This window comes from Arthrobacter cheniae (assembly GCF_003602275.1).
In the GTDB taxonomy this organism is placed as follows: Bacteria; Actinomycetota; Actinomycetes; order Actinomycetales; family Micrococcaceae; genus Arthrobacter_D; species Arthrobacter_D cheniae.
This window is the reverse complement of record NZ_QZVT01000005.1, coordinates 223,925-281,595: the sequence shown is the minus strand read 5'-3', so window position 1 is coordinate 281,595 and position 57,671 is coordinate 223,925. Positions and strand designations below refer to the sequence as shown.

Below are 57,671 nucleotides of genomic sequence, written 5' to 3'. Positions count from 1 at the left end.
GCTGACCGGTGATCCCGCGACCGCCCTGGCTAGCCTCGCCGCCGCCCGCGCCAGGGCCTTCGCGACGGCCGATCCCACCCTCCTCACGACGGTCGATGTCGAGGGTTCACCCGCCATGAGCGCCGACCGCGCCGCCGTGCAGGCCCTTTCCTCATCCGGTCGGAGCCTGCGGGACCTGACGATCGCCATCCGCGAACCGACGGTGATGACCGAGGCCGAGCGCGCAGCTCTGCCTTCGCTCGCGGATCTACCCGCCGTCGACGACGCGCCGCCTACTACGGAGGTGTCGGTCGTCCGTGCCACGGCCGCCCTGTCCTCCTACACCGAAACGGGCGCGGTGCCGCTGTCCGAGGGCGTCTCCGTGCCGCCGCTGATGGCGGCGGGACAGCAGGACCTGATGTTCATCCTGTGGAACTCCGGCGACGGCTGGCGCATCCACTCCGTGGTGTCGCTGCCCGCCTGAACCCACCGCTACGGTGTCGCTCGATGCGGTTGACGAGAAGACCCGGGAAGCCGCGTCGATTCAGGAGCTGACGGTCCGGCGCACCCAGGCGGCGAGCGCCTCGGGGGTCGGTTCATCGAAGGCGAAGCCGGCTCCGGCCAGGGCACGGGGCTCCATCCTCTGACTGACGAGCAGCAGCTCGTAGCCCAATTGCCCGAGGCCCGCCTTCAGGATGAACGCGGGCACGCGGAACCACACCGGTCGCTTGAAGGCCTTGCCGAGCTGCAGGGTGACGGTGTCGAGGGTCGCAGGAGCCGGCGCATTCAGGTTGACCGGTCCGGACAGGGGCGCGGTGAGCAGGAACTCCAGCGCCCGGACCTCGTCATTGAGACTGATCCATGGCCACCACTGACGTCCGGAGCCGAGCGACGTGCCGGCGAAGAACCTGATGGGGATGAGCAGGTTCGGCAATGCGCCGCCTTCCTTCGTCATCACGATGCCGGTCCTCGTGATCACGACGCGGACCGGATCGGGGGCGCCGAGGGCCTCCGACTCCCACCGACGGCAGATGTCTGCGAGCAGCGTCTGGCCCGACGCGGAGGACTCGGTGAGCACCTCGTCGCCACGGTCCCCGTAGTAGCCCGACGCGGACTGGCTGATGAAGACCTCGGGCGGATTCTTCGCCTTCCTCATGGCCTGGACCAGCGTCCTGGTGGGCATGATGCGCGAGGAGTACAGCGTCTCCTTGTAGCTCCTCGTCCAGAGGCCACCGGCGATGCCGGCGCCGGAGAGGTTGATGACGGCATCCGCCTGCTCGACGGCGGCGACATCGAGGTCGCCGGACGCGGGATTCCATCGAATCTCCCGGGGGCCCTTCGGTGCCCGACGCACGAGGCGCGTCACTTCGTGGTTCTTCTCGAGCTGGCGGATGAGGGCGGTACCGATTGTCCCGGACGCGCCGGCGAGGAGGATGCGCATAGCTCCATCGAACCACTTGTCAGGAACGAAAGGTACCGGAACAGGTCGTCCCGGCGGGCACGGGGAGAAGCGTCTGACGGACGAACGGGCGTAGTCCACGGCGCAGGGCGCAGCGATTCCCGTGAACCTCTTGGCCTACCTGTAGATCCCCGACAGGGTCGTCACCGGATGTATCCAGCCGTCCCACGAGACCTATCGCGCTTCCATCCCAGCCCGAAGGACCTTCGGGCTGAACACGACGGGAGGACCGGGCGGAGGCCGGGAGACGAACGAGAAGGCTCCCGGACACAGTCCGGGAGCCTTCTCGTGCATCGTGTCAGGATTGCCGACGGGGCAGTACAGCCCGGGGATCAGCTTCGCAGCGTAGCCTTCAGCGAGATGTCCTTGACGCTGGCGAGGGCCTGGGAGACCGGGCAGCCTTCCTTGGCTGCCTGGGCGACGCGCTGGAAGTCATCCTCCGACAGGTCCGGAACGGTCGCGTCGAGGGTCAGCCGGATCGCGGTGATACCGGTGCCGGGCTGGAAGTCGACCTCGGCCTTGGTTGCGACGCGATCGGGCGTCTTCCCCTCTTCGCCGAGGGCGTGACTGAACGCCATCGAGAAGCACGCCGAGTGCGCGGCCGCGATGAGCTCCTCCGGGCTGGTCTTGCCCTCGGATTGCTCCGCGCGGGCTCTCCAGGTGACGTCGTAGGTACCGAGACCGGAGGAATCAAGCGTGACCTGGCCTGAGCCTGAGGGGAGGTCCCCGCTCCAGACGGTGTGGGCTGTGCGAACAGTAGCCATGATTCTCCTTGCTGTCGGACGGACGCGGAGATCGCACCCGTTACTTCCCTCCCATCCTAGGGAGCGGCGCAGCGTCGTGCCATCCAATACCGGCCATGGCCCCAGAGCCTTCGGAGCGACGGGAACGGGTCCACCCGAAAACGACAGGAGCCGCCTCCCGGCGGGGAGGCGGCTCCTGGGTCGATAAGGCGGTGTGTTAGAGGCCGAGGTCGGCTTCGAAGGCGCCACCCTCGAGCCGGGCTTTCAGCGTCTGGAGGAAACGGCCTGCATCGGCCCCGTCCACGAGGCGGTGGTCGTAGGTCAGGCTGAGATACATCATGGAGCGGATGGCGATCGTGTCATCGCCGTCCACACCGGTGATGACCACGGGACGCTTGACGATGATGCCGGTCCCGAGAATGCCCACCTGCGGCTGGTTGATGATCGGTGTGTCGAAGAGTGCGCCGGCCGATCCGATGTTCGTGATCGTGAAGGTGCCGCCCGACAGCTCGTCGGGACCGATCTGCCCGTTGCGGGTCCGCGAGCCGACGTCTGCGATCTTCTTGGCGAGTCCACCGAGGTTGAGGTTACCGGCGTCCTTGATGACCGGGACAAGCAGACCCTTCTCCGTATCGACCGCGATCGCAAGGTGCTCGGCGTCGTGGTAGGTGACTTCCTTCTTTTCCTCGTCGAAGGACGCGTTCAGCTTCGGGTGCTGCTTGAGCGCCTCGGTGACGGCCTTCGAGATGAAGGGGAGGAAGGTCAGCTTCGCGCCGTTCTGGGCCTGGAACGATTCCTTCGACGCGGTGCGCAGCTTGGCGATGCGGGTCATGTCGACCTCGATCACCTGGGTGAGCTGAGCGGAGACCTCGAGGGACTCACGCATGCGCTTCGCGATGGTCTGGCGGATGCGCGGTGCCTTCTCGACGGTGCCGCGCAGCTTCGACGGCTCTACGGCGGGTGCTGCCGGCTTCGAGGGGGTGGCGGGTGCGGCCGGAGCGGAGGCCGCCGGAGCGGACTGCGCGACGGGCTGCGCCTGCGACACCTTCTGCGCCTCGACAGCCTCGAGGACGTCCTGCTTCCGGATGCGGCCACCGACACCGGTGCCCTTGACCGTCGACAGGTCCACGTCGTTCTGGTTGGCCAAGCGGCGAACCAGTGGCGTCACGTAGGTGGAGGCCTCCGTGTCGGTGGAGGCACTGGGGGCGGGTTCCTCGACCGGCTTCGCCGCGGCCGGCTGCTGGACGGGCGCACCACTTGCGTCGTCGTCGGACTCGGATGTGTTGGAGGCCCGCTCCGCCTCATGGTCCGATCCGGACTTCTCGGTCGGGGCGTCGTTGCGCTCCTCGGCCGGTGCTGCCACGAGCGGCTCACCGGAGGCAGCTTCGACCTTCTTCGGCGCGCCTGCACCGGAGCCGATGACGGCGAGTACAGCACCGACCTCAGCGGTTTCGTCCTCGTTGACGCGGATCTCCTGCAGCGTGCCCGCGACCGGCGAGGGGATCTCGGTGTCGACCTTGTCGGTCGAGACTTCCAGCAGCGGCTCATCGACCTCGACATCGTCTCCGATCGCCTTCAGCCAACGGGTGACGGTACCCTCGGTGACGCTCTCACCAAGTGCAGGAAGGGTCACCTCTGTACCCTCACCTGCTTCGTCAGCCCCATCGGAGGAACCGGAGCCCGCCTCCGGTGCCTTCTCGGCTGGGGTCTCCTTCTCCGTGGAGGGTTCGGCCGGGGCGGCGTCGGCCGCCGGAGCAGCGGCTTCTTCCGCTGCGGCCGGGGCGGCACTGCCGGAGTCGCCGCTTCCGGAGCCGTCACCGATGCGCACGAGGGGAGCGCCGACCTCGGCGGTCTCGTCCTCGGCCACCAGGATTTCCTCGATGACGCCGGCGATCGGCGAGGGGATCTCGGTGTCGACCTTGTCGGTGGAGACCTCGAGAAGGGGCTCGTCGACCTCGACGCGGTCACCGACCTGCTTGAGCCAGCGGGTGACAGTGCCTTCGGTGACGCTTTCACCGAGAGCGGGCAAGTTCACGGATTCAGACATAATGCGCCCGTTTCTCCTTTGTAGATCGTTCCTGGCAGCTGGTCGACGAGCGGGGCCGTCCAGCTTGATGTGCTTGAAATTCCTGCTCCCGAGCTTAGTCCACGCCCTCGGGGCGTGGACTAAGCTGGCGGCGCCGTGTGGCGGGCCCTGCCACGTACCTCAGCCGTGCAGCGGCTTGCCGGCGAGAGCGAGATGCGCTTCGCCGAGCGCCTCGTTCTGCGTGGGGTGCGCATGGATGAGCGGAGCGACATCCTCCGGGTATGCCTCCCAGTTGACGATGAGCTGTGCCTCGCCGATCTGCTCGCCCATGCGGGAGCCGAGCATGTGGACGCCCACGATGGGGCCGTCCTTCTCGCGGACGAGCTTCACGATGCCGCCGGTGCCGATGATGGAGCTCTTGCCGTTGCCGGCCAGGTTGTACTCGTGGGTCTCGACGCGGTCGTCGCCGAACTTCTCGCGCGCTGCCTTCTCGGTGTAGCCCACCGAGGCGATCTCGGGATCGCTGTAGGTGACCTTCGGGATGTTGAGGTCGGCGACGACGACGGGCTTCAGTCCCGCGATCTCCTCCGCCACGAAGATGCCCTGCTGGAAGCCACGATGAGCCAGCTGGAGGCCGGGGACGATGTCACCGATGGCGTAGATGGTGCCGACGCCCGTGTGGAGCCGCTCGTTCGTGATGACGAACCCGCGGTCCATGGTCAGTCCCGCCTCCTCGTAGCCGAGGTTCTGCGTCACGGGACCGCGGCCTACGGCGACGAGCATCAGATCTGCCTCGAAGGTCTTGCCGTCCTCGAGCGAGACGACGACGCCGCCGTCGTTCTGCTCGACGGACTTGAAGCGGGTACCGGTGTTGAACTTGATGCCGCGCTTCTTGAAGGCGCGCTCGAAGTTCTTGACAATCGACGCATCCTCGTTCGGCACGAGCGAGGGGAGCGCTTCGATGATGGTGACGTCCACGCCGAAGGACTTCCAGACCGACGCGAATTCGCAGCCGATCACTCCGCCGCCGAGGATGATCGCCGTCTTGGGGACGAAGTCCATCTTCAGCGCCTGGTCGGACGTGATGACCTTGCCCCCGATCTCCAGGCCGGGGAGGCTGCGGGAGTAGGAGCCGGTAGCGAGGACGATGTGCTTGCCCGTGTAGACGGTGCCGTCGACATCGACCGTATTCTGCGACGCGAGCCTGCCCGATCCCTCGATGACCGTGATGCCCTTGGACTTGATGAGCCCCTGGAGCCCGCGGTACTTGCCGGCGATGATGCCGTCCTTGTACGCGTTCACAGCGTTCATGTCGATCGACTCGAAGGTGGCCTTCACGCCGTACTTCCCGGCATCGCGGGCGCCGTCGGCGATCTCGGCCGAGTGCAGGAGGGCCTTCGTGGGGATGCAACCGTTGTGGAGGCACGTCCCGCCGAGCTTGCCCTTCTCGATGAGCCCCACGGTGAATCCCAGCTGCACCGCGCGAAGTGCTGCAGCGTATCCGCCGCTACCTCCACCGAGTACCAGGATGTCGAATTCTTGCGCAGTTGCCGATGCGGCCACTTGGACGCTCCCTCGCGTGATCTGTTGACGCGCCCGGCGCGTCGGTTGATAAATCGGTCGATACATCGATTGCTGGTGCGGTCGCGGTGCGAGCGCAGATGCTTCGCGTACTCTCGTTTTTCACCCTATCCCCAGTTGTGGCCGGCATCCACCTGAAGCGCACGTCGCGGCTGCCAGAGCCCCCTGATGCGCACAATATGCGCGGGGATGTGGGCAGTGTCACGTCCATCGGTGTCACCAGGGTCGGCGGTACTCACCCCAGGGGCGGAAGGGACGCCGCACCCGACGAGCGGCGCGGCGTCCCGACGTCGTCAGACCGAGCGAGCGAGCACGTCCTCGACGTACGCGAGAAGTGTGCGGACGCCGACCCCGGTTCCGGCCTTGGGGGTGTAACCGTACGCGGCACCCTCGTTGAAGGCGGGTCCGGCGATGTCGAGGTGCGCCCAGGGGATCTTCTCGCCATCGACCTGCCCCACGAACTCGCGCAGGAAGACTGCAGCAGTCATCATGCCGCCGTTGCGCTCACCGATGTTGGCGATGTCCGCGACCTGAGACTCGAGGCTCGGACGCAGCTCCTCGGGAAGGGGCATGGGCCAGAACTGCTCCCCGGCTCGGTCGGCGGCGGCCTTGACGGCATCGCGCACGCCGTCGTCGCCCATGACGCCCGAGACCCTTGTGCCGAGTGCGATCATCTGTGCACCGGTGAGGGTGGCGATATCGATGATGGCGTCGGGGGACTCCTCGCTCGCTGCTGCCAGGCCGTCGGCCATGACGAGGCGGCCCTCGGCATCGGTGTTGAGGACTTCCACCGTGCGCCCGCCGTAGATCGAGAGGACGTCCTCGGGCCGCTGGGCGGTGCCCGAGGGCATGTTCTCGGCGAGGCAGAGCCACGCCGTGACCTTGGCTGGAAGGCCCAGTTCGGCGACCGCGAGGAGGGTGGTGAGGACGACGGCGGCGCCTGCCATGTCGAGTTTCATGGTCTGCATGCCGGCGGCGGGCTTGAGCGAGAGTCCGCCCGAGTCGAACGTGATGCCCTTGCCTACGAGGGCGAGGTGCACGGCGGACTTCGCGGGGGCGTATTCCACCTTGACCATGCGTGGCGGGCGCGATGACCCCTTGCCGACCCCGAGGATACCGCCGTAGCCGTCACGCTCGAGGCGCTTCTCGTCCATGATGGTGACCTTCACGGGAAGCCCGCGCGTGAGCTCCTTCGCCGCCTGGGCGAACGTCTCGGGGTAGAGGTGGCTGGGTGGCTGGTTGACGAGCGAGCGCGTGGTGTTGACGTTCTTGCCGAGGATGGCGGCGCGCCGGAAGGAAGGGACGAGATCGACGTCGTCGGCTGCCGGGGTGTGGACGACGACGTTGCGGACGGCGGTCCGGTCCGTGGCAGGGGCGACGGTGCCGTCGGGCTTCATGTTCGACTTGTGGCCCTCGTAGCTGTACGCACCGAACGCTGCACCTTCTGCGACGGCGGTCGCCGCAGAAACCGAATCCGCGGGAAACGCGATGACGACGGTGTCGAGGCCGGTCAGCTGGCGGACAGCGGCCCCGGCGGCGCGGCGCAGGGTCTCGGGGGCGAGCACCGCCTCCGCAGTCATCGGGCCGACGCCGGAGAGTACGAGGGAGTCCGCTCCGGTCTCGGGCAGGCCGGGAAGCCGGCGGACCTCATCCGCAGCTCCTGTGATGCCGAGTACCTGAAGGGAATCGCCGAGGGCGCGGGCTGCCTTCGCGGGCAGGGGATTGGCGAGCAGGACCGGTCCGTCCGTCCCCTTGGCAACCGCGATCACGAGCGCATCGCTCGGGATCTTCCTGATGTCCTTCGCGGAAGCTGTCAGGTGTAGTTCGGTCGTCTTGATCACGGAATCTGTCTCCTCGTGTCCGGATGGGTTGTCCAGATGCTGCATCGATCGTGGTTCCGGCATCTGGTGGTCCGAGAACCGTCCTGACGATCGTAGTCGCTGCGCCTGCGGTGACCGCCCGTGGTTTGCGCATCTCCCCTCCGGCAGAGATCGCATCGTCGGTCCGGTACGGTCTGCGGCGCGGTTCCTGCCATGGTTCTCCGCCCACGACCGGGTTCCGAGGTGATACGGAATGAAGCCGATGCAGCCGGCGTTGATGAAGACAGGACCTAAACGGAGGAAAGAGCCATGCTGGATCCACGAACCCTGTACAACATCAATACCGACATCTTCGACGACGCGACGACCAGGGGGCTGCCCCTCCTGATGAGCCTGACCGGCTTCATGGACGCCGGCCACGTGGTGTCGCAGGTCAGCGAAGAGCTCCTCGAGGTGCTCGAACATGAGCTGGTTGCCGAGTTCGACGCCGACCAGCTCATGGACTACCGGGGCCGGCGCCCCCGGATCACTTTCGTCGAGGACCATTTCACGGATTACCAGCCCCACCGCCTCGAACTCCACCGGCTCCACGACGGGCTCGGCGAGCCCTTCCTGCTCCTGACCGGCGTCGAGCCGGACCTCCAGTGGGAGCGATTCTCGAGCGCCGTCGTCGGACTCGTCAAGGAGCTGGAGGTGTCCCTCATCTCATGGGTGCACGCCATCCCCATGCCGGTCCCTCATACGCGTCCGATCGGCGTGACGATGCACGGCAATCGCTCCGACCTCATCGACGGAATGAGCGCCTGGCGACCGACCGTCGAGGTGCAGGCGTCGATCGGCCACGTGCTGGAGATGCGCCTCATCGAGGCCGGAAACGACGTCGTCGGGCACGTCATCCACGTGCCCCACTACCTCGCCGATGCAGAGTATCCGCCGGCAGCCGTAGCAGGCCTCGAGTACCTCGGGGCGACAGCCCGCCTGGTGCTGCCGACGGACAGGCTGCGCGAGACCGGACGCGACGTCGAACGTCAGATCGCCCGCCAGGTCGGTAACTCTGCGGAGGTGCAATCGGTGGTCAGCTCGCTCGAGCAGCGGTACGACGAGCACGCCGACGGCGCCGAGCGCCGATCGCTGCTGGTCAAGGAGAACAGCGAGCTTGCCAGCGCCGATGAACTCGGTGCAGCCGTCGAGGCCTATCTCGCCAGTCCGCAGGCGGAGGAGGAGTCGACCCTCCTCTGGGACACCGAGTTCCTGGGTACGACGCCCATCGACTACGGGAGCGGCGACGGCGGGCGGAGTGAGCAGTCGCCCGGTTCCGCGGATTCCGGCGTATCTGCCGATCCCAAAACGGCCGACGACGGAACTCCCGACGCTGATCCCCGCCCCACGACCTGAAAGTCCGATAGCACATGAAAATGCCCTCCTGCCCCTCCGGCGGGAGGGCATCTTCATGTGCAGCAACACTCCGAAGGGCGGGTAGGGCCCGGCGGCAGCGGCGGGATACCAGCGGCGGGATACTAGGGGAGTGAATCCTTCGAGGGCGACCCTGGTCTGGGCGGCGGGTGTGGCGGCCTACCTCGTCGCAGTCACCCAGCGCACCACGTTCGGCGTAGCCGGACTGGAAGCCACGGACCGCTTCAGCGCATCAGCCTCCCAGTTGTCGGTGTTCACCGTCGTCCAGCTGCTCGTGTATGCGGGCCTCCAGGTGCCCGTGGGTGTCCTCGTGGACCGCTGGGGCCCCCGTGCGCTCATCGTGACCGGCGGCATCCTGATGGCGGTCGGTCAGGCACAACTCGCGTTCGCGGACTCCGTGGGCGCCGGCATCATCGGCCGCCTGTTCGTGGGTGCGGGGGACGCGACGACGTTCATCAGCGTCCTGCGACTGCTTCCTGCCTGGTTCGAACCCCGGCGCATACCCGTCCTGACGCAATGGACCGGAATCATCGGGCAGCTCGGGCAGGTGGTCTCGGTCATCCCCTTCGTGGCGTTGCTCTCGACCTTCGGATGGCAACCCGCGTTCCTGTCCGCGGCGGCGCTCTCGGTGATCGCCGTCGTGCTCTCCGTCAGCGTGATCCGCGATTCTCCCGTGGCCGGCTCGGAGCGCACCACCCAGACGCTCAGGGAGACCGGTGCGTCTCTCGCGGAGGCGTGGAAGCAACCCGGAACACGCCTCGGGCTGTGGTCCCACTTCACCATCCAGTTCCCCGGGACGGTCTTCGTCCTGATGTGGGGCTACCCCTACCTGGTGCGAGCGGAGAAGGTGGGGGAGGGCCCCGCGTCCGCCCTCATGACCCTCTTCGTGGCGGTGGGCATCGCCTGCGGGCCTCTCCTCGGCCGTTACGTCGGTCGGCATCCGCTGCGGCGGTCCACGATGGTGCTCGCTATCGCCGCCCTGATGTCGGGTGCGTGGCTCGCGGTGCTGCTGTACCCGGGTCCCGCGCCACTGCCGCTGCTCACACTGCTCGTGGTGGCGCTGGCCGTCGGCGGGCCGGGTTCCATGATCGCCTTCGACTTCGCCCGCACGTTCAATCCGGCAGCCCGTATGGGAACGGCCACAGGGATCGTGAACATCGGTGGTTTCATGGCATCCCTGATGACGATGTTCGTCATCGGGGTCGTCCTCGATCTGCTGCTCGGAAGTGGTTTCTCTCAAGGTGACCTGTACGCGCTGGCATCCTTCCGCCTCGCAATGGCCGTGCAGCTCGTGGTGCTCGCGACCGGCGCCATCGCGATCGTGAGCGCCCGGCGGCGGGTTCGACGGCGGATGGCGGAACAGGGCGTCGTCGTTCCTCCGTTGCGGGAAGCCCTCGCTCGGGAACGCCGTAGACGCCGGGAGGAGAAGGCGGCCCGGAGGCGCGACAGCTAGTCATCGTGCGCCGCCGAGCGACCCTGCGGAGTCCGCGCGGCAGCGCTCTCCTATTGATAAGACAACGCGGCTTGTCCACATAGTGCTCCTGTCAGGAGCCTGACCGGAGCAGGGGCAGCAGGCTGTTCCGCATGACCTCCTCCATAAGCCCCGCACCCGGCAGCCCGACGTCCTCACCCTTTGCCGTCACATCACCGGCCGACATGCTGTCCTACATACCCCACGCCCTCGGTTTCATGCCCGAGGAGAGCCTGGTCGTCCTGACGACATCGGGCCGGAAACTGGGTGCCACGCTGCGGGTGGACCTGCCGCCGGACGGCTCCGACCTACTGGTCTTCGCTCAGGGGGTGTTGTCCTTCCTCCGGGGTGACGCCGGCGCCGACGGTTCGCTCGTGGTCGTGTACGCCCGGCAGGAATGGGCACGAGGTGCTCCCGCACCGCGTGTGCCGATGGTGCTGAAGCTCGAAGCCGTGCTGGGAGCTGCAGGATTGCCTGTGGGAGGCGGCTGGTTCGTTTCCGCAGGAGGGTGGCGCGACTACTTCTGCATGGACGCGGATTGCTGCCCCTGGCCCGGGCAGCCCCTCGACGCCGTCGTGGACAGCGCCCTGAACGCGGAACTCATCTTCGGCGGAAGTGCTTTCCATCCATCGGCCCCCGAAGCCGTCTTCCGCGAGGCCCCTGCCGTCGTCGCCAGGTCGGGGACGTCGGCGACAACCATCCCTGCTGTCGAGGATGCGCAGGCGCACTACGCCGCTTGCTGTGCGGGCCATTGGACGGACGAGGCGCAGTTCCACGCCACCTCTGCCGTCTGGGACGCCGTCCTGCAGGACGCGGGCGGGTTCCGCGTGGACGTCGAGCCCGACCTCGCCGGATTCCTGTTGGCCAGTGTCGAGTCGCGGACCATTCGTGATTTCCTTCTTGCAAGCGCGTGCGTGGGGTCGGTTACCGCCCTCGAGGGCGCAACAGCGTGCTGCCTGCTCGAGCAGTCGGAAGAGCCTGACGGGTTTCAGGAACGCGCTGGTGGCCGGGAAACCGGCCTCACCATCGGTGCGTCCGTCACGCCGTGGGTACCCGAGGTGGTCATGCCGGGCGAACTCCGCACCGCCGTTGGAGCCGCAGAGGCCGCGCTGCCCGTTGCCATCTGCAGGATTGCTTCGGGCGATAATCGTGACCCGTCCCGGCGAGAAGATGCCGGCGAGGACGCGGCCCAGTTGTATGCCGACGTTCTGGCCGGTCGATTCACAGGAAAAATCGACTGGCGTCGCGTCGATTCGATGACCCTTGTTCTCGGGGGCCTCGCCTGTGCGGCCGAGGGGGAGTCGCGCGCGGCAGTGCTGACGATGTGCGCCTGGTTCGAATATGCGCGCGGCCGGGGCTCGCGCGCAGCGGTATTCCTGGATGCAGCGGAGCAGGCGGTACCCGGCTATCGGCTCGCGCGGCTCCTCCAGGAGCTCCTGCGTCGTGGCGGACTGCCTGCCTGGGCCCGGATCCGTTCGACTGCCTGGACGGCCGAAGCAGGGCGCACTTCCCGCAGAGCGGCCTGACGGGGAGAGCTGCGCCGGGGCCGGAAACGACGCGTCACCCCGTCGCGTTCAGCAAGCTGGGAATTTCCGACGTGACAGCGAAGCGTGAGACAATAAAGGTTGAGACCCGGTTGGGTCCGTGCACCAGAACAGCACCGAGCATCCCATGTAGGTCGTCGCCTTGAGGCGCACGCCGAGGGGAATAGCACGGTCGGCAGGACCGTTCCAATGGGAGCAGGCCCCGCCGGGTTCGCCTGGTAACAGCGCGGACTTGACAGGGTCATAGTGGTGTTGTCCGTCTGATGGCACCACACACCGCCGTACGAAAGGTTCTCTGTGTCGGTCAAGAAGACAGCAGCACCGGCGTCGACAGACGCTGGTACCACCACTACCAAGCGACGGGTAGCGGCGAAGAAGCCCGCGACGAAGGCTGCTTCCTCCGCGGCGGCCGCAAAGGCTTCCACCTCGGATGCCCAGGGTTCGGTGGACACGCTCGATGCAGCGGATCCGGCCGTCGATGTCGCCGTAGACGCCGAGGACGCAAAGCCCGATGTCGCCGAGGGCGGCACCACCACCGGTTTCGTCTACTCCGACGCCGACGACGACGACGCTCCCGCCCAGCAGGTCGTCTCGGCCGGTGCCACGGCCGACCCTGTCAAGGACTACCTCAAGCAGATCGGAAAGGTCGCACTGCTCAATGCCGAGCAGGAAGTCGATCTGGCACTCCGTATCGAAGCAGGCCTCTTCGCCGAGGAGAAGATCGCGGCTGATCCGGACATGGATCCCAAGCTGAAGCGCGAGCTCGAATTCGTCATCCATGACGGCAAGAGGGCGAAGAACCACCTGCTCGAGGCGAACCTCCGCCTCGTCGTATCCCTTGCCAAGCGCTATACCGGCCGCGGCATGCTCTTCCTCGACCTCATCCAGGAAGGGAACCTGGGTCTCATCCGCGCAGTCGAGAAATTCGACTACACCAAGGGCTTCAAGTTCTCGACCTACGCGACCTGGTGGATCCGCCAGGCCATCACGCGTGCCATGGCTGACCAGGCCCGGACCATCCGCATCCCGGTGCACATGGTCGAGGTCATCAACAAGCTCGCACGCGTCCAGCGCCAGATGCTGCAGGACCTTGGACGGGAACCAACACCGGAGGAGCTTGCGCTCGAACTGGACATGACACCGGAGAAGGTCGTCGAGGTCCAGAAGTACGGCCGCGAGCCCATCTCACTGCATACCCCCCTCGGCGAGGACGGCGACTCGGAGTTCGGCGACCTGATCGAGGACTCCGAGGCAGTCGTTCCGGCCGACGCCGTCAGTTTCACTCTCCTTCAGGAGCAGCTCCACTCGGTGCTCGACACATTGTCGGAACGCGAAGCAGGCGTCGTCGCGATGCGCTTCGGCCTGACCGACGGACAGCCCAAAACGCTGGACGAGATCGGTAAGGTCTACGGGGTCACCCGTGAGCGGATCCGCCAGATCGAATCGAAGACGATGTCGAAGCTGCGGCACCCGTCCCGGTCCCAGGTGTTGCGCGACTACCTCGACTGATTCAGCGAAACCCGCTCGGACAAGACGCAGGGCCCTTCCTCCGGGAGGGGCCCTGTGTCTTGTCCGGAGAACCTCCTGCGCGTGAGGTCCGGCTTCATGAGCAGACGGGAGCACTGTGCATGAACGTCGTCGAAGGTGAACAGGCTTGTCGAGGACGACAAAAGAACGGGCCCCCTCCGGTGGAGGGGACCCGTTCTTCTCATCTTCAGCGCCTTGTACACGGGGGCGCTTGCTCTGAAGTCGGTGTGCGGAGGTCCGCAGGTCAGTCAGCCGGTACGGCCGGCTTTTCGCGGAGCCGCTCGGTTTCGTCCTGCCACTCGGATGTGAGCGGCTTCAGGTTCGCTTCGACGGCGCGCGCGTGGTGGCCGCAGAACAGAAGCTCTCCACCGGAGGACTGAAGGACTGCCCGCACGTAAGCCTGGGCACCGCATCGGTCGCAGCGGTCCAGGGCAGTGAGTTCGCGAGTTGCTACTGCAGTGGTCATGATTGCCTCCTCATGTGGATCGTGTACTCATATAACCACTATTCGTTGCCACTGCTTCGCTGGCTGGGCCTCCTTTCGCTCCGGGCGTACCAGGGGTATGGGTCACACTTCGGCAGGGGCGGGATTCCGCGGCAGGACGCGCCTGCCGCAGCGTGTCGGTCCCGCGTAATAAACTGAATCGAAACCTTTTCCGCAATCACCCTCCTGACGCCTGTCCTGGATCGTGCCGTCCTGCCAAGGAGACCACTGCACTGTGACACCCCCCACTTCGGACTACACAGCCCGGCACCTCTCGGTCCTCGAGGGCCTCGAAGCGGTCCGCAAGCGTCCCGGCATGTACATCGGATCGACGGACTCGCGCGGCCTGATGCACTGCCTGTGGGAAATCATCGACAACTCCGTCGATGAAGCGTTGGCAGGATACGGGCAGAGCATCACGGTGATCCTGCACGCCGACGGGTCCGTCGAGATCCATGACGACGGCCGAGGGATCCCGGTCGACATCGAACCGAAGACCGGTTTGACGGGTGTCGAGGTCGTTTTCACCAAACTCCACGCGGGCGGCAAGTTCGGCGGCGGTTCGTACACGGCGTCGGGCGGACTCCATGGCGTCGGCGCGAGCGTCGTCAATGCCCTGTCCTCCCGACTCGATGCGTTCGTGGACCGCGGTAGCAAGACCTATGCAATGTCCTTCCGGCGGGGTGAGCCGGGCGTGTTCAAGGACGCGAAGACGCCGTCGCCGACGTCCGCCTTCGAACCCTTCCTCGACGGATCGCGCCTCGAGGTGGTCGGCACGGCGAAGCGCGGGGTCACCGGCACGCGCATCAGGTACTGGGCTGACCGCCAGATCTTCACCGCAGACGCAGCCTTCTCCTACGAGGAGCTTCAGACGCGGGCTCGCCAGACGTCGTTCCTGGTGCCGGGACTCCGCATCGTACTGCGGGACGAGCGGAAGATGCCGGGCACGCCCGGCGAATCCGGACCGGTCGAGGAAGTCTTCCAGCACGACGGTGGAATTTCGGAGTATGCCGAGTTCCTCGCCCTCGACGCGGCCGTCACCGACGTGTGGCGCATTCAGGGCTCCGGCCGTTTCAAGGAGTCCGTCCCCGTCCTCGATGACCGCGGCCACAGCCAGATGGCAGAAGTCGAGCGCGACTGCGACGTCGACATCGCCCTGCGCTGGGGTATCGGTTACGAGACGACCGTCCGGAGCTACGTGAACATCATCGCGACGCCGAAGGGCGGCACGCATCAGAGCGGCTTCGAGCAGGCCCTGCTGAAGACCTTCCGCAAGGTGATCGGGGACAACGCCCGCAAGTTGAAGGCCGGCAGCGACAAAATCGAGAAGGACGACGTCTTCGCAGGACTGACCGCAGTTCTCACCGTGCGGCTCGCGGAGCCTCAGTTCGAGGGTCAGACGAAGGAGATCCTCGGTACCTCGGCCGTCAAGGCCATCGTGACGAAAGTCGTCGAGAAGGAACTGCAGGCGCGCCTCTCCTCCTCTGCCCGGAATGACAAGGTCCAGTCGACTCTCCTGCTGGAGAAGGTCGTCGCGGAGATGAAGTCACGTATCTCCGCGAGGGTGCATAAGGAAACACAGCGCCGCAAGAACGCCCTCGAGACGTCGACCATGCCGGCCAAGCTCGCCGACTGCCGGATCGACGACCAGGAACGTTCCGAGCTGTTCATCGTCGAGGGCGACAGCGCCCTCGGTACCGCGAAGAATGCCCGGTCATCCGATTATCAGGCGCTCCTGCCCATCCGAGGCAAGATCCTCAACGTGCAGAAGGCCTCCGTCGGCGACATGCTCTCGAATGCCGAGTGTGCCGCACTCATCCAGGTCATCGGGGCCGGTTCCGGCAGGAGTTTCCAGCTCGATGCCCGGCGCTACGGCAAGGTCATCCTGATGACCGACGCCGATGTGGACGGTGCCCATATCCGGACCCTGCTGCTCACCCTGTTCTTCCGCTACATGCGGCCGCTGGTCGAGGCCGGACGCGTGTATGCCGCCGTGCCGCCCCTTCACCGCGTCGAGGTGATCAACGGCGGATCCAAAGCGAACGAGATGATCTACACCTACTCGGAGGCGGAACTGACACGTCTCCTCGCGGCCATGGAGAAGCAGGGCAAGCGCTACAAGTCACCTATCCAGCGCTACAAGGGGCTGGGGGAAATGGACGCCGACCAGCTCGCGGAGACCACGATGGACCCCAGGCACAGGACCTTGAGGCGGGTGCGAATCCAGGAAGCGGAGTCGGCCGAGCGGGTGTTCGATCTCCTGATGGGCAGCGACGTCGCGCCGCGGAAGGATTTCATCGTCGCTGGGGCAGCATCCCTGGATCGCGATCGCATCGACGCCTGACGGGGCGCCGATGGACTGCCAGTAGCCGGAAGCGTCAGCCGAGCAGTTCCGGAGCGACCAGCAGGGCCGGCGGCACCACGAGCAACAAGCCTGCTGTCGACAGCGCGAGCGCTTGCTGGACCCTGCCGAGGGGTGGCAGCGGAGTGAGTAACCGGCGCAGGCGAGGCGCGGTGGAGTGCGCGTCCGCGGTACCACCCGTTACGTCCGCCCCCGGGGTGGTCCCGAACCTGGTCTCGTCCGCGAGGGGATCATCAAGGGGGTCCGCTGCGCGAGGAAGTGTGCCTGCACCGACGATCACGATGGCGCGCATGAGCGTTTGTTCATCCACGTGGCGCAGCGCCTCATCGTCGGCGAGCATTTCGATCAGTTCGCTCACGGCGCGCTGCGCCAGTTGCGACGTCGGAAGCCACGGTAAGGCCGAACGCCAGGCAGCAAATGCCCACAGCAGCAGGTGGTGGCGCTGGTGGAGGTGCGCGTTCTCGTGGGTGAGGACGGCGTCGAGTTCCGCGCGGCTCAGCAGATCCATCAGGCCGTCGGACATGACGGTGACCGAGCGTGCGCCGCCGGGGAGGCAGTAGGCCACGGGAGCCGGGTGATTGATGACGAGGGTCGCTGGCTGGTCGGCCGCAGGGGAGCTCAGCAGATTGAGCATGTCGCGATGGCGACGACGCTGCCGACGGATCCGGACGAACGTCAGGGCCAGGGTGAAGACGAGGTGGCCGAACAGGAGTGTTGCGGCGCTGATGGCGAAAACGTGGATCACGCCGAGGGTCTGCGCGGACCTGTCATTGAGCACGATGTCGAAGAACCCGGACGACGCCGAAATGAGATTGTCCCCCAGCGGTTCGAGGCCCCACACGAGCATGGCCCCGATCATCGACAGTCCGCCGGCAAGAGCGATCGACTGCCATAGCACCATGGCCGTGAAGGGTGCACGGGCAGGCCAGGAGGCGCGGGAAAGGGCAATGGGGGCAGGCCACGCAAGGAGGATCGCGAGGGCCGCGAGCAGGTAGGAGGCCCAGAACACGGGCGGGTCAGCTGCCGCCGAGCAGCTTGCGCAGGGTTTGTGCCTCGGTTTCGGAGACGCTGCCGATGAAGCGCGCCAGAACTGCTTCGCGATCCGGTGCGGTCACGAGTACCTCGTGCATGAGTTCAGCCGTGTGGTCCTCGCGGCTCGTCACGGATTTGTAGCGGTGGGGCCGGTTGTCGCGCTCCCGCTTGACCAGTCCCTTCTTCTCGAGCCGCGAGAGGACGGTGAGGACCGTCGTCACGGCGAGCTCGCGTCCCACTTCTCCCAGGGGCGCCTCGGCAATGGCATCCCGCAGCTCATTGGCGGTCATCGCTTCCGGCGTTGCCCACAGCAGTTCCATCACTGTGCGTTCGAGATCTCCGAGCGTTGCCATGTTCTTCCTTCGATCAATTGCGATCCCGATCCGACCTGGACCCGGATCCGCTCCCCGAAGCGAGCGATGAAGCGTGGTGCATCTAACGTACAACTTCTTGCACCACATTTCTACTCTACGTAGAAATGATGCCGTGCATGTTCTACGATAGGTAGAAGAACTTGTTCTACAGACTGTAGAAGTTCCGTCGACACTGACGCCAGGCGCTGCTGAGAGGGCCACATGGAAGCCTTGGAAATTGCCAGGTGGCAATTCGGAATCACCACCGTCTATCACTTCCTCATGGTCCCCCTGACGATCGGGCTGGGTTTGCTGGTAGCCGTGATGCAGACCATGTGGCACCGCTCCGGGAAGGAGCACTACCTGCGCATGACGAAGTTCTGGGGCAAGCTCTTCCTCATCAACTTCATCATGGGTGTGGCGACGGGCCTGGTGCAGGAATTCCAGTTCGGGATGGCCTGGAGCGAGTACAGCCGCTTCGTCGGTGACGTCTTCGGTGCCCCGCTCGCCATGGAGGCACTCCTTGCCTTCTTCGTGGAATCCACCTTCCTCGGCCTCTGGATCTTCGGCTGGGGCCGGCTGCCACGTCTGGTCCACCTGCTCTGTCTCTGGGCCGCAGTGCTCGCCTCAGTGTTCTCTGCCTACTTCATCCTGGTGGCGAACTCGTGGATGCAGCACCCCGTGGGGGTCGAGATGGTCGACGGCCGGCCCGTGATGGTCGACGCCTGGGCGGTCTTCACGAACAACACGGCACTGGTCGCCTTCCCGCACACCGTCTTCGGCGCACTGGCGGTCGCAGGTGCCTTCCTCCTCGGTATCAGCTGGTATCACCTGCACAAGCGACGCCACGACGGCCTCGACACGGTGGGTGCCCATGGCACCGTGATCGTGGGCGATGCCGGCGGTGCCCGTGACGCCGTCGACCACAGGGTGTGGCTGGTGTCCGCCCGGGCCGGGGCCATTGTCGCCATGATCGCCTTCGCGGGGACAGGCATCACCGGTGACCTGCAGGGCAAGCTCATGTTCGACCAGCAGCCCATGAAGATGGCTGCAGCCGAGGCTGCCTGCCACGACGGCACGGGATTCTCCATCCTCTCCGTCGGCAACCTCGGCGCGCAGAGCTGTGACGACATCACGGCCGTCATCGAGGTACCCGGCGTGCTGTCCTTCCTGGCCAACGGCGACTTCACCACCGAGGTCAAGGGCGTGAACACCCTGCTTCCCGAATATCAGGAGAAGTACGGCACTACCTTGCCCGACGATCCCATGTACGGCGAGCGGGCGGGCACGGAGATCGATTACCTACCCGTCATGGAGGTCACCTACTGGGGCTTCCGCATCATGATCGGCTTCGGGGCGATCGCCGCGGGTGCCGCCGCGCTCGCCCTCTGGGTCCTCAGGAAGGGGACCGTTCCCGAATCCCGCTGGCTCATGCGGCTCGCAGTCTTCGGGATCCTCGCCCCCTTCGGCGCCAACTCGGCAGGCTGGATCTTCACGGAGATGGGCCGGCAGCCGTTCGTCGTCGCGCCGAATCCCGACCCCTCCGGTATCGACAGCGTCTTCATGTTCACCGCCGCCGCCGTGTCGCCCGGGGTCTCCCTCGGCGAGCTGGTCGCGTCCCTCGTGGCACTGACCTCGGTGTACGCCGTCCTGCTCGTGGTCGAGGTGAAGCTCCTCTTCTCCTACGTCCGGGGTGGCACCGCCTCAGCCATGCCGGAGCTGGCGCAGGCAGGTTCGGACTCCGGTCACGGGGGCGACGGCGGGAGCGGCGTGTCCGGAGCGCGCCACGGAGGAAAGGACGACGGCGATGTCCTCGCTTTCGCCTACTGACCGGGCGCAAACCACTTGCGCTGCGCGGTCGCGGACGGGCGTCGCGTCGGCGCACGCAACCGGTGCTGTGCGGGCGCGGAGGATTGGCGCTACGTCGCCGAAAACCACTCGCGCTGCGCGGGTGCGGACTACCGTCGCTGCCCGCGGCGGGGCCCGCCCCGACCCCGTCCGCGCATACCTGATGCCTGCGACTCCCCGAAAGGTGCTTCGATGACCGAGGCCTTGCCTACCCTCTGGTTCGTCCTGATCGCCGTGCTGTGGGCCGGCTACCTCTTTCTCGAGGGGTTCGATCTCGGGGTGGGCATGCTCATGAAACTCATGGCACGCAACGACACCCAGCGGCGCGTCCTGCTGAATACGGTCGGCCCCGTCTGGGACGGCAACGAGGTCTGGCTCGTCACCGCTGTAGGCGCCACCTTCGCCGCGTTTCCCCACTGGTACGCGTCGCTGCTGTCGGCGCTCTACCTGCCGTTCCTGCTCGTGCTCCTCGGCCTCATCTTTCGTGCTGTCGCCTTCGAGTGGCGCGGAAAGCGGGACAGCGACGCGTGGCGGGACCGCTGGGACTGGGCCATCGCCGTCGGATCCTTCATTGCAGCGGCAGGCATCGGTGCCGCGCTCGCCCTCACGACCACGGGGCTGCCGCTCGACGTCAATGGCAATCGCGTGGGCGGTGCCTTCGCCTGGGCCACGATGCCCGCATTGCTCGGTGCCGTCGCCGTCGTGCTCTTCTGCCTCGTCCACGCCGCAGCCTTCGTGGCGCTGAAGACGGAGGGGAGCATCCGCAGTCAGGCGGACCGGCTCTTCCGCCGACTCCTGCCGGTCGCCATGATCCCGTTCCTGGGTTGGGCGCTGCTCGTGCAGGTGGGCAGCGGCACGGTCGTCACGTGGTTCGTCGTCGTGCTTGCGGTCGTGGCATTCATCGCGTCCTACCGCGCCGCGACCGTCGGCCGCGACGGGCGGGCCTTCGCCGGACTGGGGGTCGGCATGCTGGCCCTCATCGGGTCGATCTTCGGGGCCGCCTTCCCCGTGGTCCTGCCCTCCACCCTCGACCCGGCCTTCGACCTGACGGTGCAGAATGCGTCCTCCTCGCCCTACACCCTCGGACTGATGAGTCTGGTTGCGTGCTTCGGACTCCCGCTCGTCCTCGCTTATCAGGCCTGGACATACTGGGTCTTCCGTCGGCGTGTGTCCGAGGCGAGCATCCCCGCCGCGCACGCCGTCACAGCCCTGTGAGCGGAGCCACCAGGACACCCATGCACGAGAGCACGCCCACCTCACCGCCGACTGCTTCACCGACCACAGCACCGGCCGCCGCCGACGGCGGCACGGGAAGCGGGCAGCAGACGCACCGGGTCTCGCCGATCTCCTCCCTCCGGGCGGGTGGGCCGGCGGGAGCGGCGGGGTCCGGAACGGCCGTGTATCTCCTCGGGGCCCTAGCCGCCGCCCGCGCCCTGGGCCTGGTTCTCATGGCGCAGGCCCTCGCTCTCGGGATTGCGTCCCTCGCCGCCGATTCGTTGGACGTCCGTTCGGTCCTGCTCCAGGGCATCGCCGGCGCAGGATTGCGCACAGTCGCGGCCTGGGGTCAGGATGCGACGGCGGCGCGACTGGCGATGGGTGTCAGGGAGCGGATGCGCGAGTCCGCCCTCCTTCGCGTGCTCGACGACGGCGGCACTGCGCCCACGGCAGCGCCCGGCAGCGGACAGGGTTCCCTGGCAGTGCTGCTGACCCGTGGCCTCGACGGGCTCGACAAGTACTACACGCAGTACCTGCCCGCGCTCATCACCTGCGCCGTGGTGCCGCTTCTCATCGGTGCGCGGATCCTCGCCGCCGACTGGGTCAGCGCGCTCATCATCGTCCTCACAGTGCCTCTCGTCCCGGTCTTCATGGCGCTGATCGGCCTGCACACCCAGGACCGCACGCAGCAGGCAGCTGCGGCGCTCGGGCGTCTTTCCGACCACCTGCTCGAACTCGCTCGGGGTCTCCCCGTCCTGGTGGGCCTCGGGCGGGCCGCTGAGCAGACGCGGGCTCTCAACGACATCGCCGGCGCCTACACCTCGCGTACGATGACGACGCTCCGCACGGTCTTCCTGTCTTCCCTCGCCCTGGAACTGATCAGCACCATCTCCGTCGCCGTCGTCGCGGTGTTCGCCGGCATCCGCCTGATCCACGGCGACCTGAGTCTGGAAACGGCCCTGATCGCACTCATCCTCGCGCCGGAATGCTACGGCCCGATCCGCGACGTCGGTGCAGCCCACCATGCGAGCGAGGACGGCGAGGAGGCCGGGTCGCGGGTACGCGCCGTGATCGACGCCCCGCGACCGGCCGGTGTCGACGCTGCGGGACCGGCCGGTGTCGACGCTGCGCAAGGGGCCGGGGGAGCAGCCCCGGGACCGGCCGGTGTCGACGCTGCGCGAGGAGCCGGGGAAGCAGCCCCGTCGACGGCCTATCGGGAAACCGCCGTGGCATGGGCCGGTGTGAGCGTGGAAGGACTGACTGCCCGGTACGACGGCGTCCTGGAGCCGGTCGTCGACCGCGTGTCGTTCACACTTCGACCCGGCTCCGTCACGGCTCTCCGAGGTCCGAGCGGATCGGGAAAATCGACGCTCATGCGAGCACTGGCCGGGGGCGGGGCAGTCCCGCCGGGTCTCCAGCTCGCGGGCAGCATGACGGGCCTCGAGGACGGTGGAGTCGCATGGGTCCCGCAACACCCCGAAGTGCTCATGAGTTCGGTCCGCGCGGAACTCGCCCTGTACGGCGGGGTCTCCGAGGACGATCCGTCGATTACGGAGACGCTCGCATCCGTGGGGGCGGGCGGACTCGTGGACAGGGCTACGGGGGAGCTGAGTCCCGGCGAGCTGAGGCGTGTCGCCGTCGCCCGGGCGCTCATGCGCGCACAGGATCCGTTGGTCCGCCTCCTGCTCCTCGACGAGCCCACCGCGCATGTCGACGAAGAGTCGTCGGCAGCCATCCGGGCGGCCCTCCAGGCACGCCGGCCCGGGCTGACGGTCCTCCTGATCGCGCACGACGACGAGACGGCGGGCATCGCGGCGTCCGAGCTATGGCTCGGTCCGAGGCCCGCTCCCTCATTGTCGGCAGAGTCCTCGTCGTCGTCCTTCCACGCCAGGGACATCGCGGCCATGACCGTTGACCCCGTCAACTCGGTCGATACCCGTTCCGGTGGAGCGCTCCCTCGCACGCTGCGGACCCTGCCGTCGTCGGCGCCGAGGACTACGGCAACGACGACTACGGCAACGACGGCTACGGCAACGGCTACGACGACCACGACTACGACTACGGCAACGACGACTACGGCACCGGGTACGACGCTTACGAGGACGACACCGACGCCGGTGACGACGGGAGCATCGTTGTGCCAGTCGGCCCATGACGTGCTTGCACTCGTCCGGCCGTGGGACCGACGCTTCCTTGCGGCGGCGGCGCTGGGCCTGGGCGCCGCCGTCTTCGCTGTCGCACTGACGGCCCTCAGCGGCTGGCTGATCGTCCGAGCTGCGGAGCAGCCCCCGATCCTCTATCTCCTGACGGCCATCGTCGGTGTGCGTTTCTTCGGCATCGGCCGGTCCCTCCTGCGCTACGAGGAACGGCTCTGGCTCCACCGGGCGGTCTTCCATCGAGCGGATGACACGCGACTGCGCCTGTGGACCGGGCTGCTCCGCGCCGGACGGTCCTGGCGAACCATCGCACGCGGCTCAGGAGGAATCGAACGCCTGATCGGTGACGTCGACGAACTGAGGGACCTCTCCGCGCGTGCGCTGTTACCGTTCGTCACCTCCGCCCTCACCGGTATCGCGGCGCTCGTCACGACCGCCATCCTGCACCCTGCCTCGCTCGGCTGGCAGGCGCTCGCCGTCGGTGCCGCCGTCGTCGTCGCGCCGCTCGTCGCGGTCCTGCGCGAGCAGGCCGCCGGTGCCGCAGCCGTGGAGATACGCGCCGAGGCTCTTGAACGCATCACACGCCTGCTGCGGGCAGCGCCGGACCTCAGGGTGAACGGTGTCCACCGCGCCGCGCTCGCGGGGACACGGACGCTCGACGGACGGGTCGCGGTGGCAGCACGCCGGTCGGCGGCCGCAGCCGGCGCATCGACGGCGGTGATCGTTGCCGCGTGCTGTGCCGCGGCCCTCGGCATCCTTGTCACCGCGAATGGGGTAGCGGCTGACACCACGGCCGTGTTGGTGCTCATGCAGCTCGCCCTGATCGAACCCTTCGTCGCAGGGACAGCGGCCGTCCAGCACTGGGGTCCCCTCTCTGCGGTTACACGCCGCATCCGGCCGATGCTGGGTCCTTCCCCGGATCGGCAGGAGGAGCAGGCAGCGAGCATCCACGGACCGGAGGTCGTTCCGGTGAGGACGCTCGCCCTCGACGACGCCGGGATCGGCTACCAGCCGGGTCATCCTGTGGTCACCGGGGTGAACCTGCAGTTGGCTCCCGGACGGTGGACAGGTCTCACCGGCCCGTCCGGCAGCGGCAAATCGACCATCCTGGGAGCACTGTTGGGATTCCTGCCCCTCGATGAGGGCCGTCTCGTGGTCAACGGGTCGACCAGCGTCGTCGGTGGTGTGCCTCGCATCGCCTGGTGCCCCCAGGAGAGCCACCTGTTCACCTCCACCCTGAGGTCCAACCTCCAGCTCGCGCGAGCCCCCGGGGATCCCGCGACCGAGGAAGAGCTCCACGCTGTCATCCGTGCTGTGGGACTGGCCGACATGGTGGCCGGTCTGGAGAACGGCCTCGATGCCCAGGCCGGATCGGGTGGATCGCGCCTGTCCGGCGGTCAGCGCCAACGACTTGCCGTGGCTCGCGCACTGCTGACCCGATCCGGCGTCGTCCTCCTCGACGAGCCCATCGCTCACCTCGACGCCGCCGGCGCCCGATCGTTGCTCGAGGATCTGCGGCACGGGCTTCCCGAGACGGCGGTCCTCCTGGTGACCCACGACCCCGACGAGGCAGCGCTGTGTGATGACGTCGTCGTGCTGGGATCGGCTCACCCCCTGCCTCACGCAGGATCGGAGTCCTGGTAACCGCGTCCGACCTACCGCTCGCTGTGGGTGTCGGCGGCTGCGTCGCGCCCTGCCGGAGCTGAAACATCCGGCGGAGGCAGCCGCCCAGGGAATACGCTGGCACCATGAGCACGCCCGAGATGCCCCTCAAGGATGCAGGCTCCACCGGCGAGCCCGGGCACCGTGCTCCGCCGTTGCCGGATCTGTTGCAGTGGCGACCGCTCTCCTACGCCGATATCGAGCGCTGGCTCTCGCTGATCCAGTGCATCGCCGCGGCGGACGAGCCGGACTGGGTGGAGCAGCGCGCCGACCTCGAGCAGGCCCTGAGGGCGTCGAAGAACGATCCTCGGCGCGACACCATCGCGGGTTTCGACGACGACGGCCTCCCGCGCGCCTTCGGACGTCTCTCGATGAATGCGGGCTCCTCGGTCGTGCACGGCGCGGGCGGGGTGGACCCGGGGTGGCGCCGACGGGGGATCGGACGAGCGGTCTTCAGCTGGCAGGCGTGGCGCGCGATCGAGCGACTGCAGGAGACCGGCCGGACCGATGGCGTCTTCAGGAACTACGTCGAGGAGCGCAACCCCTCGCATCTGGCCCTGCTCACGGCGAGCGGCAGCACGATCGTCAGGTACTTCACCGAGATGACGCGACCTCTCTCCCAGCCGATCCCGGACCTGCCGTTCCCCGCCGAACTGCACCTGCTGAGTTTCGCCGATGGCGCGGACCGCAACCTCGTCGAGCTCGTACGGCTCGCCCACAACGATGCGTTCCAGGACCATTGGGGGAGTGAGCCCCGTGACCAGGAATCCTGGCAGTTCACGGTCACCCACCCCGAGTTCCGCGACGACTGGAGCCTCGCCCTGCTCGACCCCGCGACCGGCGAGGTGGTGGCGTACCACCTGGCCAGCTACGACCCCGATTCGAAGGAACTGCTCGGGCACTCCGAGGGCTACACCGACCTGCTGGGTGTCAGGAAGACCTGGCGTGGCCGCGGACTGGCGCCGGCGCTCCTGGCCGAGGCGATGAGGCGTTACCGAGCAGCAGGCATGGACAACGCCGGGCTCGGCGTCGACACCGAGAACCCATCGGGCGCCCTGGGACTGTACGAGCGCATGGGGTACGGGCCGACGCAGCGATCGATCGTGTTCGACCTGCCGCTGAGTGTCACGGCGGACAAACCCGCCTAGAGCAATGTTCCCTGTGCGTCATCAGGACCGTCGTCCGGCATACGGTCGGCCGACGCTGATCCGTCGATGATCCTGACGCCGCCGGCAGGCCCGTCCGCCGAGGGACCGATCGAGCCGCCGGCGGGACGGACACCCGTGCCAGAGGCGTCCAAAAGTCCGAGCAGCGCCGGTCCTACGGCATCGATCTGCTGCGTCAGCGGGACGCCCGAGCCGTCGCGGCGCCCGTGTTCGGTGGGCAGTGCCCGCGCCACCCCGTTGGCGGAAGCGGCGCGCGCCGGACCATGGCCCGCCCAGGCCAGCGAGAGGGCCTCCTCGCCGCGGAGGAAGCGGTGGGCTCGAACTCCCGCCGTCGCCCGGCCCTTGACGGGGTACTCGGACAACTCGGTGACCTTGGCCGACCCGGCAGATGTGCCCGGCAGGGTGCTGCCGGCAGCAGTGACCGTCACCACCACGCCCTGATCGTCACCGGACGCGATCGCGCCGAAGTGCAGCACCGTGTCACCGGCCGCGAGCTTGATGCCCGCCATGCCGCCGGCGGTCCTGCCCTGCGGTCGCACGGCCGACGCCGGGAAGCGCAGCAGCTGCGCCGTGCGCGTGATGAAGACGAGATCGTCCTGGTCGGCGGCGGTTGCGACCCCCACCACCGTGTCCTTGGGCTTCAGGGAGATCACCTCCCAGTCGTCCCGATTCAGCGGATAGTCGGGTTGCACGCGCTTGACCACGCCCTGGGCGGTCCCGAGAGCCACCACGGCGCCCAACGGTGCCAGTCCGACGAGTCGCTCCCCGCGCTCGAGCGTGATGAACTCCGACGATGGAACGCCGCCCGCGAGGTTCGGCACTCCGGCCGTGGGCGGCAGTGCCGGCATGTCCATTACCTGCAGCCGGATCATCCGGCCCGCCGAGGTGATCGCTCCGACCTCCCCGCGAGCCGTGGAGGCCAGGACGGAGCGGAAGGCATCATGCTTGATCCGCTGACCGTCGGCCAGGGGCTGGCGATCCGAGGTGCGCGCCAGCTGACCGGAGGCCGACAGCAGGACCCAGCAGGGATCGTCGGAGATCTCCAGGGGCATGATCGCCTTGGCACCCTTCCCTGCCGGGGCAGGGAGGGTCGAGCCCTTGAGCGGAGCGGCTGCTTCGGACTCCAGGAGGACCGTACGGCGCGGTGTTGCGAACTGCTCCGAGAGGGCGGCGAGCTCGTCGGACACGAGCGTCCGGAGGCGCTCCTCCGAGCCGAGGATGCCCTCGAGCTCGGCGATCTCGAGGCGCAGTTGCTCCTGTTCCTTCTCGAGTTCGATGCGCGAGTACTTCGTCAGCTGGCGGAGCCTCAGCTCCAGGATGTAATTGGCCTGGATCTCGGTCAGGTCGTAGATGGACATGAGGCGTTCGCGGGCCGCGGAGGACTCGTCCGAGGAGCGGATGACCTGGATGACCTCGTCGATATCGAGGATCGCGATGAGCAGGCCCTCGACGAGGTGCAGGCGGTCACGCTTGCGCTGCAGCCGGTAGGAGGTCCTGCGGCGGACCACGAGGATCCGGTGTGCGACGTAGACCTTCAGCAGCTCCAGGAGCCCGAGCGTCCGCGGTTGCCCGTCGACGAGGGCCACGTTGTTGATGCCGAACGAGTCCTCCATCGGCGTGAAGCGGTAGAGCTGCGCGAGGACCGCGTTGGGGTTGAACCCGTTCTTGAGCTCGATCACCAGGCGCAGGCCGTGCTTGCGGTCGGTGAGGTCGACGATGTCCGAGATGCCCTGCAGCTTCTTCGCGTTGACCGCGTCCTTGATCCGCTCGATGACCTTCTCCGGCCCCACCGTGTAGGGCAGTTCGGTCACCACGAGGCCGGTACGCCGCGCGGACAGCTGCTCGACCTTGACGGTGGCGCGGGTCTTGAACGAGCCTCGGCCCGTTGCATAGGCGTCACGCACGCCGTCCAGGCCCACGATCTTGCCGCCGCTCGGCAGATCGGGTCCGGGGACGAAGCGCATGAGGTCCTCGAGCGGTGCATCCGGATTCGCGATGAGGTGGCGGGCCGCCGCGACGACCTCGCCGAGGTTGTGCGGCGGCATGTTCGTCGCCATCCCGACGGCGATCCCGCTGGCGCCGTTGACGAGGAGGTTGGGGAAGGCGGCCGGCAGCACTTCGGGCTGGTCGAGGGAGTTGTCGTAGTTGGGGATGAAGTCGACGACGTCCTCGTCGAGGTGGTTCGTCATGGTCAGGGCCGCAGCGGCGAGGCGGGCCTCGGTGTACCGCGCGGCCGCCGGTCCGTCGTCGAGCGAGCCGAAGTTGCCGTGCCCGTCGATGAGGGGGAGCCGCAGCGAGAAGTCCTGCGCCATGCGCACCATGGCGTCGTAGATGGCGCTGTCGCCGTGCGGATGCAGCTTACCCATGACCTCGCCGACCACGCGCGCGGATTTCACATGACCGCGGTCCGGGCGCAGGCCCATGTCCGACATCATGTACAGGATGCGCCGCTGCACGGGCTTGAGGCCGTCCCGCGCGTCCGGAAGGGCACGCGAGTAGATGACCGAGTACGCGTACTCGAGGAAGGACTCCTCCATCTCGGCTTCGACGTCGACGTCGATGATTTTCTCGGTGAAATCCTCCGGCAGAGCGGGGGTCTGGCGCCTGGCCATGTGCGGCGATTCCTCAACAGGTCGGGTGGGTGAGACGGTGTCGTCGGCCTGTATCCGCTGTCCAGGGACGGCCCCGGCAGCGGCGGGGCCTGCAACCGGGGGATGCCGACTACCCTGAGTCTATGGTGGCGGACGGACAATACCCGGAATATTGGGAAGCTGATGTCGTCCTGCGCGACGGCGGGACGGCGCACCTGCGGCCGATCTCCCCGTCGGACTCGGACGCGGTGCAGGCCTTCCACATGCATCAGTCGCAGAATTCCATCTACCTCCGGTTCTTCACCTACAAGGCCAAGCTCAGCGCGAAGGAGCTCGCGCGCTTCACCGAGGTGGACCACCACGACCGCGTGGCATTCGTGATCACGCGGGGTACCGACATCATCGGCATCGGCCGCTACGACCGCCTCGACGATCCACTCGAGGCAGAGGTAGCTTTCAACGTCTCGGACCATCACCAGGGCCGCGGCGTGGGGTCCATCCTGCTCGAACACCTGGCCGTCGCCGCACGCGAGAACGGCATCCGGCGTTTCTCCGCCGAGGTCCTTCCCGAGAACCGCAAGATGATCACCGTGTTCGCCGAGGCCGGCTACGAGGTGGAGCGGCACTTCGACGACGGCGTCGTGATGCTGAGCTTCGACATCGACCCCACACGCAGGTCGCAGGCGGTCATGGAGGCACGCGAGCACCGCGCCGAGGCGAGGAGCATGGCAGAACTCCTGACGCCGTCGTCGGTCGCGGTGATCGGCGCGAGCCGTGAATGGGGCACCGTGGGCTACACGCTCCTCGAGCACCTGATCGACGGCGGCTACACGGGCCGGGTCTACGCCGTGAATCCGGAGGCGTTCGAGCTCCACGGAATGATCTCCCACGCGTCCCTGGCCGAGGTGCCGGAGGCCGTGGACCTCGCCGTCATCGCGGTGCCGCACGATCAGGTGGAGGCCGTCGTCGACGAATGCGCCCGCGCGGGCGTCAAGGGTCTTCTGGTGGTGACGGCGGGCTATGCCGACGACGACGGCGACGGCATCGTCCGGCAGCGCGCCCTGGTGCACAAGGCCCGCGCGCACGGCATGCGCGTGGTGGGGCCGGCGTCCCTCGGCCTCGTGAACACGGATCCGGCGGTCCGCCTCAACGCTTCGATGGCACCCGACCTGCCGGCGCGCGGCGCTCTTTCGCTGTTCAGCCAGTCAGCGGGGCTGGGCGTGCTGCTCTACGCAAGTGCGCACCGCCGCGGGCTCGGGGTGTCGTCCGTGATCTCGGCGGGCAACCGCGCCGACGTGTCCGGCAACGACGCCATGCAGTTCTGGGAGGACGATCCCACCACGCGCGCCGTGGGCCTGTACTTCGAGTCGATCGGCAACCCGAGGAAGTTCTCGCGGATCGCACGCCGGCTCGCCAGGACGAAACCCGTCATCGTGGCCAAGTCCGATGTCACCGGACTCCAGCTGCCCCCCGGGCACGCAGTGCGGACCACGCAGGCTCCATCCGGCGCGCTGGACTCGATGCTCCGGCAATCGGGTGTCATGCGTGTCGAGACCACCGAGCAGCTCATGGATATCGCGCAGATCGTCGCAAGTCAGCCCCTGCCCGGGGGTGCCGGCATCGCCGTCTTCAGCAACTCGTCCGCTCTCGGCAAGGTGGTGGCCGACGGCGTCGTCTCGCAGGGCATGATCGTCGCACGCCTCGAGACCGATCTGGAGCTCGACGCCGGGCAGGCCGAGGCGCTGCGCACACTCGCCGCAGCCGTGGATCGTGCCCTCGCCGATGATGCCGTCCACGCGGCGGTAGTCACGACGCTTCCCGCGCGTGGTCTGACGGCCGATGCCGTCGCCGCTCGCCTGCAGCAGTGCGCCGAGGCCGCCGGCAAGCCCGTGATCGCTTCCTTCACCGGAATCCTCGACGTCCGCCTGCAGCTCGACGGGCTCGTCGCGGCCGCAACGTCCGGCGGTGCGGAGCCGGGTCCGCTGAGGGCGACCGACGCGGGAACCACGGACGCTGCGGTGCTCGGGCCGACAGCGACAGCGACGGCCGAGGGGGTCGAGGACTCCGGGCCCGCCCTGCCCCTCCAGCGGGGACTGCCCTGTTTCCCCAGCCCGGGGTCGGCACTTGCCGCGCTGGGCGCCGTCGTGCGCTATGCCCAGTGGCGTGCTCGCGATCACGGCGATTTCCTCGACCCGGAGGGGGTCGACGTGGATGCGGCGTCGCGCGTCCTGTCGGAGAGCCGGGCCCGGGTCGCTGACGTCGAACTCACCCGCCTCAACCCTAGCGAGTGCTCCGACCTCATGGCCGCGTACGGGATCCGACTTCTGCCATCGGCCCGGTTCTCCTCCGTGGAGGAGGCGATCGAGCAGGCGACCCGGCTGGGGTGGCCGGTCGCACTGAAGACGATGGATGAGCACCTGCGGCATCGCCTGGACCTCGGCGGTGTTCGGCTGAGTATCGACAACGCAGAGTCGCTCCGGCGCAACATCGCCCACATGGAAAAGATGCTGGCGTCCTTCGGCAGTTTCGGCATGGAGGTGCAGTCCATGGCTCCCTCCGGGCAGGCCTGCAGCATCCGAGCCATCGAAGACCCGCTCATGGGGCCCGTCGTCTCCTTCGGCCTGGCGGGTGACGCCGTCAATCTGCTCGACGACTGGGCGCACGCGGTCCCTCCGCTGAGCACCGGTGACATCACGGATCTGGTCAGGGCTCCACGGGCGTCCCGCAAGCTGTTCGGGTACCAGGGCCTGCCGCCCGCCGATGTGCCGGCCATCGAGGACCTCGTGGCCCGCGTCGCCCTCATGAAGGACAACCACCCCGATATCGCCCTGCTCGAATTCAACCCCGTGCTGGTCGCGACCTCCGGTCTGACGATCCTCAGTGCAGCGATCGACGTCGGTAATCCCCAACGGCGCACCGACAGCGCGCGTCGCGCCATGCGCGACTGACGCCCGCTGGTTAGGCACAACGCGGCCCGGTGGGGGAAACTGGGGGCATGACCCCATCGCTTTCCGCCCAGTGGCGTGACCTCGATGCATCGCTCGAGCGGGCGGGCTTCTACCCGCGCCTCGTGGCGGATGTCGTCCACGACGCCCTCGACGGCCGCGAGCCGCTGTCGCATGTCGCGCACCTCGAGACACACTTCGAGCGTACCGAGGTGCATCGGCACATCACGGTGCTCGTGCTGACGGAGGACATGCTCGTCATCACGCACGTCGACGACCAGCAGCTCGACGACGCCGGTGAGCAGGTCACGGCGCAGATCTCGACCGAATCGGTTCCGGTCAGCCAGATCCGCTCGGTGGTCCTCAGCTACCTCTACGCGCAGCCCCAGGACTACAAGCCCAGTGATCAGGTGCGCGAGATGACGCTCGCGATCGCCTGGTCGGGAGGGCAACGGCTCGACATCGGCCCGGCCAGCTGCGGGGATCCCCAGTGCGATGCAGATCACGGCTTCACGGGGACCGTCGCGCAGGAGGACATCGTCCTGCGCGTCAGCGCCGAGGCGGACGGTGCCCAGGCGGTGCAGAACGCCAAGGCCTTCGCCCGTGCCCTGCGGAAGGTCAATACGGCCAGCCCTGTGGCCGGCGGCTACGCTGCGGCAGCCGACGCGACTCCTCGTCGCCAGCCCGGCTTCGGTGGACGGTTCAACCGGGCGCACCACCAGCGGTAGCGGTCGATGCCCCTACAGCACAGGGAGCCCCTCCCGGCTCCGCCCGCCTACGGCGTATCAACCGTGGCCGAGGTGTTGACCAGTTCAGCTGCCGCCCTCGGCGTCGACGGTTTCACCAACGTACTGTCCCTGCCCGCCTCCCGACGCGTCGCCGTCGTCATGGTGGACGGGCTCGGCATGACGCTGCTGAAGAAGTACGCCGCCCACGCGCCATTCCTTCGTGAGAGCCTCGATTCCGCCCGCGTCCTCTCGTCGGCCTTCCCCTCGACGACGGCTGCGTCGCTCGCCAGCCTGGGTACCGGACTCCCACCCGGCCAGCACGGCATGGTCGGCTACGACGTCCTCGATCCGGCTCAGGACCGCGTGGTGAACATGCTCGGCCGATGGGATGCCGGCGTCGACCCCCTCGCCTGGCAGCCCCACCCGACCGTCTTCGAGCGGGTGGCCGGACACCTGCCGGTCGTCACGGTGAGCCAGCCCCGTTTCGCCGACTCGCCGATGACGCGCGCTGCGCTCCGCGGTGGACTCTTCGTGGGTGCGAACACCATCCATGCCCGCGTCGACGCAGCCGCTGAGCAGCTGGTGAAGGCCGGGAACATGCTGATGTACTTCTACGTCAACGATCTCGACAAGGCGGGCCATCGCCACGGCGTCAACTCCCGGGAGTGGGTGAGGGCGCTCGAGGACCTGGACGCGGCGCTGAAGCTGCTGGCCCGTCGGGTCCCCTCCGACACACTGCTGCTCCTGACCGCGGACCACGGAATGGTGGATGTGCCTGCTTCACAGCGCATCGACTACTCGGAGCGCTCCGAACTCGTGGAGGGCGTGGCCCACACGGGCGGCGAGGCCCGCATGCTGCACCTCTACCTCGATGCGGGCCTCGGACAGGCCGACCGCGATGCGCTCGCTGCCCGGTGGGACGAGGCCTACGGCACGCGCGCCTGGATCATCACGCGCGACGAAGCCGTGGCCCAAGGCTACTTCGGCGAGGTGAGCGACGTCGTCCTGCCCCGTATCGGTGACCTGCTCGTCCTGGCTCGGGAGGGGATCGCCCTCACCGATGGGCGACGCGTGCAGGCTGCCGCGTTCGACATGGTGGGCCAGCACGGATCCCTCACCCGCGCCGAACGGGATATCCCGCTCCTGACCGTGACGAAGCCGGCGGGCGGTCCTCGCCGCACCAGTGGCACCGGGGCACGCCGTGGCTGAGCTGCTGTTCTTCTCGGGCACCATGGACTGCGGCAAGTCGACACTCGCCCTGCAGATGGATCACAACCATAAGGCCAGGGGCCGGCGTGGGCTGCTCTTCAGTTCCCACGACCGCGCCGGGGAGTCGATGATCTCGAGCCGTCTCGGACTGCAGGTCCCGGCCGTCGAAGTTCTTCCGGACACGGACTTCTGGGCGGAGATGACGCTTCGCCAGACCATGGGCGCCCGGATCGACTACGTCTTTTGTGACGAGGCGCAGTTCTACTCGACAGAGCAGATCGACCAGCTGGCGCGCGTGGTGGATGAGATGGAGATCGACGTCTTCAGCTTCGGCATCACCTCCGATTTCCGCACGCGCCTCTTCCCCGGCTCCCAGCGACTGATCGAGCTCGCGGACCGCGTGCAGGTCCTGCAGGTCGAGGCCCTGTGCTGGTGCGGGAAGCGTGCCACGCACAACGCGCGCACGCTCGATGGCGTCATGGTCGTCGAGGGCGACCAGATGGTGGTGGGCGATGTCGACCTGCCCGTCGACCAGGATACTGACGCCTCACTCGACTTGCATGAGCCGGAGGCTTCGACCGCGCATGCCAGCACGACGGTCGCCGCATCGCCGGGCCCGCCGGATCGTCTTGATCATTCGCTGCGCGAGCCGGTGGTCGGCTATGAGACCCTGTGCCGACGCCACCACATGCGGCAGCAGACGTCCCGGACGTCGCCGTCGCTCTACGTGAACCAGGTGCCCCTGCCGTTCGAACAGGGCGCCCCATCCGACGACGGCTCCGCGCGTTTGCAGGGCGCAGACCTCGCCGGCTGACGAGTGCGAACACGGAGCCCGCGCCCGCTGACGGGTGCGCGGGAAGGCACTGTACCGAAGGACCGCTCCCTACAGGACGGCGCTATGTCCTCCTGCTAGTCGCCCTTGCGGCCGAAGACGATATCGTCCCAGCTGGGTACGCTCGACCGTTTCGGCTTGGCCTTGCGCTCGGCAGTGGCGTCGGAACTGTCCTTGCCGGCGCCCTTGGCGGGATCCTTCGGTGCGTCCCGCGTGGCGTCCCTGGCCACGCCGTCGCGCGTTCCTGTTCCGGGTGCGGCATCACCCTTGGAGGGCTGCTTCACCGGGGAGGGTGGCTGGAGTCTCCGTGAGGGCTGCGCGAAGATACTGATCTCGCGCGTCTCCGTGCTGACGCCGTCATGCAACCGCGGGGTGCCGTCGTCGTGGTGCGTGGATTCCGTTCCCGGCTCATCCGTGACCTGTCCGATGCCCTCGTCATCCGCCGCACGAGGCGCGAGCGACAGCCCGGGGATCACGGCGTCCTGCTCCTCCGGGGCGTCCGGGCCCTTCCCGTCGTCGCGGGGGTGTGCGGCAGGGATGCTGCCGCGGGTCAGGAGTTCCGCGAGGGCGTCGTCGCCGTCCTCGTCGGTTCCCAGCCGCTGCCCACGGCGTGAGCGCAGGACGTCCAGCAGACCGTCCTGGTCCGTGTCCGTCGCGTCGGGGGCCTCGTCCTCCTTCTCCGCCTCGAAGTCGAAGACGCGGTCCGCGACGGCGCTGAGGCGCCGTGCGGGCAGGGGGCCGTCGAGCGGCTCGAGTTCGCTGAGCACCTGGGCCCAACGGTTACCGTTCACCACGGTCTTGCGGGTTGGATTGTAGGTCCAGTGTGCCGGCGGCTGCTCGCCGAGATCGACGGCAAAATCCTCCGGCAGATCGAAGGACGCCTCGACGTGCCACGAGCCGTCCTGCAGGCGCCATGAATCCCACTCGAGGGACCCGGGATCGATCCCGTAACTCTGGACGCGGAACGCGACCATGTCGCCGAGCAGTGCCGGATTGTCCCCGAACGCCGACCTGTACCCGTCGTGGCTGGGAAGCGGCGTAGCCACCTCGACGCGCTGCGCGAGGTAGGCCACGTAGTCGCGCTCGGCGCGTACCGGTCCCTCGTAGCGCTGGACATGGACGAGGTCGGCGTCCGATTCCGCGGCAACCTGCTCCGCCGTCGCGCCGGAGCGGATGCGGGCCTGGATGTCACGCGGCGTGAGGTGGACCGGAGCTTTCGCCGCTTTCTGGCGAGGTTCTGCAGGGCGTGGCTGTGGCGCTGTGTCGGGTGATCCGGATGCGCCGGAACTCGCGGCGCGCAGCGCGTCATCGATGGGCAGTCTGTAGGACGAGCCCATCTCGCCGCTCAACAGCAGATGTTCGCCATCCTCATGGACACCCATCAGGCGTAACTCCTGCATCAATTCCTCCAGCCGACAATAATATCTAGGGGAAACTTTGCCACTGAATGGCGGCCTTTCCTACTACGCGGTCAGGCGTGACGGGCACCACTGCGGCTGAGGGCACAAAACAGGGGTTTCCAGCGTTGTGGGAGCCGTGGAGCACATGCTGAAGCATGTCCAGACATCATGGAGCGTGAAAGAACAGGTATGGCGACAGACTACGACGCACCGCGAACGACGATCGACGACGGCGGCGACACCGGCATTCCGGGGCTGACGGATTATCCGGCAGCCCGGCAGGCAGCTGAGCAGGGTGCCCGGAGCGCCGCGCTGATCGATGAGGAAGAGCTCGAGGCGGCGGATTCGTTCGATCTGCCCGGAGCGGACCTCTCCAGCGAGGAGATCTCGGTACAGATCCTGGCGGCGCAGGCCGACGAATTCACCTGCGCCTCGTGTTTCCTCGTGCGTCATCGATCGCAGATAGCCCACGACCGTGGCGGTCGGCTGTACTGCATGGACTGCGAGGGCTGATTCGAGGGGCTTGGACCGCAGCTGGTCAGCCGACGAGGGCGGCGGTGAGGCGCTCGGGGTTGCGGGAAGATGCGAGCCAGTAGGGCGTCCTGTCCTCGGGATCCGTGACTTCGATCTTGACGACCGGCGAGATCCAGCCGCGGATGCACAGGTACGCGATCCCGTTCAGACCGGGACCGCGCTGATAGGTGGCGTCCTCGCCGGCGAACCATTCCACCGCACCGAGGTACTGCCGCTCGATGGTGGCACGACCCACGGTCAGTGTCGTCGCCGTGACGGTGATCCGGGGTGTCGACAGGATCAATAGCGTGAAGACGATGACCGCGACGACGGCGGCGACGCCGTACCCGACGCCCATCGAGATGGGGGCGAACATCACGATCGTCGCCGAGGAGAATCCCGCTGCGATCAGCCAGACCCACGGCGAAGGCCAGAGGCGCTCCTCGTAGAGGACGGCCTGGTCGGGTGTGTTCTGGGGAGCTTCCCCTGACGTGCTTGACATGACACCAGCATTTCATCCTTTCCCGGTGACCTCATCTCCGACGGTGGAGCCCGGGTGGTTCGACCGGTGAGGCTCCGGGAGGACGTGCGGCGGGGGAGATGCAGAGGAGCGGCGGAGGCGCAGCATGGCGAGCGTGGCGGCGTCGCTGTTGCGCCGTGAGTTGTCAGGTAGGGCCCCGGCAAAGGCGCTAAAGTGGGGGGCTGGTAACCGGATAGCCTGCGTCGGCAGATGCGGTCATAGGTACATCAAGGGGTACGTCGATGAGTGCACAACCGGGCCTCCCGGTCCAGATCTTGATGCTCGACGACGGTCTCGAGCCTCCCTCCTACGCGACGGACGGTGACGCGGGCGCCGACCTGCGGACAGCGGTCGACGTGGTGCTGGAGCCCGGTGAGCGCGTGCTCGTCCCGACGGGCGTGGCGATCGCCCTGCCGTCCGGATATGCGGGACTGGTCCACCCCCGATCCGGCCTCGCCGTACGGCACGGCGTCACGATCGTCAACGCACCAGGAACTATCGACGCCGGGTATCGGGGTGAGATCAAGGTCTGCCTCCTCAACACGGACCGGAGTGAGATCGTGAGCTTCGTCCGGGGGGACCGGATCGCCCAGCTGGTCATCCAGCGCGTGGAGCACGCCGTCTTCGACGTCGTGGATGAGCTGCCCGTGAGCGTGCGGGGCACCGGCGGATTCGGCTCGACCGGCGGCTTCGGGAGCATGGACTCCCCACCCGCCGTCGTCGGCATTCCTGCAGGCGGCTGATCCTCAGCCGTGCCGCCCGCGTGGCACGGACGCAGCACCCCCACAATTCAGGCAAGAGACCACGTCATCAGGAAAGGGACCCGGAATGGCTTTTGGGCGCCTCAGGAAGAAGAAGCAGGACGACGCCAGCGACGCGTCGGTGAAGCAGGAGACGGAAACCGAGCCGGAGACGGAGCAGGAGCCGGAGACGGAGGCCGGGCCGGAGACGGAGCAGGCGCCGGAGACCGGCCCGGAGCAGGCGCCGGGCCAGGATGCGGTTGCGCCTGTCGACGGTGGACAGGCAGTGGGGACCCAGGACGCAGGAGGAGGCCCGGCCGCGACCGACGGCGTCGCGAGCGATGGAACGGCGCCGGCCGTTCCAGCCGGACACGTCTCGAGTGCAGAGTACGACCGCACGACCCTCGGGCCGTTCGACGTATCGGAGCAGGACACCGAGAACGGCTACATCGACCTCGGCGCCCTCAGGATCAATGCCGCGGAGGGTCTGCAGCTGCGCCTCGAGGTCGAGGAGCGCAGCAAGCGCGTCATCGCGGTGACACTGGACCTCGGCGGCTCCACGCTGCAGTTGCAGGCCTTCGCAGCTCCCAGGACCGAGGGGCTTTGGGACGAGATCCGGGAGCAGATCGGTGCCTCGGTGGGGTCGCAGGGTGGAACGGTCGAGGAGCGTCCCGGCCGGCTCGGCACCGAGCTCCTGGCCAAGTTGCCGGCCGAGCTGCCGGACGGTCAACCAGGCTTCCGGGTCGCGCGATTCGTAGGTATCAACGGTCCCCGGTGGTTCCTCCGCGGCGTATTCGGTGGACCGGCGGCGCTCGAGCAGAACGCCGGAGCGGCCATCGAGAGTCTGTTCCGCAGCGTGGTCGTGGTGCGCGGTGACCACCCCCTGCCACCGCGCGAGCTCCTGCCTCTGAAGCTGCCGAAGGACGCGGCAGCCGGACCTCCGGCGGCCCCCGAGCCCCAGCGCCCGGACCTCAACCCCCTCGAGCGCGGGCCCGAGATCACCGAGACCCGTTAGCGCCCGTGCCCTCCCGGCAGGATGAACCCGGCTCGGTCGGCCCATACGACCCAGCGGCCCGGTCCGTACCGGGGAAGCCACCCGTCCGATCCGCCGACCCGGCGGCCGCCGCGCTGCCGACGCGCGGCAGGATCAAGGCACACGGGATCATCGACAGGATGACGATCGCGCCGGTGACGGCGTCGCCGTCGTTCAGGGCCCTCGCCCGCATCGACTGGAACGGCACGCACGAGAGTGTGCTCCTCATCTGGATGGGGCAGCGCCGGGTACCGGGCATCGAGGCAGGGGTCGGGCTACGGTTCGAGGGAATGCTGAGCCGGGTCGATGGCACGCCCACGGTGTACAACCCCCGCTACGAGATCATCGGCCGCCCCGAGGATGACTGAGGAGTACGAATGAGTGTCCGCACATGAGCCGCCCCGAGAATCAGCCCCTCCCCGCCTCCGGAACCCCGGGCGGAGAAACGACGAGCCCGCCGGCCGCCGCGTCCGGGAGCGAGCCCGCGCCTTCTTCGGCCGCCGATCCAGGACCCTCTTACCCCACGGGTGCAGCCGTGGATCCGGCGTCGGCGGGAGGAGTGGAGCCGGGCAAGGGACAGCAGACAGGACCCACTGCGGCGGACTTCGCCACGCAGTACGCTGCGAAGTCGGGGGTACGGCGTGCCGACGACGGGCAGATCGATGTCCTGTCCTCGATCGGTGGGATGCAGGGCCTGGCGGAAAGTATCGTGCCCGGCCTCGTCTTCACCCTGCTCTTCACCTTCACGATGGACCTCACCGTGTCGCTCATCGCCGCGCTCGCGGCCTCCGCGGTCTTCACCGTCATCCGCCTCATCACGAAGACACCGGTCACGCAGGCCCTTGCCGGGCTCGTCGGTGTGGCGTTCTGTGCATTCGTGGCATTACGGACAGGCAATGCCGAGGACTTCTTCCTCCCGGGCTTCTTCATCAACGGCGGGTACATCGTGGCGATGGCGGCGTCGGTGATCTTCCGGTGGCCCTTCGCCGGACTCCTCTTCGGCTTCATCCGCAATGAGGGCATCGAGTGGCGCAAGGACCCGGTGCGTGTTCGCGCCTACTCGATCGCCACATGGATCATCGTCTCGGTCCTGGCCCTGCGCCTGGTGGTGCAGGTGCCGCTCTACCTGGCTGAGAACATCGCAGCCCTGGGCTCCACCCGCGTCGCCATGGGCCTGCCCCTCTACGCCCTCGGTCTGTGGCTCGCATGGATCGTGTCCCGTCCGCGGCCAGCGACGGCAGCCTCCGGTGCGGCGCACGACGCCGATACCGGGCCGCAGGGGGTCTAGGCCTCGTCCCCGTCGCTCCGCGCGGACAGGGCCACCCTCAGTTCGTCCTCGGCGGCGATCGCCGCGAGGAAGAACATCTCGTCGCCGCCCTCGACCACGTCGTCAGGGCTCGGTGTGACGGGGGAGTCGTCCCGCAGGATCGCCACGACGGCGCAGTCCTCGGGCAGGTGGATCGAGCCGATCATGCTGCCGACCAGGGGTGAGTCCTGCGGCACCGTGAACTCGACGATCGAGGACGCCCCGGTCTGGAGGGTCAGCAGTCGCACGAGGTCGCCGACCTCCACGGCCTCCTCGACGAGCGCCGTCATGAGGCGCGGCGTGTTCACGGCCACGTCGACGCCCCAGGAGTCGTCGAACATCCAGTCGTTCTTGGGATTGTTGACGCGTCCCACCGTGCGCCCGACGCCGAACTCACTCTTGGCCAGGAGCGAGACCACGAGGTTCACCTTGTCGTCGCCGGTCGCGGACACGACGACGTCGGCCTCGTCCAGCCGAGCGTCCTTGAGCGTGGTCAGCTCGCACGCGTCACCGATGAGCCACTTGGCGCCCTTGAGCCCACTGCGGCCGATCACCTCGGGCTTCTCGTCGATGAGCAGGATCTCGTGCTTGTTGCCGAGCAGTTCGCGGGCAATGGAGGAGCCGACACTTCCTGCTCCTGCGATGACCACCCTCATGATCCGTCCTCCTTCGGTGCGGCGGCGAGGACGCGTCCGATCTCGTCCGTCGCCGTCGTGCTCATCATGGCGTGCAGGATATCGCCCTGCTGGTAGCTCGTCTCGGAGGTCGGCAGGGTGCCCTCGCCGAAGCGCGTGATGTAGGCGATCCGCACACCGCTCGCCGCTTCGATACTTCTCAGCGACCTGCCGAGCCACGCGTCGCTCAGCACGAGTTCCGCCAGGATCAGCCGACCGGAGGTCTCCCGGAAGTCGCCGTTGATGGTCTGTTCCGGGAGGATCCGCCGAAGTACCTGATCCGCGCTCCAGCGGACCGCCGCCACCGTGGGGATGCCGAGGCGCTGGTAGATCTCGGCGCGTCCCGGATCGTAGATGCGGGCGACGACGTGGGGGACATGGAAGGTCTCGCGGGCCACGCGGGTGGCGAGGATGTTCGAGTTGTCCCCGCTCGAGACGGCGGCGAAGGCGTAGGCATTGCCGATCTCCGCGTACTTGAGGGTGTCCCGGTCGAAGCCGACACCGGTGACCTTGCGTCCGCCGAACGAGGAGCGCAGTCGCCGGAACGCACGGTCGTCCTGGTCGATGATCGCCACCGAGTGTCCGGATTCGTCGAGCGTGTGCGCGAGGCTGACACCCACCCTGCCGCATCCCATGATCACAAAATGAGCCACCGAGGGCACCCCTGATTCTTGGTGTAGATCCTGCCGTACCAGCACCCAGCCTAGTGGCTGCCCGGGGGCGCGGACGCGCTAGTCTGTGGGCTGTGCTGACTTTTCTCGAGGCCGTCAAACGGATACTGGTGGGCAAGCCGTTCGCCAGCGACAGGCTCAGGAACAGGAGTCTTCCCAAGCGCTTCGCCATGCCCGTCTTTTCCGCGAGTGCCCTTTCGTCGGTCGCCTACGCCCCGGATGAGATCCTGCTGACGCTCGCGCTCGCCGGCGTCGCGTCCGTGGCCATCTCACCCTGGGTGGGCCTGGCCGTGATCGCCGTCCTGCTCGTCGTCGTCGCCTCCTACCGCCAGGCCGTGCACGCCTACCCCTCGGGTGGGGGCGATTACGAGATCGCCAAGAAGAACATCGGCCCCCGGGCCGGCGCCACGGTGGCGTCGGCGCTCATGATCGACTACCTGCTCACGGTGGCGGTCTCCGTCTCTGCTGCCGCACAGTACGTCGTCTCGCTCGCCCCGGCGATCGAGGGGGCGCGCGTCACCCTCGCCGTCGTCGGTGTCGCCGTCCTCGTGCTGCTGAACCTGCGCGGCATCACGCGCGGAGTGCGGGCACGGGCGGTCCTCACCTATGCATTCCTCGCAGGAATCGGCGCACTGTGCCTGACCGGCATCATCCAGGCGTTCACCGGCACCCTGGCCCAGGCGCCGAGCGCCCGGTTCGAGATCGTGCCAGACCCGGCACTCGACGCCGGACTCGTCGGGCTGGCCGGTGCACTCCTGATCCTCCGCGCCTTCTCGGCGGGTGCCGCGGCACTGACCGGTCTCGAGGGACCGGGCTCCAACGTCCCCCGCTTCGAGGCACCCCAGAGCCGCAACGCCGCGAAGACGCTCCTCATCCTCGGGGTGATCTCCTCGGCGATGCTCGCGGGCGTCATCTACCTCGCCAACGCCACACGGGTGCACGTGGTTCAGAATCCGGCGGCGCAGCTGCTCCTGAACGGTCGGCCCGTTCCGGAGGACTACATCCAGGCGCCCGTGGTCAGCCAGCTCGCGCGGACCGTCTTCGACGCCGGTTCGCCCGCCTTCTACCTGGTCGTCGCGGCGACCGCACTCATCCTGATGCTCGCCGGTCACGCCGCCTTCAGTGGCTTCCCCGTCCTCGCATCGATCCTCGCCACGGACGGCTACCTGCCGCGTCAGCTCCGGACCAGGGGTGACCGGCTGACTTTCAGCAACGGCATCCTGGCGCTCGGGCTCGGCGCCGTCGTCCTCATCCTGGTGTTCCGGGCGGATGTCACCGCCCTGGTGCAGCTGTACATCGTCGGTGTCTTCGTCTCCTTCACGGGCGGCCAGCTCGGACTGATCCGCCACTGGAACAGGATCCTCCGCAGCACCGTCGGGAAACAGGACCGCTGGGCGATCCACAAGTCACGGGCCATCAATACACTGGGATTCGGTCTCACCGCCGCGGTCCTCGTCGTCGTCCTCGTCACCAAGTTCGAGCACGGGGCGTGGATCGCGGTGCTCGCGATGGCGATCCTGTTCAACGTCATGCGCAGGATCAAGAAGCACTACGACACCGTCGCCGCGGAGCTCGCGATCGACGACGCCGTCCGGCTGAGGGCCCTCCCCTCGCGGGTTCACGCCGTGATCCTCGTCTCACACCTCCGCAAGCCGGTGCTGAGGGCGCTTGCCTTCGCGCGCGCCTCACGGCCGTCTCGCCTTGACGCCATCACCGTCGACGTCGATCCCGAGCAGACACGCCGGACCCTCGCCGACTGGGAGAAATACGAGATTCCCGTGCCCATCACCGTCCTCGCCTCGCCCTACCGCGACACCATCACGCCGATCCTCGACTACATCCGGACCATGCGCAGGGACTCGCCCCGCGACCTGATCGTGGTCTACATCCCCGAGTACGTGGTGGGAAAGTGGTGGGAGCAATTGGTGCACAACCAGACCGCACTCCGCATCAAGGCGCGCCTGCATTTCGTTCCGGGCGTGATGGTCGCCAGTGTGCCGTGGCAGCTCGCATCCTCCGATGCGGCGCAGATCTACCAGGACCTGAAGTAGGAAGACACCATGACCGACGCCGTACCAGCCACCGCCCCGTCCACCCCGGGAAGCGAGCAGGATGCTTCCACCACGGCGGAACTGACGATCGAGCGGCCCGCGCACGGAGGCCACTTCGTCGCCCGCCACGAGGGTCGGGTGGTCTTCGTGCGGCACGCCCTGCCGGGCGAGCGGGTCCGTGTGCGCTTCAGCGATACCGCCGCCGACGCCAGCTTCTGGCGAGCCGACGTCGTCGAGGTGCTCGAGGCGTCACCGCACCGGGTGGAGCATCCCTGGCCCGTCGCGAACGCGATCCGGGCTGCGGCCAGGAACCGTTCCGCCGTCGGCGGCGCTGAATTCGGCCATATCGCGCTGGAGGAGCAGAGGCGCCTGAAGGCCGCGATCTTCGAGGAACAACTCACGCGCCTGGCGAAGACCGACAGGACGGTGCTGGTGGAGCCCGCTCCGGGGGAGTCCGAGGACGGGCTCGGCTGGCGAAGCCGCGCGGCCTTCGCCGTCGATGCCGCCGGTCGCCTCGCGATGCACCTGCACCGCTCGCACGAGGTCCTTCCGGTTCGCGAGATGCCGCTGGCTGTCCCCGCGATCAACGCGCTACGGCTGTGGACACTCGACCTCAGTGGTGTCGAGCGCGTCGATGTCGCCGTCCCGTCCGGCGGGGGAGAGCCGCTCGTCCTGCTTGTTCCCGCATCGGGAACAACACCGCGGCGAGTCGCCGCGGTGGCCTCCTCGATCGACGGCGCGTCGGTGGGCGTCCTGGACCCGGAATCGGGCCAGGTGCAGCGGCTGAAGGGCCGTACCTGGCTCCAGGAGAACGTACTCGGCATCGACTACCGCGTCACCGGGGCGGGCTTCTGGCAGATCCACCGCGCGGCGCCGGAAGCTCTTGTGTCGGCCGTGCTCGACGGGCTCCAGCCCGCAGCCGGGGAGCGGTTCGCGGACCTGTATGCAGGCGCGGGACTCTTCACCGTGCCGCTGGCCCGCGCCGTCGGACCGGACGGGGCCGTCCTGTCCGTGGAGGGCTCGGCGGGCGCCAGCCGTGATGCACGCCGCAACCTGCACGGCCAGGACCACGTGTCCATCGTCCAGGGACGGGTGGACGCAGTACTCGGAGGCTGGAACGACCCGCTGGACGTCGTCCTGCTCGATCCGCCGCGCGCCGGGGCGGGAAAGAAGGTCGTCCGGCAGATCGTCGCTGCCCGGCCCAGGGCCGTGGGGTACGTGTCCTGCGATCCCGCGTCCTTCGCTCGCGACCTCGGATACTTCTTCGCTGCCGGGTGGACCCTCGACACGCTGCGCGTGTTCGATCTCTACCCCCATACGCACCACATGGAGTCCTTCGCACGTCTCCTGCCGCCCGCGGCCTGACGCCCCGGGGAGAATCAAGCGCTGCGGCCTGGTGCCGTCGATGGCACCCTGCAGGAAGCCCGAACGTTAGAGTTAAGATCAATCGAGGGCGACCTGCCGCCACGCCGAACGAACCAAGGAGGCGCCGATGGGACTTCTGGAAACGATCCACGGCCCACAGGATCTGAGCAAGCTGAGCAACCTGCAACTGACGGCTCTCGCGAGGGAGATCCGTAGTTTCCTGGTCAGCACCGTCTCGAGGACCGGCGGCCACCTCGGCCCCAACCTCGGGGTGGTGGAGCTGACGCTCGGTATCCACCGCGTCTTCGACTCACCGCGCGACAGCATCATCTTCGACACGGGGCATCAGTCCTACGTGCACAAGCTGGTGACCGGACGCCAGGACTTCAGCACCCTCCGCCAGCAGGGCGGTCTCTCCGGGTACCCCTCCCGCGCAGAGTCCGTTCACGACGTCGTCGAGAGCTCCCACGCCTCGTCCTCGCTCTCGTGGGCGGACGGGATCTCCCGCGCCCGTGTCCTGAGCGGCGAGGGCGACCGCTACACCGTCGTCCTCGTCGGAGACGGAGCGCTGACCGGCGGCATGGCCTGGGAAGCGCTGAACAACATCGCCGCGGACAAGCGCCGCCGCGTCGTGATCGTGGTCAATGACAACGGCCGCTCGTACGCGCCGACCATCGGCGGCGTCGCCGACTATCTCGCCTCACTTCGTCCCACGCTCGACTCCGTCCGCACGCACCGCGTCTACGAGCGCACGCTGGACTGGGTCAAGCTGCGCATGCAGAACGGTGGCACCGTCGGCGAGTTCAGCTACAAGAGCCTCCACGCGATGAAGAAGGGCATCAAGGACTGGTGGGCCCCGCAGGGACTCTTCGAGGACCTCGGGATGAAGTACGTAGGCCCGGTCGACGGCCATGACCAGTCCGCCGTCGAACAGGCACTGCACCTTGCCAAGAACTACGAGGGCCCGGTGATCGTCCACGCCATCACGGAGAAGGGGCACGGCTACGCGCCGGCACGCGCCCACGAGGCGGACCAGTTCCATGCCGTCGGCATCATCGATCCGGAGACCGGTGAGCCCATCGACGCCGCCGGCCACCAGTCCTGGACGTCGGTCTTCGCGAACGAGATCGCCGACATCGCCGATGAGCGCCCCGACATCGTCGGCATCACCGGCGCCATGCTCATCCCGGTCGGCCTGCACCGCTTCGCCGCCCGCCATCCTGACCGCGTCTTCGACGTCGGCATCGCGGAGCAGCACGCCCTGACGAGTGCCGCCGGCATGGCCTTCGGCGGCCTCCATCCGGTCATCGCCCTGTACGCGACCTTCCTGAACCGTGCCTTCGACCAGCTCCTGATGGATGTCGCCCTGCACAAGGCCGGCGTGACAGTGGTCCTCGACCGGTCGGGCGTCACGGGACCGGACGGCGCGAGCCACCACGGCATGTGGGACCTCGCCCTGCTGCAGGCCGTGCCCGGCCTCCACCTCGCTGCGCCGCGTGACGCGTCCCGGCTGCGCGAGGAACTGCGCGAAGCCGTCGCCATTTCGGACGCACCGAGCGTGGTCCGCTATTCCAAGGGATCCGTCGGTGCGGAAGTGGAAGCTGTCGAGAGGCTCGGCGACGGCGTCGACGTCCTCTCCCGGAGGCCCGCCGGCTCCCGCCACAACGACGTCCTGATCATCAGCGTGGGAGCGATGAGTGAACTCGCCCTCGACGTATCGAACAGGCTCGGCGCGCAGGGCATCAGCTCCACCGTCATCGATCCGCGCTGGCTCCTGCCGGTCCGTCGCTCCGTGATCGACATCGCCGCCGAGCACCGCATCGTGATCGTGATCGAGGACGGTGTCCGGGCCGGCGGTGTCGGTTCACGCATCCGCCAGGAGATGCGGTCCGCGGGGGTCGATACGGCGCTCAACGAGGTCGGACTGCCGGTCGAGTTCCTCGACCACGGGTCTCGCAGCCAGGTGCTCGAGCGGGTCGGCCTGACCGCGCAGAAAATCACGCACGACGTCGTCGCACAGGTCCTGGGCACGAAGGTACCGGTCGCCCGCCCGCTGGCCGATGAAACGGCGCCGGTCACGGGACAGCTGCCGAAGCACTGACGGTCCCGGCCGTCCCAGCCATCGGAAGCGGCTTTCGCCGGTCGCATCCGATGGACGGCGGAGAGAACCCGACGCCGAGCGGGTTCAGGCCGCGCCGCAGGCCCTTCCAGGGGGTGGTGTGAGACAATGACGAAGGCTGGCAGGGGAACCACATTCCCACGCCGGTCCAGTGACAGGCTTCCGTTCCGCGAGCGATGCTTCTGCCCTACCGAGTCCGCCCCGTCGGCGGAAGTAGGCGGAATCCGCTGGAGGAACCCACCGTCCGCAAGGGCGGCTGAGGTGGAAAAGCGCCACTGGTCTCCGAGTGATTCCGCACCCCCTTGACGGTGTGACCTCGGACGACATGACAACGACTTCCGGTCAGCCGCCGGGCGAAGGGCCCGCGGCCGGCCGACATACCGCCCTGGCGGGCGCTGGAATGTGGCCGGTGCCGCAGGGGTTTGGAGCGAGACCCATGGATCAGTCAGAACAGCAGGGAAACGAACAGAACGTGGCGGAAGCAGCCGCTCCCACCCAGGAACCCCAGGTGGCTGCCGCACCGGCGAAGGCGCCGAGGAAGCGCCGCACGGCGAGCGCGCCGGCGGGAGCACCACCGAAAGCGCCGGAACCAACCGCTGATAGCGACGCTGCTGCTGCACCCGTCCGGAAGAGGGCCACGCGCGCCCGCAAGCCCGTCGTCGTGACGGACGAGACCGCCCCAGCTACAGCCGGCACCACCGATGCGGCATCCGATGCTGCCCAGGCGGTTGTCGAACCGGGCACCGCATCCACGGCGGAAGCCGCCACCGGCGCAGCAGCAGCGCAGTCCACGACGGCACCCGCCGCCGTCCGCGCTCCCCGCACACGCCGGCGTGCTGCTTCGGCCGAGGCCGGGCCGGCCCGCGTCGTCGAGCCAACTCCGGTCGCGGCTGACGAGGTTCCCGTCGATTCCACCCCCGTCGCGAGCTCGACCACGGCGACGGACGCCCCGGCCGGCAGCGCCGATGCGTCCGCTGCGGCGGAGGAGAAGCCCGCTCGCGCACGCAGGACATCGAGCCGGAGCCGAACCCGCCGGGCGTCCGAGCCCGTCGAGACCTCGGGTACCGAGTCCCAGGATTCAGCCGGCACAGCAGGTCCCGTCCCCGCCGCGGCATCAACCGACCCCGGCGCACCGCCGTCGACGCCTGCCGCAGTGACGGCTCCGGCCGCGGACGCAGCTGACAAGGCCGCCCTGGAACCCGACGGAGAGGCCACGGACGAATCCGCGGAAGATTCTGCCGCAAACCGCTTCGACCCCTTCGCGATTCCTGAATCACCGCTCTCGCTGCTGTTCCAGGCTCCCGATCTCAGTACCGTCACCGTCCCGTCCGTGCGGGTCGCCGCACCGCAGGACGAGGCGACGGAAGAAGGGGAGACCGAGGATTCGGGTCCCCGTTCGCGCCGCAGCCGCCGCACGCGGAACCGCACCCGCGGCGAGGCCGGCCAGTCGGTCCAGGGCCAGTCGAACTCGAACCAGTCCGGCGACGCCGCGGCGTCCGGGGCGGACGACGCCGACGAGGGCTCGGGTACGAACGGCCCCGAGGATGCCGCAGGCGTGACGTCGCGCCGTCGGCGCCGGCGCCGCCGAGGCGACCAGGACCTCGAACTGACCGGTGGCGAGGACGACGATCCGCCCAACACGGTCACGCGAGTTCGGGCTCCCCGTCAGGCCAACGAGCCCGCCTCCGACGGCGTGACCAGCGTGCGCGGGTCCACGCGCCTCGAGGCGAAGAAGCAGCGCCGCCGCGAATCCCGGGACACGGGCCGGCGTCGGCAGGTCATCACCGAGGCCGAGTTCCTCGCGCGCCGCGAATCAGTGGACCGCCAGATGATCGTCCGCCAGAGCGACGACAGGATCCAGATCGGCGTGCTCGAGGACGGTATCCTCGCGGAGCATTTCGTCTCGAGGACACAGCAGGACTCCCTGATCGGGAACGTGTACGTCGGTAAGGTGCAGAACGTGCTCCCCAGCATGGAAGCGGCCTTCGTCGACATCGGACGCGGCCGCAACGCGGTCCTCTACGCCGGTGAGGTCAACTGGGACGCTGCGGGCCTCGACGGGCAGCCGCGTCGCATCGAGCTCGCGCTGAAGTCCGGTGATCCGGTCCTCGTGCAGGTCACCAAGGATCCCGTGGGACACAAGGGTGCCCGCCTGACCAGCCAGATCTCCCTGCCCGGGCGCTACCTCGTGTACGTCCCCGGCGGTTCCATGACGGGCATCTCCCGCAAGCTGCCCGATGTCGAGCGCAACCGCCTCAAGCGCATCCTCAAGGACCGCCTGCCCGAGAACGCCGGCGTGATCGTCCGCACCGCGGCCGAGGGCGCCAGCGAGGAGGAGCTGACGCACGACATCAACCGTCTTCGCGCTCAGTGGGAGGAGATCGAGCGGAAGGCCGGCTCGACCAAGACGCTGGCCCCCGAACTGCTCTACGGCGAGCCCGACCTCACCATCAAGGTGGTCCGGGATGTCTTCAACGAAGACTTCTCCAAGCTCGTCGTCTCGGGTGAGGACGCCTGGGACACCATCGAGGCCTACGTCATGTACGTGGCGCCCGATCTCGTGGGCAGGCTCGAGAAGTGGACCAGTGAGGAGGACATCTTCACGGCGTCGCGCATCGACGAGCAGATCTCCAAGGCCCTCGAACGCAAGGTCTTCCTGCCGTCGGGCGGTTCGCTCGTCATCGACCGGACCGAGGCCATGACCGTGGTCGACGTCAACACCGGCAAGTTCACCGGCAGCGGCGGAAACCTCGAGGAGACCGTCACCAAGAACAACCTCGAGGCAGCAGAGGAGGTCGTCCGCCAACTCCGACTCCGCGACATCGGTGGCATCATCGTGATCGACTTCATCGACATGGTGCTGGAAGCGAACCGCGACCTCGTCCTGCGTCGACTGGTCGAATGCCTCGGACGGGACAGGACCAAGCACCAGGTTGCCGAGGTGACCTCGCTGGGCCTCGTCCAGATGACGCGGAAGCGCATGGGCACCGGTCTGCTGGAGGTCTTCGGCGAGGACTGCGAGCACTGTGCCGGCCGTGGCGTCGTCACCCACATGGAGCCCGTGGAATTCCGCGGTTCCCCTCCCATGCCGGACAACCAGCAGCAGTCCCGCCAGGACAAGCTCTCGCGCAGCGAGCGCAAGCGGAACCGCGGCCGGGGTGGCCAGGAGCAGGACGACGTCGTGACCCCGCCTCCCGCGCCCGTGGCGGACAGCCCTGACCGCGTCGCGAAGGCGGAGGCTGCGCGTGCGGCCCTGGCGAGCATCGCGGCAGCGACCCATCATGCCCACGAGGAGCCGACAGATCATGCGGTAGCCCAGGCGGACATCCAGGTGACGGAAGCCGTGCTGACCATCAACGGTGAGACGGTCACGCTGCCCCGGGCGGAGAACCGCCGCCAGGTCGTGCAGGAGGAGGCGGAGGCACCGTCGTCGACCCGCCTGACGCTCGACAGCCTCAGCGAGGCATTCAATCGGAGGTCGGTCCCTGAATCCGGCTCCCATCCCGAGGATGCTGTTCAGCACCCCGCCGAGTCTGCAGGCACGGGGAATTCGAGGCCGGCGCAGGCCGCGGTGCAGAACGCGCCCGCGGCAGGACCGGTCGAGCCTCCGGTTCGCCGTCCGCGCCGTCGTGTCGCCCGCAGCGCACAGGGTGCGGCGGACACCGCCATCGAGACGCAGGGCACCGACAACGCCGCCGAACCGTCGGGCACGCGGCACGTGTCACGTGCCCAGGCGCCCGCCCGTACGCCCGACGCCTCCGCGGCCGAGCCACTGATCTTCGGCGTCGGAGTACCGGCCTCGGAGCTGTAGGGCTGCAGCCGTCGCACCGGCAGGTCCGGACACGACGGTCGGGAGGGCCGGAGTCCATCAGGGCTCCGGCCCTCCCGTGTGTGCGCCCCGTGCGCGGCCTCCACCCCGAGGGCGGCTGGGCTATGCTGGCCCGTGACACGGGGTGCCCTGCCGGATGCAGGGCTGAGATCAAACCCGTCGAACCTGATCTAGTGGGCGCGCTGCGCCTCAGGCCTAGCGGAGGGATGTCACACATGGAAGCTGCCCGAACATCGAGGAGCGCAGGCTCCAGGATCCCCAACATCCTCAGCGTCGCCGGATCGGACCCCAGCGGTGGGGCGGGTATCCAGGCGGATATCAAGAGCATCAGTGCCAACGGCGGCTATGCGTTGGCGGTCGTGACGGCCCTGACTGCCCAGAACACGCTCGGCGTCACGGGCGTGCACACGCCGCCCGTCGAGTTCCTGCGCCGGCAACTCGACGCCGTCTCGGACGACGTCGCGCTCGACGCCGTGAAGATCGGAATGCTCGGTAGCGCCGACGTCGCCCGCTGCGTCGCCCAGTGGCTCGACGACGTGCTCCCGGCCGTCGTCGTGCTCGATCCGGTGATGGTCGCCACCAGCGGCGCCCGACTGCTCGACGACGACGCGGTGCGGGCCGTCGTCGACCTGGCCGCCCGCGCGTCCCTCGTCACCCCCAACATCGCGGAGCTCGCCGTCCTCGTGGGCGCCGAGCCGGCGGCCTCCTGGCCCGAGGCCCTGCACCAGGGTGAGGTGCTGGCCGCGCTCCTCGGGACGCGCGTCCTCGTGAAGGGCGGGCACCTTCCCGGCGAACGTTGTCCCGACGCTCTCATCCCTGGTCCACAGGGGCCGGGTGAACCAGAGCAGACGGTCGTCGTCGACGGCCGGCGGGTGGACACGGAGAATGCGCACGGGACGGGATGCTCGCTCTCGTCCGCCATCGCCACGCGTTACGCGGTCACCTCCGACTGGTTGGAGGCCGTGCGTGAGGCGAAGTTCTGGCTCGAAGGTGCGCTCGAGTCCTCATGTTCCCTGGATGTGGGACGTGGCAGCGGCCCGGTCCACCACTTCCACTCGATGCCCGAGTCCCGCCATCACCAGCTCTTCACCGACCTCGCGTGGCGCGATACCGCCGCGGTTCGCAGGGACATCCTCGGCCTTCCCTTCGTCGCCGGGCTGACCGACGGCAGCCTGCGGCCTGCCGACTTCTCCTACTACCTGCAGCAGGACGCCCTGTACCTCCGGGAGTACTCCGGCGTCCTCGCCCGGACAGCGGCCCTTGCTCCCGCTGACGACGAGCGGCTGTTCTGGCTCCGGGCCGCGACGTCGTGCCTGGAGACCGAGGCGGAGCTGCACAGGACGTGGCTCACGAGGGAGGCCGGGACGCGTTTCGGCGAGGGTTCCGCGGATCCGGTCACGCGCGCGTACTGCGACCACCTCACGGCAACGGCCGCCCGGGGCTCCTATGCGGAGCTCGTGGCCGCCGTCCTTCCCTGCTTCTGGCTCTACGCCATGGTTGGGGACTACGTGCAGGAACAGGTGCGGGACGAAGGGGTGGAGCGTGGTCCCGACGGTGTCCATCCCTACGCACAGTGGATCGCCACCTACGCGGACCCTGGATTCGCCGAGGCGACCGCGCAGGCGAAGCGTGTCGCCGACCGCGCACACAGATGCGCTTCGCCCACCGAACGGGATGCGATGCTGAGGGCGTTCCACTGGTCCTCCGTCTACGAGCGGGACTTCTTCGACGCAGCCCGGTCCTCCCGGATGCAGGCCGGGTCGCTTCAGGCCGCGGATTTGCGGGAAGGCGCCGTCCTGCCGTAATCTGGATCTTCGGTGCATCCGCCTGTTAACCGGCATGTCCGGCGGCAACCGTACGGGGTTTCCCCTGAAGGATGTCCACCGGACACGAGCAGCCCCAGGGTTGCGGTGTTCTGGTCGCACAGAGCGGGTCCGGCACCATGAGCCTTCAACGGCTCGCCGCCGAGACGCACCCGAGTTTTTTCATCAGAAGTCAGATCGTCGAGAGAAGTGAGTTCCCAAGTGGTGTACGCGATTGTCCGCGCAGGCGGCCGCCAAGAAAAGGTTTCTGTAGGAGACCTCGTTACCCTTGACCGCGTCACCGGTAAGGCAGGAAGCACGTTCAAGCTTCCCGCCCTCCTTCTGGTTGACGGCGCCAAGATCACCTCCGCAGCGGAGGACCTCGAGAAGGTCGCCGTCACTGCCGAGATCATCGAGAATCTTCGTGGACCGAAGATTGTCATCCAGAAGTTCAAGAACAAGACCGGCTACAAGAAGCGCCAGGGTCACCGTTCGGAACTGACCCGCGTCAAAATCACAGGCATCGCGTAGTCCCTTCGGACTCGCGATCGGTCACGTACGAAACTTCAGCGAAGGCAGGCATAACTCATGGCACATAAGAAGGGCGCAAGCTCCACTCGTAACGGCCGCGATTCGAACGCACAGTACCTCGGCGTCAAGCGCTTCGGTGGCCAGGTCGTCAAGGCCGGCGAGATCATCGTCCGCCAGCGCGGTACCCACTTCCACCCGGGCGCCAATGTCGGCCGCGGCGGCGACGACACCCTGTTCGCACTCGAGGCAGGTGCCGTTGAATTCGGTACCCGTCGCGGTCGCAAGGTCGTCAACATCGTAGGCGCGGCAGCAGAGTAGTTCTGCCTGCGCAACAGTGCACCAAGCATTCGGGTGGGGTGAGTCTCTACGGCTCGCCCCACCTTCTTTTAAGCCGGTCAGACCCGGCACAGTGAAGCATTTGTAGAAGGAGACCAACGTGGCGAGCTTCGTTGACCGCGTAGTCCTGCACGTATCCGGAGGCACTGGTGGCCACGGCTGCGTCTCCGTCCATCGCGAGAAGTTCAAGCCCCTCGGCGGGCCCGACGGCGGTAACGGCGGCGACGGCGGCGATGTCATCCTTCGCGTCGACCACCAGACCACGACGCTCCTCGACTTCCACCACGCGCCCCACCGGCATGCTACGAACGGCGGCAACGGGATGGGTGACTGGCGCGGCGGCAAGAGTGGCGAGACCCTGATCCTGTCCGTCCCGGACGGCACCGTCGTCAAGACCAAGGACGGCGAGGTCCTGGCCGACCTCGTTGGCGAGGGCACCGAATTCGTGGCCGCCGCCGGCGGTCAGGGAGGGCTCGGCAATGCTGCGCTGTCCTCCGCGAAGCGCAAGGCTCCCGGCTTCGCCCTCCTCGGCATTCCCGGGGACGAGCGCGACGTCGTCCTGGAACTCAAGTCCATCGCGGACATCGCCCTCGTCGGGTTCCCGTCTGCAGGCAAGTCCAGCCTCATCGCTGCCATGTCAGCGGCGCGGCCGAAGATCGCCGACTACCCCTTCACCACGCTCGTGCCCAACCTCGGCGTCGTCGAGGCCGGGTCCACCCGCTTCACGATTGCCGACGTCCCGGGCCTCATCGAAGGCGCCAGCGAGGGTAAGGGTCTCGGGCACCACTTCCTGCGCCACGTCGAGCGCTGCGCGGCCCTCGTGCACGTCCTCGACTGTGCAGCGCTGGAGGCGGACCGCGACCCGCTGAACGACCTGGCCATTATCGAGCGCGAGCTCGAGAAGTATGCCGTGGACATGAGCTTCGCGGGACCGGACGGCGACGTCATTCCGCTCAACGAGCGGCCCCGCCTGATCGCACTGAACAAGGTGGACGTCCCCGACGGCAAGGACATGGCGGGCTTCGTCCGTCCCGAGCTCGAGTCCCGCGGCTACCGCGTGTTCGAGGTGTCGGCGTCCAGCCACGAGGGCCTCCGTCAACTCGGATTCGCCATGGCGGAGATCGTCGAGGATGCCCGCAGGGCGGTAGCGACGGCACCGCCCGTGGTGGCGCCCCCCGTGCTGCGTCCGCGCGGCGTCAACGCTGCCTCCTTCCGCATCCGCAACGAGGAGAAGGACGCACTGCCGCTCTACCGCGTACTCGGCGAGAAGCCCGAGCGCTGGGTCAAGCAGACCGACTTCACCAATGACGAGGCCGTGGGCTACCTCGCCGACCGCCTCGCCAAGCTCGGTGTCGAGGAGCAGCTGTTCAAGTCGGGCGCGAAACCCGGCGACACCGTGGTGATCGGCGAGGGCGACGGCGTCGTCTTCGACTGGGAGCCCACGATGATGGGCGGCGCCGAGCTGCTGGCAGGTCCACGCGGCAGCGACCTGCGCCTCGCGGAGTACATCCGGCCGACGCGCGAGCAGAAGCGTGAGGAGTACCAGGAGCGCAAGGACGCCAAGGCTGCTGCCCGGGCGGACCTCGAAGCGGACCGCAAGGCCGGTGTCTGGACCGAGTCGGTGCAGGACCGCAAGAAGCACGTGTCGGCAGGTTCGCCGGGTGACGCCGAAGATCAAGAGTCAAGGAATCAATGACTGCAGCTGAAACCCTGACGAACCGCTCGGGCCTCGCAACGGCCAGGCGCATAGTCGTCAAAGTGGGATCGTCCTCCCTGACGTCGGTGTCCGGCGGTATCTCCGAGGAGGCACTGACACGACTGTCGACCGTCCTCGCCCATCGGAGGAACGCCGGAACCGAGATCATCCTGGTTTCCTCCGGCGCGATTGCAGCCGGACTGGCGCCGCTCGGCCTGCTGCGGCGGCCGACCCAGCTCTCCTCGCAGCAGGCGGCCGCGAGCGTGGGTCAGGGACTCCTCATGGCTCGCTACACCGAGGCTTTCGGCGCCCACGGTGTCACGGTGAGCCAGGTGCTGCTGACGGTCGAAGACCTCATCCGCCGCACCCACTATGCCAACGCCCACCGTGCCATGGAGCGCCTCCTGAATTTCGGCGTCGTGCCCATCGTCAACGAGAACGACACAGTGGCAAGCCATGAGATCCGGTTCGGCGACAACGACCGCCTCGCCGCCCTCGTCGCGCACCTCGTGAAGGCCGACGCCCTGATCCTGCTCTCCGACGTCGACGCACTGTACGACGGACCGCCCAAGGATGGTGCGCTACGGATTCCCGAGGTGAGATCGCCGGCGGACCTCGAGGACGTCACCATCGGCAGCCCGGGCAAGGCCGGTGTAGGCACAGGCGGCATGGCCACGAAGGTCGAAGCCGCGACCATCGCCGCGAGCTCGGGGATCCCGGCGCTCGTCACGTCGACGGCCAACGCGGCAGCAGCCCTGGCGGGCGACGATGTCGGAACCTGGTTCAGCTCGACGGGCAGGCGGCAACCCATCCGGCTGCTCTGGCTCGCTCATCTAGCTCGGATTCACGGGAGCCTCGTCCTCGACGACGGCGCCGCCCGGGCCGTGGGTGAAGGTGGCCGGTCGCTCCTGCCGGCCGGGATCGATCGGATCTCCGGAACGTTCGAGGCGGGTGACCCCGTGGAGATGGTGGACCGCACCGGGCGCGTGGTGGCCCGCGGACTCGTGAACTACAGCTCGGTCGAACTTCCCCGCATGCTGGGGCGGTCCACCGGCGACATCGCCCGGGAGTTCGGCTCGGAATACGAACGCTCGATCGTCCACGTCAATGACCTGGTGGTCCTCTAGCAATCGTCAGCTGCACTCTCACATGCCGGACAACAGTGGGGTGCGTCGCGGTAGCTCGCTAAACTCGCAGGATGACTGATTTAGTGACAGGGGATGCCCCGGACACCGATGCCGCAGCCGCAGCCGCAGCCGCCAGAGCCAGTGACCTCACGGCTGCAATTCACGACATCACCGACCGATCCCGGTCGGCCGCCCGGGTGATCGGCGGGGCGAACCGCTCCCGCAAGGACCGCGTGCTCCAGGCCGTCGCCGTCGCCCTGGTCCAGCGGCAGGGTGCCATCCTCGAGGCGAATGCCCGTGATATAGCCGCAGGACGCGCCAACAACACCTCCGCCTACATTCTGGACCGCCTCACGCTTACTCCCGAGCGGATGCAGGGCCTGGCCACGGCGCTCGAAGAGCTGGCGGCGTTGCCTGATCCGGTCGGCTCGGCGGTGCGTGCCCAGACGCTTCCCAACGGAATCCGCATGCGTCAGATCCGGGTACCGCTGGGAGTTGTGGCAGCCATCTACGAGGCGCGTCCCAACGTGACGATCGATATCGCCGGCCTCGCAGTCAAGAGCGGCAACGCCGTGATCCTCCGGGGCGGCAATGCCGCAAACCACACCAATGCCGCCCTGATCGGGATCCTCCGTGACACCCTCATCGAGCACGGCTTCCCGGCAGACGTGGTGCAGACCATCGACCCGTTCGGCAGAAGGGGTGCCACAGCTCTCATGAAAGCCCGGGGCCGGGTTGACGTGCTGATTCCACGCGGCGGGCGGGACCTCATCCAGACAGTGGTCAGTCACGCGACAGTACCGGTCATCGAGACGGGGGAGGGGAACGTCCACATCTTCCTCGACGAATCGGCTGACGAGGACATGGCCGTCGACATCCTGCTCAATGCGAAGACCCAGCGGCCGAGCGTCTGCAACACGGTGGAAACCCTACTCATCCACAGTGGAGCCAAAGCCGCACCGGAGGTGTTGCGAGCCCTTTCCGAGGCTGGAGTGCACCTTCACGTCGACAAGCGGACCGCTCAGCTGCTGCCGAAGGGTGCTTCCATGCAGCTGGCCACCGACGACGACTGGGGCGAGGAGTACATGGCGCTGGACCTTGCGGTGGCAACGGTGGATTCCGTGGACGAGGCGCTCGCACACATCCGGCGCTGGAGTACGGGCCACAGCGAAGCAATCATCACCAACAACCTCAGGAACGCGGAAGCCTTCGTTGCCGGTGTCGACTCGGCCGCGGTCCTCGTGAACGCCTCGACCCGCTTCGTCGACGGCGGGGAGCTGGGCCTCGGAGCCGAAGTCGGCATCTCCACCCAGAAGATGCACGCCCGCGGACCCATGGGGCTTACTGAACTCACCACCACGAAGTGGATCCTGAACGGTGACGGGCAGATCCGCCGCTGACGGCTCCTGCCCCTCCGGGGAACCCGCTGCCCCTGTACGCGTACCATTGGGGTAACGCCCACGCCGGCCGGACTGGTCCGGCCGGATCCGACCTGATTGAGGACACACGATGCTCTACTCCCTCGGCAGCGCACTGCTGGCGACCGAAGCCCTGGAACAGCACACCGAACTGCCGATGCCCGCCATCGCATACGGGCTGATCGCCATGGGCATCCTCCTCACCCTCATGCTCGTCACGGTCTCCTTCTCGAACGTCCGCAACCGCCACGAGGCCGTCGAGGAACACCTCGACCCCCACAAGCAGCACGCCAACAACCACGATCACGGCGAAGCGAACCGGCACTAGCCGTACAGGTCAAAAGTGGACAGCATCGAGCGGGACGTCATGGGTGGTCCGCGGCAACGGCATCGT

General features: G+C 67.9%; 43 protein-coding genes and 1 riboswitch (1 of these 44 cut by a window edge). Of the genes, 30 read left to right on the top strand and 13 right to left on the bottom strand.

Annotation, left to right across the window (positions count from 1 at the left end; genetic code table 11):
* On the top strand, positions 1–463 hold the 3' end of the coding sequence (locus D6T63_RS11590; RefSeq protein WP_120149188.1) for a serine/threonine protein kinase. It extends 1,592 nt beyond the left edge of the window; 463 of the gene's 2,055 nt are visible here — the last part of the coding sequence; its start codon lies beyond the left edge, outside the window; its stop codon occupies positions 461–463.
* Positions 464–523: 60 nt separating this feature from the next.
* Here D6T63_RS11590 and D6T63_RS11585 read toward each other — a convergent pair whose 3' ends face one another.
* The 5 genes from D6T63_RS11585 to D6T63_RS11565 all read right to left on the bottom strand — a co-directional run bounded on the left by D6T63_RS11585 (position 524) and on the right by D6T63_RS11565 (position 7,629).
* Entirely contained in the window at positions 524–1,420 is an 897-nt protein-coding gene (locus D6T63_RS11585; RefSeq protein ID WP_120149187.1) for a TIGR01777 family oxidoreductase, read from the bottom strand.
* Positions 1,421–1,770: 350 nt separating this feature from the next.
* Positions 1,771–2,202: an OsmC family protein gene (locus tag D6T63_RS11580; protein ID WP_120149186.1), complete on the bottom strand. Its 432-nt coding sequence runs from the start codon at positions 2,200–2,202 to the stop codon at positions 1,771–1,773.
* A 196-nt stretch (positions 2,203–2,398) separates the two neighbouring features.
* Entirely contained in the window at positions 2,399–4,228 is a 1,830-nt protein-coding gene (gene sucB / locus D6T63_RS11575; RefSeq protein ID WP_120149185.1) for a 2-oxoglutarate dehydrogenase, E2 component, dihydrolipoamide succinyltransferase, read from the bottom strand.
* Between the two features lie 159 nt (positions 4,229–4,387).
* Positions 4,388–5,770, bottom strand: coding sequence for a dihydrolipoyl dehydrogenase (gene lpdA / locus D6T63_RS11570; RefSeq protein WP_120149184.1), 1,383 nt, complete (start codon positions 5,768–5,770; stop codon positions 4,388–4,390).
* 311 nt (positions 5,771–6,081) lie between these two features.
* Positions 6,082–7,629, bottom strand: coding sequence for a leucyl aminopeptidase (locus D6T63_RS11565; RefSeq protein ID WP_120149291.1), 1,548 nt, complete (start codon positions 7,627–7,629; stop codon positions 6,082–6,084).
* A 288-nt stretch (positions 7,630–7,917) separates the two neighbouring features.
* On the opposite strand from D6T63_RS11565, the gene D6T63_RS11560 reads away from it, so the two are divergent.
* The 4 genes from D6T63_RS11560 (at position 7,918) to D6T63_RS11545 (ending at position 13,545) form a co-directional block, all read left to right on the top strand.
* Positions 7,918–9,003 (top strand): proteasome assembly chaperone family protein, encoded by a 1,086-nt coding sequence (locus D6T63_RS11560; protein ID WP_120149183.1) that lies wholly within the window; start codon positions 7,918–7,920, stop codon positions 9,001–9,003.
* 130 nt (positions 9,004–9,133) lie between these two features.
* Positions 9,134–10,474, top strand: a complete 1,341-nt coding sequence (locus tag D6T63_RS11555) for an MFS transporter (RefSeq protein WP_120149182.1) — start codon at positions 9,134–9,136, stop codon at positions 10,472–10,474.
* Between the two features lie 131 nt (positions 10,475–10,605).
* Entirely contained in the window at positions 10,606–12,018 is a 1,413-nt protein-coding gene (locus tag D6T63_RS11550; RefSeq protein WP_120149181.1) for a DUF4192 domain-containing protein, read from the top strand.
* Between the two features lie 315 nt (positions 12,019–12,333).
* A complete protein-coding gene (locus D6T63_RS11545) occupies positions 12,334–13,545 on the top strand; it encodes an RNA polymerase sigma factor (RefSeq protein ID WP_120149180.1) in 1,212 nt (403 codons plus the stop codon).
* Positions 13,546–13,807: 262 nt separating this feature from the next.
* Here the strand turns inward: D6T63_RS11545 and D6T63_RS11540 are convergent, their stop codons facing one another.
* Entirely contained in the window at positions 13,808–14,029 is a 222-nt protein-coding gene (locus D6T63_RS11540; RefSeq protein ID WP_120149179.1) for a DUF7455 domain-containing protein, read from the bottom strand.
* Positions 14,030–14,282: 253 nt separating this feature from the next.
* Between D6T63_RS11540 and D6T63_RS11535 the strand changes: the two genes are divergently transcribed.
* The gene (locus D6T63_RS11535) at positions 14,283–16,391 is read left to right on the top strand and encodes a DNA gyrase/topoisomerase IV subunit B (protein WP_120149178.1); all 2,109 of its coding nucleotides are present in this window, start codon (positions 14,283–14,285) and stop codon (positions 16,389–16,391) included.
* Between the two features lie 34 nt (positions 16,392–16,425).
* On the opposite strand, the gene D6T63_RS11530 is transcribed toward D6T63_RS11535, so the two are convergent.
* Both D6T63_RS11530 and D6T63_RS11525 read right to left on the bottom strand, forming a co-directional pair.
* Positions 16,426–17,418 carry a M56 family metallopeptidase gene (locus tag D6T63_RS11530; protein ID WP_120149177.1) on the bottom strand — a complete coding sequence of 331 codons (993 nt, stop codon included), beginning with the start codon at positions 17,416–17,418 and terminating at the stop codon, positions 16,426–16,428.
* A gap of 7 nt (positions 17,419–17,425) precedes the next feature.
* Complete coding sequence (locus D6T63_RS11525) at positions 17,426–17,794, bottom strand: BlaI/MecI/CopY family transcriptional regulator (protein WP_120149176.1); 369 nt, start codon at positions 17,792–17,794, stop codon at positions 17,426–17,428.
* Between the two features lie 222 nt (positions 17,795–18,016).
* Between D6T63_RS11525 and D6T63_RS11520 the strand changes: the two genes are divergently transcribed.
* From D6T63_RS11520 to D6T63_RS11505, 4 genes are all read left to right on the top strand, one after another.
* The gene (locus D6T63_RS11520; protein WP_120149175.1) at positions 18,017–19,624 is read left to right on the top strand and encodes a cytochrome ubiquinol oxidase subunit I; all 1,608 of its coding nucleotides are present in this window, start codon (positions 18,017–18,019) and stop codon (positions 19,622–19,624) included.
* Positions 19,625–19,834: 210 nt separating this feature from the next.
* On the top strand, positions 19,835–20,857 hold the full coding sequence (gene cydB / locus D6T63_RS11515; protein ID WP_120149174.1) for a cytochrome d ubiquinol oxidase subunit II: 1,023 nt from the start codon (positions 19,835–19,837) through the stop codon (positions 20,855–20,857).
* Between the two features lie 20 nt (positions 20,858–20,877).
* Positions 20,878–24,657, top strand: a complete 3,780-nt coding sequence (gene cydC, locus D6T63_RS11510; protein ID WP_120149173.1) for a thiol reductant ABC exporter subunit CydC — start codon at positions 20,878–20,880, stop codon at positions 24,655–24,657.
* Positions 24,658–24,761: 104 nt separating this feature from the next.
* Positions 24,762–25,823, top strand: coding sequence for a GNAT family N-acetyltransferase (locus D6T63_RS11505; protein ID WP_235830694.1), 1,062 nt, complete (start codon positions 24,762–24,764; stop codon positions 25,821–25,823).
* Here the strand turns inward: D6T63_RS11505 and D6T63_RS11500 are convergent.
* Positions 25,820–28,453, bottom strand: a complete 2,634-nt coding sequence (locus tag D6T63_RS11500; RefSeq protein ID WP_120149172.1) for a DNA gyrase/topoisomerase IV subunit A — start codon at positions 28,451–28,453, stop codon at positions 25,820–25,822. The genes D6T63_RS11505 and D6T63_RS11500 overlap by 4 nt on opposite strands.
* Before the next feature lie 122 nt (positions 28,454–28,575).
* Here D6T63_RS11500 and D6T63_RS11495 point away from each other — a divergent pair, with 122 nt between their 5' ends.
* Genes D6T63_RS11495 through D6T63_RS11480 form a run of 4 tightly spaced genes read left to right on the top strand, consistent with a single transcriptional unit; the run spans position 28,576 to position 34,128 of the window.
* On the top strand, positions 28,576–31,380 hold the full coding sequence (locus D6T63_RS11495; protein WP_120149171.1) for a bifunctional acetate--CoA ligase family protein/GNAT family N-acetyltransferase: 2,805 nt from the start codon (positions 28,576–28,578) through the stop codon (positions 31,378–31,380).
* A 47-nt stretch (positions 31,381–31,427) separates the two neighbouring features.
* Positions 31,428–32,105 carry a DUF5998 family protein gene (locus tag D6T63_RS11490; protein WP_120149170.1) on the top strand — a complete coding sequence of 226 codons (678 nt, stop codon included), beginning with the start codon at positions 31,428–31,430 and terminating at the stop codon, positions 32,103–32,105.
* Positions 32,106–32,111: 6 nt separating this feature from the next.
* Complete coding sequence (locus tag D6T63_RS11485) at positions 32,112–33,314, top strand: alkaline phosphatase family protein (RefSeq protein ID WP_120149169.1); 1,203 nt, start codon at positions 32,112–32,114, stop codon at positions 33,312–33,314.
* Complete coding sequence (locus D6T63_RS11480; protein ID WP_120149289.1) at positions 33,307–34,128, top strand: thymidine kinase; 822 nt, start codon at positions 33,307–33,309, stop codon at positions 34,126–34,128. The genes D6T63_RS11485 and D6T63_RS11480 overlap by 8 nt, the downstream gene beginning before the upstream one ends.
* Positions 34,129–34,223: 95 nt before the next feature.
* On the opposite strand, the gene sepH is transcribed toward D6T63_RS11480, so the two are convergent.
* Complete coding sequence (gene sepH, locus D6T63_RS11475; protein ID WP_120149168.1) at positions 34,224–35,546, bottom strand: septation protein SepH; 1,323 nt, start codon at positions 35,544–35,546, stop codon at positions 34,224–34,226.
* A 189-nt stretch (positions 35,547–35,735) separates the two neighbouring features.
* On the opposite strand from sepH, the gene D6T63_RS11470 reads away from it, so the two are divergent.
* Entirely contained in the window at positions 35,736–36,059 is a 324-nt protein-coding gene (locus D6T63_RS11470; RefSeq protein WP_120149167.1) for a DUF4193 domain-containing protein, read from the top strand.
* Positions 36,060–36,084: 25 nt separating this feature from the next.
* Here D6T63_RS11470 and D6T63_RS11465 read toward each other — a convergent pair whose 3' ends face one another.
* The gene (locus D6T63_RS11465) at positions 36,085–36,561 is read right to left on the bottom strand and encodes a DUF3093 domain-containing protein (RefSeq protein WP_120149166.1); all 477 of its coding nucleotides are present in this window, start codon (positions 36,559–36,561) and stop codon (positions 36,085–36,087) included.
* A 260-nt stretch (positions 36,562–36,821) separates the two neighbouring features.
* On the opposite strand from D6T63_RS11465, the gene dut reads away from it, so the two are divergent.
* The 4 genes from dut to D6T63_RS11445 all read left to right on the top strand — a co-directional run bounded on the left by dut (position 36,822) and on the right by D6T63_RS11445 (position 39,640).
* Positions 36,822–37,322, top strand: coding sequence for a dUTP diphosphatase (gene dut, locus D6T63_RS11460; protein ID WP_120149165.1), 501 nt, complete (start codon positions 36,822–36,824; stop codon positions 37,320–37,322).
* Between the two features lie 283 nt (positions 37,323–37,605).
* A complete protein-coding gene (locus tag D6T63_RS11455; RefSeq protein WP_235830714.1) occupies positions 37,606–38,334 on the top strand; it encodes a DUF3710 domain-containing protein in 729 nt (242 codons plus the stop codon).
* A 5-nt stretch (positions 38,335–38,339) separates the two neighbouring features.
* Complete coding sequence (locus tag D6T63_RS11450) at positions 38,340–38,720, top strand: hypothetical protein (RefSeq protein ID WP_235830693.1); 381 nt, start codon at positions 38,340–38,342, stop codon at positions 38,718–38,720.
* 23 nt (positions 38,721–38,743) lie between these two features.
* Positions 38,744–39,640, top strand: coding sequence for a DUF3159 domain-containing protein (locus tag D6T63_RS11445; protein WP_120149163.1), 897 nt, complete (start codon positions 38,744–38,746; stop codon positions 39,638–39,640).
* On the opposite strand, the gene D6T63_RS11440 is transcribed toward D6T63_RS11445, so the two are convergent.
* Together D6T63_RS11440 and D6T63_RS11435 are read right to left on the bottom strand one after the other, a co-directional pair.
* On the bottom strand, positions 39,637–40,314 hold the full coding sequence (locus D6T63_RS11440) for a potassium channel family protein (protein ID WP_120149162.1): 678 nt from the start codon (positions 40,312–40,314) through the stop codon (positions 39,637–39,639). The genes D6T63_RS11445 and D6T63_RS11440 overlap by 4 nt on opposite strands.
* A complete protein-coding gene (locus D6T63_RS11435; protein ID WP_120149287.1) occupies positions 40,311–40,985 on the bottom strand; it encodes a potassium channel family protein in 675 nt (224 codons plus the stop codon). Before D6T63_RS11435 ends, D6T63_RS11440 begins: the two co-directional genes overlap by 4 nt.
* A 92-nt stretch (positions 40,986–41,077) precedes the next feature.
* On the opposite strand from D6T63_RS11435, the gene D6T63_RS11430 reads away from it, so the two are divergent.
* The 11 genes from D6T63_RS11430 (at position 41,078) to D6T63_RS11380 (ending at position 57,605) form a co-directional block, all read left to right on the top strand.
* The gene (locus D6T63_RS11430) at positions 41,078–43,054 is read left to right on the top strand and encodes an APC family permease (RefSeq protein ID WP_235830692.1); all 1,977 of its coding nucleotides are present in this window, start codon (positions 41,078–41,080) and stop codon (positions 43,052–43,054) included.
* A 9-nt stretch (positions 43,055–43,063) separates the two neighbouring features.
* The gene (locus D6T63_RS11425) at positions 43,064–44,419 is read left to right on the top strand and encodes a class I SAM-dependent RNA methyltransferase (RefSeq protein WP_120149161.1); all 1,356 of its coding nucleotides are present in this window, start codon (positions 43,064–43,066) and stop codon (positions 44,417–44,419) included.
* Positions 44,420–44,546: 127 nt separating this feature from the next.
* Entirely contained in the window at positions 44,547–46,520 is a 1,974-nt protein-coding gene (gene dxs, locus D6T63_RS11420) for a 1-deoxy-D-xylulose-5-phosphate synthase (RefSeq protein ID WP_120149160.1), read from the top strand.
* A 454-nt stretch (positions 46,521–46,974) separates the two neighbouring features.
* Positions 46,975–50,349 (top strand): Rne/Rng family ribonuclease, encoded by a 3,375-nt coding sequence (locus D6T63_RS11415; RefSeq protein WP_120149159.1) that lies wholly within the window; start codon positions 46,975–46,977, stop codon positions 50,347–50,349.
* Between the two features lie 128 nt (positions 50,350–50,477).
* Positions 50,478–50,591, top strand: a riboswitch (TPP riboswitch).
* On the top strand, positions 50,583–52,172 hold the full coding sequence (gene thiD / locus D6T63_RS11410; protein WP_120149158.1) for a bifunctional hydroxymethylpyrimidine kinase/phosphomethylpyrimidine kinase: 1,590 nt from the start codon (positions 50,583–50,585) through the stop codon (positions 52,170–52,172). It overlaps the preceding riboswitch by 9 nt.
* Before the next feature lie 219 nt (positions 52,173–52,391).
* Complete coding sequence (gene rplU / locus D6T63_RS11405) at positions 52,392–52,700, top strand: 50S ribosomal protein L21 (RefSeq protein ID WP_120149157.1); 309 nt, start codon at positions 52,392–52,394, stop codon at positions 52,698–52,700.
* A gap of 57 nt (positions 52,701–52,757) precedes the next feature.
* Complete coding sequence (rpmA, locus tag D6T63_RS11400; RefSeq protein WP_028280075.1) at positions 52,758–53,018, top strand: 50S ribosomal protein L27; 261 nt, start codon at positions 52,758–52,760, stop codon at positions 53,016–53,018.
* Between the two features lie 118 nt (positions 53,019–53,136).
* On the top strand, positions 53,137–54,732 hold the full coding sequence (gene obgE / locus D6T63_RS11395) for a GTPase ObgE (RefSeq protein ID WP_120149156.1): 1,596 nt from the start codon (positions 53,137–53,139) through the stop codon (positions 54,730–54,732).
* Positions 54,729–55,859, top strand: a complete 1,131-nt coding sequence (gene proB, locus D6T63_RS11390) for a glutamate 5-kinase (RefSeq protein WP_120149155.1) — start codon at positions 54,729–54,731, stop codon at positions 55,857–55,859. The genes obgE and proB overlap by 4 nt, the downstream gene beginning before the upstream one ends.
* A 71-nt stretch (positions 55,860–55,930) precedes the next feature.
* Positions 55,931–57,259 (top strand): glutamate-5-semialdehyde dehydrogenase, encoded by a 1,329-nt coding sequence (locus D6T63_RS11385; RefSeq protein ID WP_120149154.1) that lies wholly within the window; start codon positions 55,931–55,933, stop codon positions 57,257–57,259.
* Between the two features lie 109 nt (positions 57,260–57,368).
* Positions 57,369–57,605 (top strand): hypothetical protein, encoded by a 237-nt coding sequence (locus tag D6T63_RS11380; protein WP_120149153.1) that lies wholly within the window; start codon positions 57,369–57,371, stop codon positions 57,603–57,605.
* The last annotated feature ends 66 nt before the right edge of the window (positions 57,606–57,671 follow it).

Bases quoted from the DNA above. Each gene is read 5' to 3' on its own strand.
- D6T63_RS11490 (WP_120149170.1), top strand. From the start codon at position 31,428: ATGACCCCATCGCTTTCCGCCCAGTGGCGTGACCTCGATGCATCGCTC.
- D6T63_RS11495 (WP_120149171.1), top strand. From the start codon at position 28,576: ATGGTGGCGGACGGACAATACCCGGAATATTGGGAAGCTGATGTCGTC.
- cydC (WP_120149173.1), top strand. From the start codon at position 20,878: ATGCACGAGAGCACGCCCACCTCACCGCCGACTGCTTCACCGACCACA.
- D6T63_RS11580 (WP_120149186.1), bottom strand. From the start codon at position 2,202: ATGGCTACTGTTCGCACAGCCCACACCGTCTGGAGCGGGGACCTCCCC.
- rpmA (WP_028280075.1), top strand. From the start codon at position 52,758: ATGGCACATAAGAAGGGCGCAAGCTCCACTCGTAACGGCCGCGATTCG.
- D6T63_RS11550 (WP_120149181.1), top strand. From the start codon at position 10,606: ATGACCTCCTCCATAAGCCCCGCACCCGGCAGCCCGACGTCCTCACCC.
- D6T63_RS11560 (WP_120149183.1), top strand. From the start codon at position 7,918: ATGCTGGATCCACGAACCCTGTACAACATCAATACCGACATCTTCGAC.
- proB (WP_120149155.1), top strand. From the start codon at position 54,729: ATGACTGCAGCTGAAACCCTGACGAACCGCTCGGGCCTCGCAACGGCC.
- D6T63_RS11470 (WP_120149167.1), top strand. From the start codon at position 35,736: ATGGCGACAGACTACGACGCACCGCGAACGACGATCGACGACGGCGGC.
- dxs (WP_120149160.1), top strand. From the start codon at position 44,547: ATGGGACTTCTGGAAACGATCCACGGCCCACAGGATCTGAGCAAGCTG.
- D6T63_RS11585 (WP_120149187.1), bottom strand. From the start codon at position 1,420: ATGCGCATCCTCCTCGCCGGCGCGTCCGGGACAATCGGTACCGCCCTC.
- D6T63_RS11425 (WP_120149161.1), top strand. From the start codon at position 43,064: ATGACCGACGCCGTACCAGCCACCGCCCCGTCCACCCCGGGAAGCGAG.
- cydB (WP_120149174.1), top strand. From the start codon at position 19,835: ATGACCGAGGCCTTGCCTACCCTCTGGTTCGTCCTGATCGCCGTGCTG.
- thiD (WP_120149158.1), top strand. From the start codon at position 50,583: ATGGAAGCTGCCCGAACATCGAGGAGCGCAGGCTCCAGGATCCCCAAC.
- dut (WP_120149165.1), top strand. From the start codon at position 36,822: ATGAGTGCACAACCGGGCCTCCCGGTCCAGATCTTGATGCTCGACGAC.
- D6T63_RS11500 (WP_120149172.1), bottom strand. From the start codon at position 28,453: ATGGCCAGGCGCCAGACCCCCGCTCTGCCGGAGGATTTCACCGAGAAA.
- sepH (WP_120149168.1), bottom strand. From the start codon at position 35,546: ATGCAGGAGTTACGCCTGATGGGTGTCCATGAGGATGGCGAACATCTG.
- D6T63_RS11485 (WP_120149169.1), top strand. From the start codon at position 32,112: ATGCCCCTACAGCACAGGGAGCCCCTCCCGGCTCCGCCCGCCTACGGC.
- D6T63_RS11440 (WP_120149162.1), bottom strand. From the start codon at position 40,314: ATGAGGGTGGTCATCGCAGGAGCAGGAAGTGTCGGCTCCTCCATTGCC.
- D6T63_RS11520 (WP_120149175.1), top strand. From the start codon at position 18,017: ATGGAAGCCTTGGAAATTGCCAGGTGGCAATTCGGAATCACCACCGTC.
- D6T63_RS11380 (WP_120149153.1), top strand. From the start codon at position 57,369: ATGCTCTACTCCCTCGGCAGCGCACTGCTGGCGACCGAAGCCCTGGAA.
- D6T63_RS11505 (WP_235830694.1), top strand. From the start codon at position 24,762: ATGAGCACGCCCGAGATGCCCCTCAAGGATGCAGGCTCCACCGGCGAG.
- D6T63_RS11445 (WP_120149163.1), top strand. From the start codon at position 38,744: ATGAGCCGCCCCGAGAATCAGCCCCTCCCCGCCTCCGGAACCCCGGGC.
- D6T63_RS11385 (WP_120149154.1), top strand. From the start codon at position 55,931: ATGACTGATTTAGTGACAGGGGATGCCCCGGACACCGATGCCGCAGCC.
- sucB (WP_120149185.1), bottom strand. From the start codon at position 4,228: ATGTCTGAATCCGTGAACTTGCCCGCTCTCGGTGAAAGCGTCACCGAA.
- D6T63_RS11540 (WP_120149179.1), bottom strand. From the start codon at position 14,029: ATGACCACTGCAGTAGCAACTCGCGAACTCACTGCCCTGGACCGCTGC.
- D6T63_RS11525 (WP_120149176.1), bottom strand. From the start codon at position 17,794: ATGGCAACGCTCGGAGATCTCGAACGCACAGTGATGGAACTGCTGTGG.
- D6T63_RS11465 (WP_120149166.1), bottom strand. From the start codon at position 36,561: ATGTCAAGCACGTCAGGGGAAGCTCCCCAGAACACACCCGACCAGGCC.
- D6T63_RS11415 (WP_120149159.1), top strand. From the start codon at position 46,975: ATGGATCAGTCAGAACAGCAGGGAAACGAACAGAACGTGGCGGAAGCA.